The 57,671-nt window shown below is 37.0% G+C and carries 53 protein-coding genes (1 of these 53 running past the window's edge); 29 read left to right on the forward strand and 24 right to left on the reverse strand.

Features of this window, described 5'->3' with window-relative positions:
• Nucleotides 1-1,141, forward strand: a 1,141-nt coding sequence (locus GQR45_RS21375; RefSeq protein ID WP_240920235.1) for a transposase, incomplete at its 5' end; no start/stop codon positions are given.
• Nucleotides 1,142-1,552: 411 nt separating this feature from the next.
• Complete coding sequence (locus GQR45_RS11745; RefSeq protein ID WP_165725995.1) at nt 1,553-1,858, forward strand: hypothetical protein; 306 nt, start codon at nt 1,553-1,555, stop codon at nt 1,856-1,858.
• A 391-nt stretch (nt 1,859-2,249) separates the two neighbouring features.
• Here GQR45_RS11745 and GQR45_RS11750 read toward each other — a convergent pair whose 3' ends face one another.
• Complete coding sequence (locus GQR45_RS11750) at nt 2,250-2,771, reverse strand: transposase (RefSeq protein ID WP_346774200.1); 522 nt, start codon at nt 2,769-2,771, stop codon at nt 2,250-2,252.
• Between the two features lie 631 nt (nt 2,772-3,402).
• On the opposite strand from GQR45_RS11750, the gene GQR45_RS11755 reads away from it, so the two are divergent.
• The 3 genes from GQR45_RS11755 (at nt 3,403) to GQR45_RS11765 (ending at nt 4,954) form a co-directional block, all read left to right on the forward strand.
• Nucleotides 3,403-3,645: a hypothetical protein gene (locus GQR45_RS11755; protein ID WP_096793069.1), complete on the forward strand. Its 243-nt coding sequence runs from the start codon at nt 3,403-3,405 to the stop codon at nt 3,643-3,645.
• Between the two features lie 132 nt (nt 3,646-3,777).
• Nucleotides 3,778-4,374: a DUF6624 domain-containing protein gene (locus GQR45_RS11760; protein ID WP_008136411.1), complete on the forward strand. Its 597-nt coding sequence runs from the start codon at nt 3,778-3,780 to the stop codon at nt 4,372-4,374.
• A gap of 157 nt (nt 4,375-4,531) precedes the next feature.
• The gene (locus GQR45_RS11765; protein WP_165725996.1) at nt 4,532-4,954 is read left to right on the forward strand and encodes a retropepsin-like aspartic protease; all 423 of its coding nucleotides are present in this window, start codon (nt 4,532-4,534) and stop codon (nt 4,952-4,954) included.
• 120 nt (nt 4,955-5,074) lie between these two features.
• Here GQR45_RS11765 and GQR45_RS11770 read toward each other — a convergent pair whose 3' ends face one another.
• Nucleotides 5,075-6,109 carry a methionine synthase gene (locus GQR45_RS11770; RefSeq protein ID WP_165725997.1) on the reverse strand — a complete coding sequence of 345 codons (1,035 nt, stop codon included), beginning with the start codon at nt 6,107-6,109 and terminating at the stop codon, nt 5,075-5,077.
• 78 nt (nt 6,110-6,187) lie between these two features.
• Nucleotides 6,188-7,165 carry a DUF1852 domain-containing protein gene (locus GQR45_RS11775; RefSeq protein WP_165725998.1) on the reverse strand — a complete coding sequence of 326 codons (978 nt, stop codon included), beginning with the start codon at nt 7,163-7,165 and terminating at the stop codon, nt 6,188-6,190.
• Between the two features lie 558 nt (nt 7,166-7,723).
• Here GQR45_RS11775 and GQR45_RS11780 point away from each other — a divergent pair.
• The 5 genes from GQR45_RS11780 (at nt 7,724) to GQR45_RS11800 (ending at nt 17,693) form a co-directional block, all read left to right on the forward strand.
• A complete protein-coding gene (locus GQR45_RS11780) occupies nt 7,724-9,511 on the forward strand; it encodes an aminopeptidase P family protein (RefSeq protein ID WP_165725999.1) in 1,788 nt (595 codons plus the stop codon).
• A gap of 438 nt (nt 9,512-9,949) precedes the next feature.
• A complete protein-coding gene (locus GQR45_RS11785; protein WP_165726000.1) occupies nt 9,950-12,127 on the forward strand; it encodes a TonB-dependent receptor in 2,178 nt (725 codons plus the stop codon).
• 163 nt (nt 12,128-12,290) lie between these two features.
• Nucleotides 12,291-14,348 (forward strand): hydantoinase/oxoprolinase family protein, encoded by a 2,058-nt coding sequence (locus tag GQR45_RS11790; RefSeq protein ID WP_165726001.1) that lies wholly within the window; start codon nt 12,291-12,293, stop codon nt 14,346-14,348.
• Nucleotides 14,349-14,387: 39 nt separating this feature from the next.
• Nucleotides 14,388-16,070 carry a hydantoinase B/oxoprolinase family protein gene (locus tag GQR45_RS11795; protein ID WP_165726003.1) on the forward strand — a complete coding sequence of 561 codons (1,683 nt, stop codon included), beginning with the start codon at nt 14,388-14,390 and terminating at the stop codon, nt 16,068-16,070.
• A 456-nt stretch (nt 16,071-16,526) separates the two neighbouring features.
• On the forward strand, nt 16,527-17,693 hold the full coding sequence (locus GQR45_RS11800) for an MFS transporter (protein WP_165726005.1): 1,167 nt from the start codon (nt 16,527-16,529) through the stop codon (nt 17,691-17,693).
• Here GQR45_RS11800 and GQR45_RS11805 read toward each other — a convergent pair.
• Nucleotides 17,690-18,217 carry a peptidylprolyl isomerase gene (locus GQR45_RS11805; RefSeq protein WP_165726006.1) on the reverse strand — a complete coding sequence of 176 codons (528 nt, stop codon included), beginning with the start codon at nt 18,215-18,217 and terminating at the stop codon, nt 17,690-17,692. The genes GQR45_RS11800 and GQR45_RS11805 overlap by 4 nt on opposite strands.
• 140 nt (nt 18,218-18,357) lie before the next feature.
• On the opposite strand from GQR45_RS11805, the gene GQR45_RS11810 reads away from it, so the two are divergent.
• From GQR45_RS11810 to GQR45_RS11830, 5 genes are all read left to right on the forward strand, one after another.
• The gene (locus GQR45_RS11810; protein ID WP_165726008.1) at nt 18,358-18,861 is read left to right on the forward strand and encodes an Lrp/AsnC family transcriptional regulator; all 504 of its coding nucleotides are present in this window, start codon (nt 18,358-18,360) and stop codon (nt 18,859-18,861) included.
• Between the two features lie 204 nt (nt 18,862-19,065).
• Nucleotides 19,066-19,815 (forward strand): ATP-binding protein, encoded by a 750-nt coding sequence (locus GQR45_RS11815; RefSeq protein ID WP_165726010.1) that lies wholly within the window; start codon nt 19,066-19,068, stop codon nt 19,813-19,815.
• Nucleotides 19,816-19,950: 135 nt separating this feature from the next.
• Nucleotides 19,951-20,964, forward strand: a complete 1,014-nt coding sequence (locus GQR45_RS11820) for a DUF5924 family protein (protein ID WP_165726012.1) — start codon at nt 19,951-19,953, stop codon at nt 20,962-20,964.
• 72 nt (nt 20,965-21,036) lie between these two features.
• Entirely contained in the window at nt 21,037-21,273 is a 237-nt protein-coding gene (locus GQR45_RS11825; protein WP_165726013.1) for a hypothetical protein, read from the forward strand.
• A gap of 395 nt (nt 21,274-21,668) precedes the next feature.
• Nucleotides 21,669-22,472 carry a hypothetical protein gene (locus GQR45_RS11830; protein WP_165726016.1) on the forward strand — a complete coding sequence of 268 codons (804 nt, stop codon included), beginning with the start codon at nt 21,669-21,671 and terminating at the stop codon, nt 22,470-22,472.
• Nucleotides 22,473-22,752: 280 nt separating this feature from the next.
• On the opposite strand, the gene GQR45_RS11835 is transcribed toward GQR45_RS11830, so the two are convergent.
• Both GQR45_RS11835 and GQR45_RS11840 read right to left on the reverse strand, forming a co-directional pair.
• Nucleotides 22,753-23,058, reverse strand: a complete 306-nt coding sequence (locus GQR45_RS11835; protein WP_165726018.1) for a hypothetical protein — start codon at nt 23,056-23,058, stop codon at nt 22,753-22,755.
• 7 nt (nt 23,059-23,065) lie between these two features.
• Nucleotides 23,066-24,094 (reverse strand): YHYH protein, encoded by a 1,029-nt coding sequence (locus tag GQR45_RS11840; RefSeq protein ID WP_165726019.1) that lies wholly within the window; start codon nt 24,092-24,094, stop codon nt 23,066-23,068.
• Between the two features lie 254 nt (nt 24,095-24,348).
• Between GQR45_RS11840 and GQR45_RS11845 the strand changes: the two genes are divergently transcribed.
• The 3 genes from GQR45_RS11845 to GQR45_RS11855 all read left to right on the forward strand — a co-directional run bounded on the left by GQR45_RS11845 (nt 24,349) and on the right by GQR45_RS11855 (nt 27,741).
• Nucleotides 24,349-25,008, forward strand: a complete 660-nt coding sequence (locus GQR45_RS11845) for an NAD(P)H-dependent oxidoreductase (protein ID WP_165726021.1) — start codon at nt 24,349-24,351, stop codon at nt 25,006-25,008.
• A gap of 267 nt (nt 25,009-25,275) precedes the next feature.
• The gene (locus GQR45_RS11850; protein WP_007582766.1) at nt 25,276-25,725 is read left to right on the forward strand and encodes a hypothetical protein; all 450 of its coding nucleotides are present in this window, start codon (nt 25,276-25,278) and stop codon (nt 25,723-25,725) included.
• 198 nt (nt 25,726-25,923) lie between these two features.
• Nucleotides 25,924-27,741 carry a serine/threonine protein kinase gene (locus GQR45_RS11855; RefSeq protein ID WP_165726022.1) on the forward strand — a complete coding sequence of 606 codons (1,818 nt, stop codon included), beginning with the start codon at nt 25,924-25,926 and terminating at the stop codon, nt 27,739-27,741.
• A gap of 106 nt (nt 27,742-27,847) precedes the next feature.
• On the opposite strand, the gene GQR45_RS11860 is transcribed toward GQR45_RS11855, so the two are convergent.
• Complete coding sequence (locus GQR45_RS11860; protein WP_024593628.1) at nt 27,848-28,378, reverse strand: hypothetical protein; 531 nt, start codon at nt 28,376-28,378, stop codon at nt 27,848-27,850.
• Nucleotides 28,379-28,391: 13 nt separating this feature from the next.
• Complete coding sequence (locus GQR45_RS11865; RefSeq protein ID WP_024593629.1) at nt 28,392-29,399, reverse strand: YHYH protein; 1,008 nt, start codon at nt 29,397-29,399, stop codon at nt 28,392-28,394.
• 206 nt (nt 29,400-29,605) lie between these two features.
• Here GQR45_RS11865 and GQR45_RS11870 point away from each other — a divergent pair, with 206 nt between their 5' ends.
• On the forward strand, nt 29,606-30,037 hold the full coding sequence (locus GQR45_RS11870) for a DUF3859 domain-containing protein (protein ID WP_165726023.1): 432 nt from the start codon (nt 29,606-29,608) through the stop codon (nt 30,035-30,037).
• Between the two features lie 100 nt (nt 30,038-30,137).
• On the opposite strand, the gene GQR45_RS11875 is transcribed toward GQR45_RS11870, so the two are convergent.
• The 3 genes from GQR45_RS11875 to GQR45_RS11885 all read right to left on the reverse strand — a co-directional run bounded on the left by GQR45_RS11875 (nt 30,138) and on the right by GQR45_RS11885 (nt 32,304).
• Nucleotides 30,138-30,554, reverse strand: coding sequence for a VF530 family protein (locus tag GQR45_RS11875; protein ID WP_008169409.1), 417 nt, complete (start codon nt 30,552-30,554; stop codon nt 30,138-30,140).
• Between the two features lie 72 nt (nt 30,555-30,626).
• The gene (locus GQR45_RS11880) at nt 30,627-31,619 is read right to left on the reverse strand and encodes an MDR family oxidoreductase (protein ID WP_165726025.1); all 993 of its coding nucleotides are present in this window, start codon (nt 31,617-31,619) and stop codon (nt 30,627-30,629) included.
• Between the two features lie 49 nt (nt 31,620-31,668).
• On the reverse strand, nt 31,669-32,304 hold the full coding sequence (locus GQR45_RS11885) for a TetR/AcrR family transcriptional regulator (RefSeq protein WP_024589313.1): 636 nt from the start codon (nt 32,302-32,304) through the stop codon (nt 31,669-31,671).
• Nucleotides 32,305-32,713: 409 nt separating this feature from the next.
• Here GQR45_RS11885 and rmf point away from each other — a divergent pair, with 409 nt between their 5' ends.
• Nucleotides 32,714-32,884, forward strand: a complete 171-nt coding sequence (gene rmf, locus GQR45_RS11890; RefSeq protein WP_002960897.1) for a ribosome modulation factor — start codon at nt 32,714-32,716, stop codon at nt 32,882-32,884.
• Nucleotides 32,885-32,951: 67 nt separating this feature from the next.
• Here rmf and fabA read toward each other — a convergent pair whose 3' ends face one another.
• The gene (gene fabA, locus GQR45_RS11895) at nt 32,952-33,467 is read right to left on the reverse strand and encodes a bifunctional 3-hydroxydecanoyl-ACP dehydratase/trans-2-decenoyl-ACP isomerase (protein WP_007582756.1); all 516 of its coding nucleotides are present in this window, start codon (nt 33,465-33,467) and stop codon (nt 32,952-32,954) included.
• A 203-nt stretch (nt 33,468-33,670) separates the two neighbouring features.
• Here fabA and GQR45_RS11900 point away from each other — a divergent pair, with 203 nt between their 5' ends.
• Genes GQR45_RS11900 through GQR45_RS11910 form a run of 3 tightly spaced genes read left to right on the forward strand, consistent with a single transcriptional unit; the run spans nt 33,671 to nt 35,776 of the window.
• Entirely contained in the window at nt 33,671-34,528 is an 858-nt protein-coding gene (locus GQR45_RS11900) for a 6-carboxytetrahydropterin synthase (protein ID WP_007582754.1), read from the forward strand.
• On the forward strand, nt 34,521-35,339 hold the full coding sequence (locus GQR45_RS11905) for a M23 family metallopeptidase (protein WP_165726026.1): 819 nt from the start codon (nt 34,521-34,523) through the stop codon (nt 35,337-35,339). The genes GQR45_RS11900 and GQR45_RS11905 overlap by 8 nt, the downstream gene beginning before the upstream one ends.
• Nucleotides 35,340-35,344: 5 nt before the next feature.
• Nucleotides 35,345-35,776: an acyl-CoA thioesterase gene (locus GQR45_RS11910; RefSeq protein WP_008169421.1), complete on the forward strand. Its 432-nt coding sequence runs from the start codon at nt 35,345-35,347 to the stop codon at nt 35,774-35,776.
• A gap of 272 nt (nt 35,777-36,048) precedes the next feature.
• Here GQR45_RS11910 and GQR45_RS11915 read toward each other — a convergent pair whose 3' ends face one another.
• From GQR45_RS11915 to GQR45_RS11935, 5 genes are read right to left on the reverse strand one after another with little or no spacing between them, the layout of a single operon-like run.
• Nucleotides 36,049-37,371, reverse strand: a complete 1,323-nt coding sequence (locus GQR45_RS11915; RefSeq protein WP_165726028.1) for a Na+/H+ antiporter family protein — start codon at nt 37,369-37,371, stop codon at nt 36,049-36,051.
• Nucleotides 37,372-37,379: 8 nt separating this feature from the next.
• Entirely contained in the window at nt 37,380-39,350 is a 1,971-nt protein-coding gene (locus GQR45_RS11920; RefSeq protein WP_165726029.1) for a DUF3488 and transglutaminase-like domain-containing protein, read from the reverse strand.
• Nucleotides 39,350-40,336, reverse strand: coding sequence for a DUF58 domain-containing protein (locus GQR45_RS11925; RefSeq protein WP_024593636.1), 987 nt, complete (start codon nt 40,334-40,336; stop codon nt 39,350-39,352). The genes GQR45_RS11920 and GQR45_RS11925 overlap by 1 nt, the downstream gene beginning before the upstream one ends.
• Nucleotides 40,337-40,342: 6 nt before the next feature.
• Nucleotides 40,343-41,248 (reverse strand): MoxR family ATPase, encoded by a 906-nt coding sequence (locus tag GQR45_RS11930; RefSeq protein WP_007582741.1) that lies wholly within the window; start codon nt 41,246-41,248, stop codon nt 40,343-40,345.
• Nucleotides 41,249-41,261: 13 nt separating this feature from the next.
• A complete protein-coding gene (locus tag GQR45_RS11935) occupies nt 41,262-41,645 on the reverse strand; it encodes a response regulator (RefSeq protein ID WP_007582739.1) in 384 nt (127 codons plus the stop codon).
• Between the two features lie 529 nt (nt 41,646-42,174).
• On the opposite strand from GQR45_RS11935, the gene GQR45_RS11940 reads away from it, so the two are divergent.
• From GQR45_RS11940 to GQR45_RS11965, 6 genes are all read left to right on the forward strand, one after another.
• Entirely contained in the window at nt 42,175-43,503 is a 1,329-nt protein-coding gene (locus GQR45_RS11940) for a hypothetical protein (RefSeq protein ID WP_007582736.1), read from the forward strand.
• A gap of 152 nt (nt 43,504-43,655) precedes the next feature.
• A complete protein-coding gene (locus GQR45_RS11945) occupies nt 43,656-44,960 on the forward strand; it encodes a sugar ABC transporter substrate-binding protein (RefSeq protein WP_007377152.1) in 1,305 nt (434 codons plus the stop codon).
• Between the two features lie 146 nt (nt 44,961-45,106).
• Nucleotides 45,107-45,979, forward strand: coding sequence for a sugar ABC transporter permease (locus GQR45_RS11950; RefSeq protein WP_002960879.1), 873 nt, complete (start codon nt 45,107-45,109; stop codon nt 45,977-45,979).
• 2 nt (nt 45,980-45,981) lie between these two features.
• The gene (locus tag GQR45_RS11955) at nt 45,982-46,812 is read left to right on the forward strand and encodes a carbohydrate ABC transporter permease (RefSeq protein WP_165726031.1); all 831 of its coding nucleotides are present in this window, start codon (nt 45,982-45,984) and stop codon (nt 46,810-46,812) included.
• 10 nt (nt 46,813-46,822) lie between these two features.
• On the forward strand, nt 46,823-47,824 hold the full coding sequence (locus GQR45_RS11960) for an ABC transporter ATP-binding protein (RefSeq protein WP_165726033.1): 1,002 nt from the start codon (nt 46,823-46,825) through the stop codon (nt 47,822-47,824).
• A gap of 248 nt (nt 47,825-48,072) precedes the next feature.
• Complete coding sequence (locus GQR45_RS11965; protein ID WP_002960874.1) at nt 48,073-49,032, forward strand: sugar-binding transcriptional regulator; 960 nt, start codon at nt 48,073-48,075, stop codon at nt 49,030-49,032.
• A gap of 420 nt (nt 49,033-49,452) precedes the next feature.
• On the opposite strand, the gene GQR45_RS11970 is transcribed toward GQR45_RS11965, so the two are convergent.
• From GQR45_RS11970 to GQR45_RS12000, 7 genes are all read right to left on the reverse strand, one after another.
• Nucleotides 49,453-50,277 (reverse strand): alpha/beta hydrolase, encoded by an 825-nt coding sequence (locus tag GQR45_RS11970; RefSeq protein WP_165726035.1) that lies wholly within the window; start codon nt 50,275-50,277, stop codon nt 49,453-49,455.
• Between the two features lie 461 nt (nt 50,278-50,738).
• Nucleotides 50,739-51,164 carry a response regulator gene (locus tag GQR45_RS11975; protein WP_165726036.1) on the reverse strand — a complete coding sequence of 142 codons (426 nt, stop codon included), beginning with the start codon at nt 51,162-51,164 and terminating at the stop codon, nt 50,739-50,741.
• A gap of 37 nt (nt 51,165-51,201) precedes the next feature.
• The gene (locus GQR45_RS11980) at nt 51,202-54,087 is read right to left on the reverse strand and encodes a hybrid sensor histidine kinase/response regulator (protein ID WP_165726038.1); all 2,886 of its coding nucleotides are present in this window, start codon (nt 54,085-54,087) and stop codon (nt 51,202-51,204) included.
• Nucleotides 54,084-55,250 (reverse strand): hypothetical protein, encoded by a 1,167-nt coding sequence (locus GQR45_RS11985; protein WP_165726040.1) that lies wholly within the window; start codon nt 55,248-55,250, stop codon nt 54,084-54,086. Before GQR45_RS11985 ends, GQR45_RS11980 begins: the two co-directional genes overlap by 4 nt.
• Before the next feature lie 9 nt (nt 55,251-55,259).
• Nucleotides 55,260-56,075, reverse strand: coding sequence for a secretion system protein (locus GQR45_RS11990; protein ID WP_165726042.1), 816 nt, complete (start codon nt 56,073-56,075; stop codon nt 55,260-55,262).
• Nucleotides 56,072-56,947, reverse strand: a complete 876-nt coding sequence (locus GQR45_RS11995; RefSeq protein WP_121955001.1) for a type II secretion system F family protein — start codon at nt 56,945-56,947, stop codon at nt 56,072-56,074. The genes GQR45_RS11990 and GQR45_RS11995 overlap by 4 nt, the downstream gene beginning before the upstream one ends.
• Nucleotides 56,940-57,671, reverse strand: the 3' portion of a protein-coding gene (locus tag GQR45_RS12000) for an ATPase, T2SS/T4P/T4SS family (protein ID WP_165726043.1). The gene runs 567 nt beyond the window's last position; only the last 732 of its 1,299 coding nucleotides appear in the window; its start codon lies off the right edge, out of view — the gene reads right to left on this strand; its stop codon occupies nt 56,940-56,942. The genes GQR45_RS11995 and GQR45_RS12000 overlap by 8 nt, the downstream gene beginning before the upstream one ends.

Consider the following 57,671-nt stretch of genomic DNA (forward strand, 5'->3'; position numbering starts at 1 on the left):
CCGTCGAATTGCTAAAGCGTGTGAGACGAACATTTTATTTATGAGTGTGTCGGGAGATATCCAGCCGCATTACACATCAATAGCAGGCTTCGTTGCTAAAATGCATGAACAGATTGAGCCGATTTTTACGCAAGTGCTGATGATATGTGATGAGGAAGACTTGATAGGCCGCAACATGTTTGCCATTGATGGGTGTAAATTAAAGTCCAATGCGAGTAAAGAGTGGAGTGGCACATTCGATGAGTTAGGTCGCAAAAAAGCAAAACTAGAACGCGCAAGCAAACGTATTATTGAACGCCACCAATCACAAGATGGACTGGGCGAAGAATTGATAACTCAGGATTTAAAACAAAAAGAAAAGCTAGATAAAAGTGCAGATAAAATCACCGAGTTTTTAGCCACTCACGAAGAGAAAACAGGCAGTAAAGGCAAGCCTGTTAAAAGTAATATCACTGATCCAGATAGTGCAAAAATGACGACCTCAAAAGGCACAATCCAAGGTTACAACGGCATAGCGATAAACGATGATAAACACCAAATTATCCTGCAAGCACAAGCGTGGGGCTCAGTAGGCGAGCAACAAACTTTACAGCCAGCCGTAGCACAATTAAAACAGCAACTCGCTAAACTCAATACAGAAAAAATGGCAGATGAGCATACCATCAAATTCACCGCAGACAGTGGGTTTAACAGCGAAGTAAATCTTGAATTTATGGCGCAAAGTGGTTTCGATACCTACATTGCGGACAACCAATTTAGAAAACGAAATCCATTGTTTAAAGCCAGCGAAACATACGAAACTGAGCAAGAAAAGCGCCGACTAAAACGCAGCAAAGGCAAGCCTCGGTTATTTACCTCAGACGATTTTCATTATAATGATGCAACCCAAACATGCCGCTGCCCTGCAGGCAATGCCATGTGGCGAAGCGGGGTCAATGTAAACAGCCATAGCCAACAATACACGCGATTCTGTGGTTATTTAAGAGACTGTAAAACCTGCCCACTACAACAACAATGCATGCGAAAGCCACCCATTAAAACGGGGCGACAAGTACAGTTTATAAATAATGAATCACGCAAAAAGCTAAGCTATATCGACAAAATGAAAGTAAAAATAGACAGCCCCATAGGTCGACGATAGCTGATTATTAAAGAATGGCAAACGACTCGGCTATATCGAACCGGCTTTCCTTTAAATAAAAAGCGGAACATTACAGTGAACAAAGGCATGAATAAATTGACCTTACGGGGTCAAACAAAAGTGAATGCCTTTACTTTACACTGCGGCAACTGTATTGCCTTGTTCATAATATAGAAAAGCTGCAAAACACGATGCATTAAGAAGGGTAAGCCCTTTTACCCTAAATAAAAGCCACTCAACCACCCTTAATCCCTTCCAAAACGCCAATTAAAACAATATCAAACACTTCTATATTCTGCGTAAAAATACAGTAATCAATTGAACCAAAATAGGAACTCAGCTATGGTTTGTTTATCAATAAAACAAATTTAAAAACGAGTTAATCTACAGGCTCGTTATGAGGCACTGCAAATGAAAAGTATCGAAACATTGCCTCTGCATGACGCAATTTTAAACACTATTAATATTGACTGGGAAAATCGAAGTGTAATATTTAACCTAAATGTTTTTACTGTTAAAGGTGGTGATGCATTAAGTCATCAACTTACATTTGAAAACGCTTCGAATATTGAAGTTCCACACAATTCACCGTGGGGAGATTCAATTTTAATAAATGGTGTTTCAATAATTGAAGATAATTATGAAATTGAAATACAAAGTGGTGACGTAATAAAAATTACAGCTGAAAAGTATATTTTTTCGCCTGTTGCCTCATAACAAAGCTAATTAAAACCGACGCAAAACACTCCGCTTTCATTGTGTTTCGCTTCGCTAATTATACACAATGAAAGCTTAGCGTTTTTGCGCGGCTTATTAGAGCGTTAAATGCTCAAGGACGATATGAAGCAAATTATAGAGTTCAGCTCCCTAGAAGAAGTTGAAAGGAACATGTACCTCGAAGATACTTGGTGCAATGAATGCTCAGAAGCGGATCTCGGTATTGTTAATCCAGAAATGTATATTGAGGATGACCGCAAATTTATAAGTGGTAATTGCAAGTCATGTGGAACCCAATGTATCTCAGAAATTATCGTAAAAATAATAGAATAATTTAGTACGGTGTAATGGGCACTTAACAACACGCCCTGAGGTGGACGACTAGTAAAATTTAGCTATTAACTGCAAATTTTAAAAGTGGTGAGCCTCTGCGTTTTAAGGCCGCTAAATACGTCGATTCATTGTAGGGTGTATTCGTTTTCCAACACCTTAATACAATCCTTATCCATTTAAATGCCAGTGAGCTAATAATGCTGTTATGCGGCTTACCCTTGGCTTTTTGTTGCTCATAATACGCTTTAGCCCAAAACGAATAACGAATAGAAAAGCCTGCCCATTCCACAAATGTTTGCCTTAAAAAAGTGGGGCAACTATAACGCCAATGAGTCCACATTTTTTGACCACTGCGCTCAATAACAGGCGCTATACCCGCGTACTTTTGAAGCTCTGCAGCATCATTATAACGCGCACGATTACTCCCAAAAGCAACAAGTAAACGTGGGGCGAGTTGTGGACCTGCGCCGGGTAAGCTATCAAATATCTTTTTATCCTGCTGGGCTTTATAAGCTGATTTTATTGCTTTATCGAGCTTTTCAATGCCCTTTAATAACACTTTAAATTGCGTGATAAGCACTTCAACGAGCATTTGATTAGGTACAATTACTCCTTCGTCCAGAGTTAATAATGATTAGGATGACACCCATCCTAATCATTAGGAAAAAAGCCAATAAAAACAGTATGAAGAGTGCATTGTTATAAATAATGAATCACGCAAAAAGCTAAGCTATGTAGACAAAATGAAAGTAAAAATAGACAGCCCACTACGATAGCTGTTTATTAAAGAATGGCAAACGACTCGGCTGTATTAAACCGGCTTTCCTTTAAATAAAAAGCGGAATATTACAGTGAATAAAGGCATGAATAAATTGACCTTACGGGGTCAAACGAAAGTGAATGCCTTTACTTTATTGTGTGGCAACTGTATTGCCTTGTTCATAATATAGAAAAGCTGCAAAACACGATGCATTAAGAAGGGTAAGCCCTTTTACCCTAAATAAAAGCCACTCAAACACCCGTAATCCCGTCCAAAACGCCAATTAAAACAATATCAAACACTTCTATATTTTGCGTAAAAATACAGTAATCAATTGAACCAAAATAGGAACTCAGCTATGGTTTGTTTATCAATAAAAACAAATAGAAACGAGTTAATCTACAGGCTCGTTAGGTACACATGAAATCTATTGATGTAGGCAAAAATATTTGTGATTGAATTAACTACTTTTGATCTTTGGCTTTATGTAATCCTTGGTATTACATTGTCGTTTGGTGGGTTCTTTGTATTTCACTACTATAACGCTTGGGCCAAACGGCAATTAGAAAGTACTGACTCATCATTTATTCGCGGTTCAGCGTTAGTTTGGTTTGTTAGTTTTGGTATTTCATTAACGGGTGTTGGTATAACTTATATTTTTGGTTTACCACTATTTAGTTTATATTTTGGCTAGGTGCAAAGTGTACCTAGCAAGCCAATAATGGTAAGGACGCAAAAAGCATGGCTGCGCTCGTACCTAGCTAATTATAGCCATGCATTTTGCGCCCCATATCGGGGCGTTATATGTACAAGGAGAGTTCAGTTGATGCGTTACCTATTTTTACTGTTGATTATACCTTTTTATTCTTTTGCCGAAATTAACCTTCCTCTGCAAAAAGAACTAATTGAAATGGAAATTGAAGATCAACATATTCGAAACAAAATAGGAGAAGCTGGGTGGCAAAACCCGCCTAAAGCACTCCTAGAACAAATGATGAAAATAGATGAAAGTAATACAGGAAAACTTAAAGCTATCATTAAAAAGCATCATTGGGTAACAAGGGATTTAGTCGGAGTTAAAGGAGTTGGAGCAGCATTTTTAGTCATCCAGCATTCACCTGATGTTGCATTTAAAGTAAAAATGCTTCCTTATTTAAAGCAATCATATTTGAATGGCGAAGGTGTTAGCGGACAACAAGTTGCTCTTTTAACTGATAGAGCTCTTATTGCACAAGGAAAGAAACAAATCTATGGTACTCAAGCTGACGTGAGTGAAGGTAAAGTTGTGTTTAGCCCTATAGAAGATGAAACTAATGTAGATAAACGGCGTGAAGAAATGAATATGCCCTCTTTAGATTTTTACTTAAAAATAATGGAAAAAATGTACGGGATTAAAGAACACCCTGAAATAGACTTGAATTAATGTACATATAACAAAACGTCCTGAGGTGGGCAACTAGTAAAATTTGTCTATTAATTGCAACTTTTAATAGTGGCGCTTTAAAGCCGCTAAATAAGTCGATTCATCGTAGGGTGTATTCGTTTTCCAACACCTAAATAAAATCTAACAAGGAACGTATATGAATTTATCTGAGAACAAAACTGTAATTGAGTTTGAAATATCAGAAACAGGCCACCAAATTGTTGAAGCTAAAATTAACGGTAAATTGTTACGTTTTATTTTAGATACTGGCGCTGGGACATCTGTTTTAGACAGGGGATGCCTAAGTGAATTAGGCATTGAAGAGACACTCAATGTTGAGAATGCAGCAGGCTTGGGCACTTCGGATCACGCTATGGGAGATATAGAAGTTGATTCAATTGAGTTTGGTAGTGCCTTGTTTGAAAGTCCTGCCTTTGTGTCACTTAATCTTGACCATGTACAGGTGGCGGGTGGTGAAAAGGGAGTACATGGCTTGTTAGGCTCTCCCTTTTTTATTCAATACCAAGCAGTTATCGATTTTTCAAAAAATAGGTTAGAGCTTTTTAATAAAAAAAATTAAATAACTAACGTAAACTTTGTTCTTTAGTCGGTTTTAGCTAACGCACCATGTTTATGGATTTTACTATGGCATGGTGCGACAGTAGTTATTGTTTACAATTTGTATTTTAAAGCTACTTTTCTAGTTCTTTTCTAATAATTCTTTTCTTATAATTTCAGCCCCAGCGCTCAAGGCATTTAGTTTACCTCTGGCTATATGGTGAGGTAGTGGAGCCATGCCGCAGTTGGTACACGGGTAGAGTTTGTCGGCATCTACAAATTGCAGTGCTTTACGTAGCGTATTAGCTACTTCTTCTGGCGTTTCGATAGTGTGATTTGCTACATCAATTGCGCCTACCATTACTTTTTTACCGCGAATAAGTTCTAGTAAATCCATTGGTACATGCGAGTTATGGCACTCTAGTGAGATAATATCGATATTAGATTGCTGAAGCTTAGGGAATGCTTCTTCGTACTGTCGCCATTCGCTTCCTAGTGTTTTTTTCCAATCTGTATTTGCTTTAATGCCGTAGCCATAGCAAATATGCACTACGGTTTCGCATTTAAGACCTTCAATTGCTCGCTCTAAACAGGCAATTCCCCAGTCGTTCACTTCATCAAAAAATACGTTAAACGCGGGCTCATCAAATTGGATGATATCAACGCCTGCGGCTTCTAATTCTTTTGCTTCTTGATTGAGTATTATGGCAAATTCCCACGCTAGTTTTTCGCGGCTTTTATAATGGTCATCGTAAAGCGTGTCTATCATGGTCATTGGACCTGGCAATGCCCATTTAATAGGTTGTTTGGTTTGCTTGCGTAAAAATTTAGCGTCTTCAACAAACACAGACTTTTGACGGCTAACAGGGCCCACAACGGTGGGTACGCTTGCGTCGTATCGGTCACGAATTTTTACTGTTTTACGTTTTTCAAAGTCAACGCCATTTAGGTGCTCTATAAATGTAGTTACAAAATGCTGCCTTGTTTGCTCACCATCGCTAACAATATCAATGCCTGCTTGTTGTTGGTCGAATAATGACAAGCGTAGGGCGTCGTGTTTTCCTTGGGTTAATTCGTCACCTTGTAATTTCCAAGGTGACCAAAGTGTTTCTGGCTCTGCAAGCCATAAAGGCTTAGGTAAACTGCCAGCGGTAGATGTAGGTAGTAATTTTTTCATAATAAATAATGCCGTATATTTTAGTTAATTATTAAACGTATCGTTAAGCGCGTTATTACTGGATGTTACTATTAGTTGTTATGACAGATAGCTAGTAGAGAATTGCTCAAGAACCGTTTGATACGGCTCGATAAAATGCTCTTGTGCAAACTTGCCTTGCTCATTGGCTAACTTGCCGCGCTCTTCTCGGTCATATACAATTTGCGTTAGTGAATGATCCAAGTTTTTTAAGTTTGGTTTATATGATTTACCCGCTGTTGCGTTGGCATTATAAATCTCTGGTCTGTAGATTTTTTGAAACGTTTCCATCGTACTAATGGTGCTTATAAGCTCAAGATTGCTGTAATCATTAAGTAAATCACCAAAGAAGAACAATGCTAAAGGCGCGGCGCTATTTTGTGGCATAAAGTAACGTACCTGTAAGCCCATTTTTTTGAAGTATTGCTCTGTTAAAGATGATTCATTTGGCTCGTATTCAACGCCAAGTACCGGGTGTTGGTTTTCGGTGCGGTTATAGGTTTTGTTATCTGACACACTTAGGCATATAACCGGTGGTTTTTTAAAGTTTTGTTTGTATGTATCCGAATTTACGAATGACTGAAATAGCTTGCCATGTAAAACCCCAAAGTCATCTGGAATGCTAAATTGAGGCTTGCCTTTATTGTGCTCTTGTAGGAGTACGCTAAAGTCGTAGTCGCGCACATACGATGAAAAGTTGTTTCCTACAATGCCTTCAATGCGCTTATTAGTTTTATGGTCAACAATATTTGTTTTTAATATTTCGATTGAGGGGAAGCTTTCGCCGCCATCTTCAATACCTATCTCAACAGAGATAATTTCAAGCTCAACAGCATAACGCTCACCTTTGGTGTTATCCCAATGGGCTAGGGCATTAAAACGGTTGTTAATCATGTTCAAGGCGTTACGCAAGTTTGCTTTGCGGTATTCACCTCTGGCTAAATTAGCAAAGTTGGTTGTGATACGCGTATTAGTTGATGGATGATAATTTTCGTCGAGTGAAACGCTCTTAATATTAAATGTAAAATCTTTTTTCATCGTGTTTATATCCAATTTTATAATTTAAACCTGATTGATGCTCTGCGCTTTATTAGCCTTGCAACTTACTTAGCTAATTTTGTTATTCAGCGGCTTTAAGTTGTTAGTAATAGTGTTTTGCGCTAAGGGATGAGTAATTTATACGTGGGTTGGTGTATGAAGAAAAACGGTTTAATTTCACATAAAACATGAGTCATATTCATTAATCACTATTGTTAGATTCGATTACGTAGCAATTGGCGAGAAAAAGGCATAAATCGGTAAAAATAAAGGATGGATGTTTAGCCGTTTAGACTTCTCTTGTTTTGGTGTGCACTTTATTCATGTTGAACATGAGGAATATTCAAAGTGGTTTTTTATTGCTATAACAGTACATTAGCGGTGATATTGAGCTTAATTACTAAAGTTTATAGCTTATTATCAGCTTTATTCTATAAGTTGAATGAACTATTTTAAAAATTGAACAACAAAACTTTCTACGGAAAGTGCATGGTAATAAAAACTTATCAATTCTCAAGTTGTTATAAAGTTTAGGATTTACTTTAATACGAGATTGAAATGAAGAGTCAATATAACTATCGAATACAAGCCGTTAGAAATGAAATGGCGAAATTGGATTTGGATGCATTTGTGGTTCCTCATGAAGATGAATATCTTTTAGAAGAAGTTTCTGATTGTAATAATCGTTTAAAATGGATCAGTGGTTTCACAGGTACCGCAGGAGTTGCTGTCGTTTTAAAAGATGATGTCATTTTTTTTGTTGATGGTAGATACAGCGTTCAAGTGACTAAGCAAGTTGACGGGGAGCTATTTTCATTTGAAAGTATGGCTGTATTTGAGAGCAACAGTTGGATTGATTCGTTACTACCTCCCTCAGCAAAAATTGGAATCGACCCTTCTTTGCATTCATTTGATTGGTTTTCGAAATTTATAAGTAAAGTTGCTATAGAAGGTAGAAAATCGCTTCCACTTAAAAATAATTTAATAGATTTATGCTGGACAAATAGACCGACTAAAATAAGCACCAACGTAAAATTAATAGATGAAAAGTACTGTGGTAAATCAAGCATTACTAAGTGCAAAGAAGTTGCAGACATTTTAAGTAAGGTGGGTGTAGATAGGTTAATCATTACCAATCTTGAGTCAACGTGTTGGTTACTCAATTTACGAGGAAGTGATATCCCTTGTTTACCCGTTTTTTATTCAACATCAATTATTGATCAAAATGCAGAGGTTATTTGTTTTTTAGATTTAACTACACTGGATGAAAAACTTAAATCTTCTTTTAAGCATAATGTAAGTTTTAAATGTATTACGCAGTTAGATGAATACTTATTATCTATTTCAAATTGCGTAACTCAAATTGACCCAAAAGTCATTAATGCGCACATGGCGAGATTACTACAAAAGCCAGATGTAAACGTTATTCAAAGCAGCGATCCTATAGGATTACTAAAAGCACAAAAAAATCCGATTGAGATCACAGGAATGAAAGCATGTCACATTCGTGATGGTGCAGCACTTATTAACTTTTTGTCGTGGTTAGATTTGCAAGTACGCGAACAGACTTTTTACGACGAAGCCCAACTTGCCGATAAGCTTGAAACATTTAGAACTGTAGATGAGTTATACCAAGAACCTAGCTTTGATACTGTGTCAGCTGTTGGGAGTAATGGGGCTATGTGTCATTATAATCATAAAGATACGACCGCTAAACTAATGACAAATAATACTATCTATCTTGTTGATTCGGGCGCGCATTATCTTGATGGAACTACAGATGTTACACGTACAGTGGCTATAGGTAAGGCGGCTAAAGAGCAAATAAAAATGGCTACTTTAGTCTTAAAAGGTCATATTTCGTTGGCGACTATCCGATTTCCTTTTGGAACAACAGGACAGCAATTAGACGCTTTTGCGCGGCAACACTTATGGCAAAAAGGGTATGATTACGAACATGGCACAGGACATGGTGTAGGGCATTATCTTAATGTACATGAAGGGCCGCAACGCATTGCAAAGGCAAATTCTAACGTTGCACTTTTACCTGGGATGGTTGTATCTATTGAGCCAGGTTACTATCGTCAGGATGAGTTTGGTATACGCCACGAAAACTTATATGTTGTAAAAGAAAGCCTTAATATCAGCGGGTCAGATATAAATATGCTGTGTTTTGAAGTGTTAACTCATGTTCCTTTTGACAGAAGGTTAATAGATAAAGCAGAACTTACAAAATGTGAAATAGAGTGGTTAGATACATACCACGAAATGGTATATCGACTTATATCTCCTCTTATAGACACACGTAGTAACGCCTGGTTATTAAAAGAGACGACAGCCTTGTGATTACATAAGCTCATAATATATAAATGCCTATTATTATAAATTTGATAATAGGCATTAAGCTACTCTTAACCTCCCTAAACATTCATAGAAACGGCTTTATCTACATTTCGTAACATAGCCTCTGCCAGGCAACACAACCATCTATTCAACCTTAAAAGATAAATCGCCTGAGATCCCATTACTTTTAGCATGACAATTTAATGTATGGCGAAAAGCAGCTCATAAAATATGCCATTATTTAACTAAATAAAGTGAGTTCGAATGCTTTTTTGCTAGAAGTTCTGTTTTAGATTGTGAATACAAAATAAATTGCGTTTTATTGCATTTTTAGAATCAAAGATTTTCCGACCAATGCGTACTATTAAAAGTGTTAAAAATATTAAGCACTTATAAAAAACATAATAACTTTGTAAACCAAAAGGTCTAAAGGGGAGTGATATGACAATAAGTAATCGTTTTTGTCCTAAAAAAGTAGCGCTAGCAGTAATTATAGCAACTTCAGGAAGCACACCGTTATACGCAAATGAGTTGGATACCCAAGGCAGTAATAAAGTAGACAAAATTGAAAAAATTGTTGTTACATCCAGAGGGCGTACCGAGACATTACAACAAATACCAGACTCGGTCACAGTATTCACTGGTGACGACATTAAAGCCGCTCGTATCTCTACCATAAAAGATTTTTCATCATTAACGCCAAATTTAAATGTATCAACAAATTTTAGATCAGGACTAAATTTTGTAACTGTTAGAGGGTTAATTACCCCACAGGTAGGGGAAGCGCCTATTGCTTATGTTGTAGATGGTATAACTGTGCCTAATCTAGAGTTTATTAATCAGGGCTTACACGATATCGAACGTATTGAGGTTCTTAGAGGGCCACAAGGTGCCTTGTACGGAAAAAATGCGATTGGTGGGGCGATTAATATTGTTACAAAGCAAGCAACAGATGAATTTGAAGGAAGCGTTCAAGCATCAGTTGCGCAAGGAAACGATAAAAAGCTAAACGTTGCGCTCAGTGGCCCAATTGTTCAAGACAAAGCTTACTTTAGGTTGTCTGCTAACTATCAAGATACCGATGGCCTAATTGAAAACTCTTTTTTAAATGAAAAAGTAGATTATGTTGATGATGCATTTGGCTTTCAAGGAATGCTTGAATTTTATTTAAGTGATTATACCAAGTTAACTTTTCATGGTAACTACGCTGAAAAAACGCAGGGTAGTAACTATATGGGATTTATTACCAGTGACCAGTTAGAGGACTTTTCATTACAACCAGAGGCAAATGCTGTAGGGCGTGATGAGTCAACATTATGGTCAGTTTCAGTAAAACTTGATCATGAAACAGATTATGGCGATTTAACGTTTATTGCGTCTGCTAATGATTCAGACATTATGTTTTTTTCTGATGGGGATTTTACTCCTCAGGCTCCAAGCGAAGATAACTTTTTCTTCCCTAATACACAAATTAATCCAATAGAAGAAGACTCTAATAGCTTTGAGACCCGATTTACTTCGCCAAGTGATAACGCACTTCGTTGGTCGATTGGTGCCTATTATGAATCAAAAGACAGAAATGTATCTTACGACCAAGTATTAGACCTTACTCCAACGCAAAGGGTTACCTATCAAGATGTAAAAGCCGATATTGCGAATGATCCTAGTTTAGTTATCACCGGTGAAAAAACAGTTCAAGAAAGTACTGCCTATGCTTTGTTTGGGCAAGCAAATTACGATGTGGTAGAAGACATTGAGCTAACAGTTGCCCTGCGCTATGACTCAGAAGAGCGAGATGCATTTGATAAACGTGATCCATCAGCCTCTAAAGTAAATGAGACATTTAGTGAGTTACAACCTAAAGCCTCTATTGCTTGGCAAATTAGTGATGACCATCTGCTATACAGCACTTATTCAAAAGGTTTTAGATCGGGTGGCTTTAATGAATACGCCCCAAGTGTAATACGTAAATACGATCAAGAAATATCAGACACCGTTGAGCTAGGTTTAAAAACAACTTGGCTTGATGGAAAAGTTTGGGTGAATATGTCTTTATTTCATATTGATCAACAAGATGCACAATTTACACGCTTAAACCCGACAACTTTCACTTTAGAAAACTTAAATATTGATGAAGTAGCGATAGATGGTTTTGAATTAGAGATGTCAGCCACTTTAACTGATTATTTAACGGTTAATTTTGGACTTGGTTTAATTGATAATGAAATTACTAAAAATCAAGGTGTTGATATTTTATCGGGCAGAGATTTAGCCGCAACAGAAGGCGGTACTATGCCTTATGTTTCTGACTTTAATTTAAATGGCTCTGTTGACTATTCGCAACAAGCGTTTGCTGATTATGAGTTTAAAGCACGTCTTTCGTTTAATACATTAGGACCTCGTTCGTTTGATATCTTTAATGAAGATACGGGTGAAACGGATACACATACATTTTTAAATGCCAACTTCACTTTAGAAAATGAGCAATGGTCTACCTCAATATTTGTTTCTAATTTGACCGATGAAGCATCCCCAGAAACAGTTTTTCTATTCAATCCATTGATAAGAATGCGTAATCAACCAAGACAAGTTGGTGTACAAGTTAGGTACAACTTCTAAAAATAATATGGCTATTAATGCAAGTTAATAGCCATCGTTGATGGTGAATTTAGTCATCAATAATAATTTTTATTTATAAGTTTAGTTGAGCACAAAATGCGGCTAAGCAAATCAAGTTAATTGTTACCGCATATAAGGTAACGACGTTAGTAAGGTGCAAATTATGACAGTTAGAGTCGCTACAGATGTTGGTGGTACGTTCACTGACCTTGTTTATATTGATAAAGGTAATGTTAAAGCTGTCAAAAGCGATACTACGCCACCAAATTTTGAACAAGGCGTTGTTAATTCAGCAATTAAAGCTGACATAAACTTATCCGATGTTGATTTTTTTGCTCATGGTTCTACTGTAGTAATTAATGCGATTACTGAGCGTAAAGGTGTAAAAACAGGCTTGATAACGACAAAAGGTTTTCGTGATGTGCTAGAAATTGCACGCGGGAATACACCTGATATTTTTAATAATACCTATAAAAAACCAAACCCGTTTGTTGAGCGCCATTTAAGATTAGAAATAAAAGAACGCCTTGATTATAAAGGCAATGTAATTACACCAGTTGACTTAAGTAACTTACAGTCTTTGGTCGATTATTTTAAATCTCAAGATGTACAAGCAATCGGTATTTGTTTTTTACATGCTTACTTAAATCCAGAGCATGAGATTAAAACGATAGCGGCTTTGAAATCGCTATGGCCTGAAGTTAATGTTATTGCATCTCATGAGATTTCAGCTGAGTGGCGTGAATATGAAAGAACAAGTACCACTGTTTTATCAGCTTATGTATTACCGCCAGCTCAACAGTATTTAGATAAATTAAAAAGTAAGTTACGTACTTACGGATTAAAAAACGATCCTTTTATTATGCAATCTAATGGTGGTATTGCTACTTTACAATCGGCACGAGATAACCCTATTACGTTGGTTGAGTCGGGGCCTGTGGGCGGTATTTTAGGTGCTGCAGCTTATGGTGCTGTAATAGGCGACGGTAATATAATGGCGTTAGATATTGGTGGAACAACAGCTAAATGTTCGCTAATCCATAATGGTAAAACACGTATAACAACTGAATACGTTTTAGAAAAAACCGCTAAAAAAGCAGGTTATCCAATAAAAACACCTGTAATAGATATTGTTGAAATAGGGAATGGTGGCGGAAGCATTGCATGGATTGATGCCGCTAATAGCTTACATGTCGGCCCTCAAAGTGCGGGTTCTACACCAGGCCCTGTTGCCTATGGACGCGGTGGTACTGCGCCAACAACAACAGACGCTAACTTAATTACAGGCCGTATTAACAGCGAGAATTTTGCTGGTGGTGAAATACACCCCGATTTGAGTGCTGTAGAAGCATCTTTTCTTACCTTAGCTAATAAGCTTAATGTTGAAGCGATGGATGTTGCACATGGCGTTTTAGATATTGCCAATTCTAATATGGTAAATGCCCTTAAATTAATCTCAGTTAATCGTGGTTATGACCCACGTGACTTTTCTTTAATGGCCTTTGGTGGCGGTGGCGCTTTGCATGCTACTGCTTTAGGTCGCGAACTGAATGCTCGTAAAGTTATTATTCCTCCATTTGCGGGTGTGTTTTCTGCATGGGGAATGCTGATGATCGATTTACGCAGAGACTACATTCAAACTCACCGATTTAGCTTAAGTGAGCAAAGTAAAGCTGAGGTTATTAGTGCGTTTGATGGCGTTATTTCAAAAGCTAATTTAGATTATAAAAATGATGGAATGTCGCAAGATAAAGTTAAACATGAGTTATATGTTGATGCGCGTTATAGCGGACAAGAACACACCGTTAAAATTCATGTGCCTGATACTGAGCTTGATGAACACGATTTTATTGAAGCGCTATCAGAGAGATTTCATCAAACACATGAGCAAGAATACACATTTAGATTAAATGATTCAAAAATTGAAGTTGTAAATATTCACTTAGTTGCTTTTGGTATTTTAGATAAAGCAGAACTTGAGAAGTTACCGAAAAGTAAAACAGCGAGTGCTGATGATGCCTTAATTGGTACTCGATGGGTTGATTTTGATAATAAAACGAGGTTAACCACTTCTATTTTTGACCGTGAAAAATTAATGCCTGGAATGAAATTCAAAGGCCCTGCAATCATAGAAGAGAGCACCACAACAACGGTTGTGTTACCAGATAACCGAGTTGAGGTAGATGACTTTGGTGGATTGCATATTTATTTACGAGATTAATTAGTCGTTTTTATAAATTAACTAAATTGGTACAAAATTATGAATAAAAAAGTTGATATATTTACAATAGAAATTATAAAAAATGCCTTGGTTGCCATTGGCGAAGAAATGTTTTTATCGTTAAAGCGCAGTAGTAAAAGTCCAATTATATATGAGTCACTTGATTACGGTATTGGTGTAACAGATGCTAAAGGGCGTCTTATTTCTCAAGGTAATGGTATTCCTGGATTTATAGGCACTTTAGATGCGGGTGTAAAAAATATTATTGCAAAGTTTGATAACGATAATATTTACCCTGATGATGTATTTATATTAAATGATCCGTATGCAGGCGGCGGCACTCATTTATCTGATGTATGTATGATCCGTCCAATATTTTTCGAAAATGAGCTAGTTGCATGGACTGCTAATAAAGCACATTGGACAGAAATTGGTGGTAAAGATCCGGGAAGTTACAGTGCTGATGCGACAGAAATATACCAAGAAGGGCTCCAGTTTCCGGGTATTAAAGTATTTGAAAAAGGGATACCTAACCAAGCTTTACTTGATTTAATAGAAGTTAATGTACGCTTGCCTGAAATGACTTTAGGTGATTTACAAGCATGTGCAGCGTCATTAAAAGTTGGGGAGCAACGCTTTTTATCTGTTATGGGTAAGTATAGTAAATACGTTACTTTAACCGCCATTGATAAGTTACTAGAACATGGTGATTTAATGGTGCTAGAGAAGTTTAAAACGTTACCAAAAGGTACTTTTGAAGCACAAGATGTTATTGATGAAGACGGAATGGGCAATGGTCCATTTTTGGTAAAGGTAAAAGTAACCATTACCGATAAGTCATTTATCCTCGACTTTACGGGTTCATCTGATCAAGCACCAGGGCCAATAAATTGTACTATGGGAGTGTTAATCTCAGCTGCAAGGGAGGTATTCATGGGCATTGTTCAGCCTGATGCTCCTGCTACTGACGGCTGTTTTAGACGATTAGAAGTTATTTGTCCTGAAGGTACTTTATTAACAGCTAAGCGTCCTGCACCCGTGTCTTCATACTTTGAAGCTATGGTGTGTGCTTCAGATGTTATTCGCAAAGCGTTGGCTGATGTACTTCCGGGTGTTGTTACTGCGGGGCAATTTGGCTCTGTATGCACTATGAATTTATCAGGAAAAATGCCAGACACTGGCGAACCTTATTTATTGGTTGAACCGTTAGTTGGTGGCTGGGGTGCGGCTGTAGGTAAAGACGGTGAGTCAGGTCAATTTTGTGTTGGTAATGGCGAAACAAGCAATATACCCATCGAAATAACAGAAGCTCGTTATGGTGTATTGGTAGAGCAATATACATTTAATAGTGAGACTGCGGGAGCAGGTGAGTTTAGAGGGGGGAATGGTGTTGTACTCGATTATCGAATTTTATCTGATGGGACTGACATTTCTAGCTTTTTTGGTCGAGGTATAACGGCTCCTTGGGGAATTGACGAAGGTAAAGAGGGCTCATGTAACTATGTCCAAGTTTTTGATAGTGAAGGAAATGAAAAAGCACGCTTTAGCAGAACAAGCCGGTATCCTTTAAATAAAGGCGATTTAATTAGGTTAGTGACAGGCAATGGTGGTGGCTGGGGAAATCCTGTAAAACGCCCTAAAGAGAAAGTCCTTGCTGATATTAAAAACGGTTACATTACACACGAACAAGCCCAAGTTCTTTATCAACACGGCGTAAGCTAGCTCGTATTTTAAATTTAATTAGCCATGCAGGAAGGGTTATAGGTAAACGCATTCTTTATAAGTGTTGTTTCTATCTATGGCGCATCTCCTGCAGGTGCTATTACCTATATTTTATGAACGTGTTTACTGTTAATTGTTGTAAGCTGCTAAATAATTGGCAACTAAATAGGGTATTATCAATTTGGATTAATGTATTTAATTTCAATGTTTTATTTACTGAGAGTCAATAAATAGCTCAATGTATCTCCATCTCTTAATAAAGATATTACACATAAAAAATAACATAAATCATTACATAATTTAGCAAATAAATGGCTTATATCTAAGTCAAAAATAGTATCTCAACAACTAGGTATAAACAATAGATCCTAGTTGTAGAGATATTTATTGTTAAATAGACCCATACTTAAACGGATTGGCATAATTGAAATGACTGATGCCACCGGAGAGATAAAAATGAATAATAAAAACTCATCAGAGAAACATTCAGATTTACGCTTGGGATTAAGTGGATTAGCAACTGCGCCCATAGGCTACCTTGTTTTGCTCTTTTTACCTGTCTACCTAGAAGTTGTAGGTATTAATTTATCTTTGACAGAGCAGCAAATTGGCTGGCTAGCCTCTACTGATTCTGTGGGATTGGCACTTGCGACGTTTATTTTTTCTATATTTATTAAAAAAGTAAACTTTAGACAGGTTTTAGTCATAGGCGTAATTATTACAGTATTAGGGAACTTGCTGTCGGCTTTAGTTAATGATTTCATATTATTGTGTATAGTCCGCAGCTTAACGGGTCTAGGTGAGGGGATGATAGTTGCGGTTGGTATAAGTGCTATAGGTATGACTAAAAATCCTAATCGTTGGTTTGGGTTTTATACTGCTGCCATTGTTATGGTGCAGGCAATTGGTTTGGTACTTGTTCCTATAGTATATGAGCAGTTTTCATTACTTGGTGTTTTTATCGCCATGGCATTCTTTTACGCACTGCCATTGGGAGTTGTTAAGCTGTTACCAAGTAAAAGTGATGACTATAAGTTGTCTATAGACGCTGAGGATCTTGTACTAAAACAGCCAAGTAAATTACTTAATTTAGGATTATTAAGTTTATTGTTTTTTTACATCAGTATTGGTGGTGTGTGGACTTATATGTCGCTAATGGGTACCAGTGGTGGTTTAACTTTATCATTTGTTTCTCAGGCTTTAGCAACCGCAATGATAGCGGGTTTATTCGGTGCGCTGTTTTTTGCCTACATAGGGCACCATGGTAAAAATATAGGGCTGTTATTCATTTCGTTATTACTTATGGCTTTACCTTTATGGGGTTTAGGGGATGGTTTAACAGGAACTCGATACCTGATTGCGTTATGTGTATTTAGTTTTTTTTGGAGTATTGCTGGCGCACGTTTATTTGCTGTTATTTCTGATGTTGATCGCTCAGGAAAGTATATAAGTTCAGCTCAAACCGTCGTGGGTTTTGGTTATATTATTGGGCCTATTTGTGCCTCTACCCTTGTAAAGGGTAACGGCTATACTGAAGTGATAACGATGGGAACAGTTTTACTAGGTTTATGTTTTGTTTCAATATTGCCGTTAGCTCGATTTAAAGTAAATACAGTAATTTAATATCGTTTTATAGAATCGATAGAAATTTGGTTATTTAGGTACTCTTGCTTTTCTGCTTTTTGATAAATTTTCTCAAGTATCTCTCTACCTTGCGTTATTTGCCCAAAAGCAGCAAAACCTAAACCATCGTTATAGCGTTTACCGCCATAATTAAGTTCTGGCTGATCGTTAATACAAATAAAGAAACTACCATCGGCGGTTCCTGGTTCAAACCTTGCCATTGATATAGTGCCATCTAGGTGCTTTATACCTGTTTCTCTTGTTGATTCATGCACAATACCGGCAAGTAATTTAGGATGTTCAGGAGGGAGACCTGCTTGAATTACATTTATTTTTGCATTTGCATCTTCAGCTTGGCCTGCATTTTCATCTGTTACGATTCTAAAAATACTACTGCCGTCGAATAAGTTATTATCAACATACTTAAGGAAGTTTTTAACAGTAATTGGGGCTTTATCTAAAAATAACTCAAGTGTGATATTACCCAGCGAAGTCTCTATTAAAACATGGGGAGTTTTATTCATAATTCCTACTAACATTAATTTTTTAGAAAGATTAATGTTTTATTATGATGTATGTCTGCCGAATATAATTTAGTATTTAAAGCTAAAACCCCATAATCTTTTTATTTTAGGGTAGATAAACTACTTACACGGGAACTAACATGGTTAGAAAAAGCATTAAATTAGACAGACTAAATCGTCGTATTTTAACCGAACTACAAAATAACGCGCGTATTAGTAATAATGAATTATCTACAATTATAGGGTTATCGCCAAGTGCTTGTTTACAAAGAGTGAAAGCATTAGAGGATAGTGGATATATTATTGGCTATGCAATGGTCGCTAATGTCGATAAGTTATGTGTAAACGTAAAAGCATATGCCCACTTTACATTAAAAAGTAATACTTACGAGCATTGTGGTGTTTTTGAAAAAGGCATTAAAAAATATAGTGAAGTGGTTGATTGTATGAAGGTTAATGGCAGTATAGATTATATAGCCTTTATGATGGCATCAAGTATTGAAGACTTTAATAGTGTGTGTAATGAAATTATGAAAGACACTTTAGGGGTAGAAAAAATAACAAGTCACTTTGTGTTAGAAACGGCAAAATGGTTTGGAGGCTATCCACTTGAATCATTAGAGTGGAAAGTGCAAGACGAATAACAAACTAACTTAGATAGGCTCTAAGTGGATTATTAAATCTGCTTGTGCAAATCTAGCGCAGAAAAGATAAACCGACTTTCTATTATATTTATAAATGCATAGCTGCTTGTCTATTAATAAAAGCGTTATAAACCATATTAATGGCAATGCCAGTGCGTTAACTAAGTTATACTCGTTTTTCATCACCTCACCTATTGAGTATTCGTGGATATCAAAGGCACTTGTATTGCATCAACTATTGATGAGCATGGCCCTGTTTATGTATATCAAACAAAAAAAAATCTTATTCTCAGCTTTGACGGAAAAATTTATCAAAGCTGTATTAAATTAAATAATATTAACGGGTTAAGCTTAGCTTATACGCAAGCTATGATGGCTGCGCTTTTTTTTATTCCGCACTTAAAAACCGCGATGATAATGGGACTTGGGGCGGGCTCTATAGCAAAAAGTCTTTATCATGCGTTTCCCGCACTGACTATACATACCGTTGAATACCGAAAAGCCGTTGCTGATATGGCTATAAAATATTTTGAAGTTCCTGTGTCAGAACGTTTGTTTATTCACATTGATGATGCGGCAAACTACATGAAAAACACGCAGATAAAAACGGACGTTATTTTTTCTGATTTATATAGCTCAGAAGGGATGGAATCAGATCAGGTGCAATCATCTTACTTACGCGATTGTAAAAATGCGCTCACTTTTGATGGTGTTTTAGTACTTAATATTTGCCATACCAAAGTTGGGCAGAGGGAAGCGTTTGATCAACTTCTTGAGAAAGAATTTGCAGGAAAGATTCTTAGTTTTATTATTGAAGGCGGTAATAAAATTGTTTTTGCTTTTAACAATACAATGCCTGCACTTAGTGAAGATGAATTACTTGCTAAGGCTCACGCGTTACAAAAATTAATAAACGTACCAATGACGCGCTATGCCGGGCTTTTATTTAATTAAAATGGTTAGTTTGATTTACTGGTAAATGACGAGTTTGAATCCATCCATCTATCTGTTGTTCATTTAAACGTGGTTAAACTAATCATACTCTGAATAAAAATAATAAAGTACGTACCCGTACGGAAACACTCATACATGGATTACTGTAAAAATATAATCGCTAAATTTATAAGCGCGATGCAAAAGCGACCTGGATTGTTGGCTGTGTTGGCATTTTTGTCGGGCGTTGCTAGCTTTGCACTTGTAGATAGAAAAGAGTCTTTTTCGCAAGTTATTGCGATATTTTTGCTTATTAGTTGGTTGTGGCTAATTATTGATAATTGGTTACGTGACAAAGTAGAAGAAAAGTTTGGTGTGGCTGTATCTCCTAATGTAATGCGTTTTGCTCTGCAAATGGTGCAACAAGAAAGTCTATTTTTTGCTTTGCCGTTTTTTTTAGCGGTTACACAGTGGGATCATCCTCAAGCAATTTTTACTTCCCTCATTGTTTTGTGTGCGGTTATATCGGTTATAGACCCCTTTTATTACAAAAAACTTGCTAGAAACCGTACGTTATTTAGTGTGTTTCATAACTTTGCTTTATTCGTTGTTTTGCTTGTTACTTTACCTATTTTGTTAAACCTTACAACAAGCCAAAGTTTAGCCGCAGCTCTTGTAACGGCTGTAGTGGTTACTCTACCGAGTTTAAACAATTTAATGCCTAATGCACGCTGGTGGCGTTTTCCTATTCTTGTATTGATTTTATGTGCTTTGAGCACTGCTGTGTGGCAATTAAGGAGCTATGTGCCTCCTGCTGCGCTGCGATTAACCGATATTACGTTAGCTCATGAAGTTGATTTACAGCATAAAAAGCCAGTAGGGAGTATTAAACAGTTAGACTCTTATACACTGCACCATCAAGGTTTATATAGTTGGACCGCTGTTAAAGCACCAAGAGGCTTAAACGAAAAAATATTTTATGTGTGGCTTCATAATAAAAAAGAAGTTGATCGGATCACGTTAAATATAAACGGTGGGAGAGAGCTAGGTTATAGAGCATGGACACACAAAGTAAACTTTCCTAAAGACTCTGTTGGTAAGTGGCAAGTAAAAGTAGTCACCGAATCAGGTCAGTTAATAGGTTTAACGAAATTTACTGTTACACCTTAATTAACTTAGCTGGCTGTATTTTAAACACATAGCTGATATAGTTTTTGTATTCCAAACTAATGGACATAGTTAATGAGTATTGCTTTTGAGATTTTTATTTGGCTAATTGTTGAAACTGGTTTGAGTTTTTTATTTTACTCGACCGGTTGGCTGCTATTAAAAGTGGTAACGTTGGGGCAGTATAAAAGCGAGTTTAAGGATTTTTCATCTTATAAAGCGAGTAAAGCTAGAAGAGTCGACTTAATCTTCTTACTCGGTTTTTGTTTTTATGTTGCACTCATTGCCGTTATGGCTTATTTAAATCACTAAACTGGCCAACAAATTAGGTTAATAATTTTAAGAATAATAAGCAGCTTAATGAGTTATTGCTGCTTATAGTTTTCCCCTTTACCGCACTTTTTTACACTTCCTACTTATACTTTTCCTTTTTTTTGCAATAGGGAACACCTCACCATTAGTACTATAACTATCATTTTAACTATTAAATTAAGTACCTGCTAGAGGATTGCTCGGTGCGTATATAGCTTTGGTTTGTTGGTTGAAATCCGAGCTAATTGCAACTTGTAGTTTATGGGTAATACTTAGTAAATACTTCAAATCTAATAAATAAAACAATAAATGTGCATCCATTTATTGCGCTAATACGTTTTATAACAATACTATGCGCCACTTTTCACCATTTATGATGGTTTTGGACTTAATAAATGACTCACTATTTAAAATATGTATTTGTTATTACGACTCTAGCGGGAGTAAATACAGCTTACGCACAAGCAAAAACACAAGAGCACTATCAAGAGCTTGAAGTGGGCGTAGGCGGAAATATTAAGCATACCAATACTGACGTAAATTACAAAAATAAAGAGTTTGATTTACATATTCACCCATTATGGGAAAGCCGATATGTAACCGAAGGTCGAGATAACCTTGCCGGTAATGGTATTGCATCAATTGCAACTGAGTTTAATTATAAAAACTTTGCGGTGATCCCTTGGGCGGCAAAAGGTATTAGTAGTGATTATTCAGAGCTTAATTTAAATGCTATTTATACCGCTCACTTATCTGAGCGGATAGAGATGTATGTAGGTTATAACTATATTAAAGCTCGTGAAGAAGGCATTGATGCTCACGATAATGAGCTAAGCCTCGACTTTGCGTATCTCTATGCAGACGATATTCAGTTATTAAGTAGTGTTTATCATTCATTTGATGCCAGCGGTACATTTTTGGAACTGGCAGTAAAAAAATATTTTTATATTAACGATTTACTATCAGTAGATATTCAATCAGGCGCGGGGTTTAATGCGGGGTATGTTAGTGATGGGCACAACGGAATTAACAACGTAAAGTTTACTGCAAACTTGTCGTATCAGCTTTTTAATCAGTTAACCTTATACACATATACAAGCTATAGCATTGCCATTAATAAAGATGAAAAACGCTTTGCAGGTGACGAGACACTTCGAAATATATTTTGGGGTGGTGTAGGGCTAAGTTATCAATACTAATCGTAACGGTTTAAATTAATTAGGTGCAGTAAATTTACTGCACCTAATACCAATCCGCAATAATACTTAATCATTTTGCGGGGCTAAACGTGTCGCTACCTGTGTTAAAAAACTTTTATTTACGACTGCATGGATGCAGAAGGTAGAGCAATGCAGGAGCAATTGCCGAGAACAACCAAATAGCAAATTTTTTGCCTAGCTATCAACACGTTTTTCTACACTCAAAATAGATCACTTAATTAAGCGAATTGGTATAATACAAAACCCACAACTCTTAAAACTACTTATGCTGCTTATTTTGATGTTCGTGGCTGTCATTGCTGTTATTCGTTTTACTTTCTTTGTTATCAACTTTTTGAATGGGTTGATTACGAACACACATTAAGTCATCAGCCATATATTGGCAGCTTCCTATATATAAGTCGTTATGCCCACCCTGATACTGACACGATTGTGACTTTTGCTTTTCAAAGCATACTTTCACTGCTATTTGATTAAGTGGCTGAGAATGTGCTGCCGCATAACCACTTAAAAGTAATAATGAAGGAGCAAGTAAAACAAACAGTGACTTATATTTAATAGTCATAATTTTCTCAATGCTTTGGTGGTGGTTTATTACCCGGTGGCGGGCCACCTGCTGCTCTTACAGACTCACCATGAAGGCAGCCAATAAACAAATTTTCGCTCGGGCTGGCAGCATGATAATGATAGCCTCTGGTTTCATCTGTTATACCACGGCATTCGTCGAGTGACTCTTCATTGCCTTGTGCATCTTTCATTGCGTAAATACCGTAACCGTCAACGGCATAACCTATTAAAGGGGCGTGTCCGTCAGTACTTGGAGCTGAATTGGTACATCCTGTTGTTGAATGATAGTGATAACCTTGGTGCAGGTTAATATGCCCACCGCAGTCGTCAAATGCTGCAATTGTATAACTGCCTAAAATAGCATTTATAGGTGCAGGGCCTGAAAGTTCAGTACCATCAAGCGCTAAGCCCACGGTATGTAATCGGCTGGATTTTTTACTCACTATTGGTGTAGTCGGAATTAAATACGTAAGCGAAAAGTTATCTTCTAAATAGGATAGCTCGCATTCAATACAATTTTGTTTGTATTGTTCTTCTACATCTGGGCGTGCAGCACCTGAGCAAGATTCTTTTGTTGCTGTATAACGAACTTTATTTGTTTTTGCGTCATACAACACCCATTTTTCATCGCCGTAGTATTCATCTAGCTTAAGAATAAAGTCGCCAGTTAAGTCGACTAGCTCTCCTTTACCTTGTTTATCAAACCAAGTACCTGATACATCAGCTCCGTCTGTTGTGCTGCGAGGGCAAAATGGGCCAGGCTCTCTGCCTGCGGGTGCACCTGATGTAGTAAACTCATAACAGGTTGTTTTAGTACCTTGCTGGGTTTCACAATCAACAATTTTAGGCTCTGTAATCAAAGCCCCTTGTTTGAACATAGATAGCTTTATTGATTGATTCGCTTTTTGCGGCTCACTAAGTGGGCTACTGACTTGCTCGGTTTTTTTGTTAGTAGATGAGTCGTTGCAGCCACTTAGAGTTAAAGCTGTTGCGGTAACAATGATTGCACATGCGCTATAATTTTTTAAGCCCATTACTTGTATCCTTTTCGGTATAGGTTTTGGCGTACTATACTGTGGCATATTACTGGCCAAACGTGTAAAAAGTATGGAAAACGAGTGAATTTAACACACGATAAAGTATGTTTAACGGCGCGGTTGTTGCTAAATTTCAGTTTTAAATTTAATTATTATTATGCTTTGAATCAATAAACAATGCGTATGTGTGATACACAATAACTAAAAATGTTAGTGTTTAGCTATCGTTCAAATACAGTTGAGAATTACATATGAAGTTTTTAGTATTTTTAGGCACAGTACGCGATAGCACTCCACCAAAACCAGCTCGCTTAGGCTTAAGGGTTTCTAGGGCTTGTATAGAATGCTTAACAGAGCATTTTGGCGATCATGAGTTTGAGCTAATTGATGCGTTGGATTTTCCTAGAGAAAACGTATTTAAACCACACTTTGCATACGCTAAAAGTAATGCACCTACAGAGCTCACTCTATTAGCTGATAAAATTAAAGCCGCAGATGGTTATATAATGATTAGCCCTGAGTACAATCACAGCATGAGTCCAGCCCTCGCTGACTTACTTAATCATTTTGGTAGCTCATTATTTTCGTATAAACCAAGTGCAATAGTAACTTACTCAGCAGGACAGTGGGGTGGCGTAAGAGCGGCCATTAGTATGCGCACATTTTTATCTGAACTTGGCTGTTTGCCGGTATCGGCGATGATCCACGTGCCAAAAGCGCAAGATGTGTTTAGTGAGGATGGCAAACCTGTTGCAGGAGAGAGTCAATCATCGTGGTTTAATTATTTCTCACGTACGTTTGGCCAACTAATATGGTGGGCGCAGGCTGCTAAAGAGCATACCGAGGTGGTTGACCCGCAAAGTTTGCTAAAAAGCTTTAAAACAGATCCTTTTCAGCGAAATGCGCCTTAATACCCGCTAACTAATTGTTTGGATTGATTATAGAAACATGGCTGCATATAGTGGTATCATTAACGCTACATATTTTTAATAATGCATAATACCAATTCGCAATAATAGTTAATCAATTTAAGAGATTAAATCGCTAACGGCATTAAAAATTTTTGATATAGAACAACTAAATAACGAAATTTTTGCTTTGTTATCAACACGGTTTTCTTGCCTCAAAATAGATCACTTAATTATGCGAATTGGTGTAAGAAACAAGGAAATTGTGTCTTGAAATATCTAGCCTTACTAAGTGTGCTAACGCTTAGTGCATGTAGTTCTGTTCCCCATAAAATTGAAATGAGCCAAAGTACGGCTGCAAATATGAACCTTATCGCTTTAACTGAGCAAAGTGCACCAAAGGGTGTTGCTGGCACTTACCAGTTTCATATTAAAGCGGCGGGAGCTCAGGGGAGTTGGTTGTATTTAAATACAGAAACTGATTATCGCGACAGGCGTTCAATTACGGTATCAATACAGCCTAATGTGGTAGCAGAGCTTCAAAGTAAATACGGACAACCAGCAGACACCTTTTTTATTGATAAAACAATAGAAGTAACAGGCGAAGCTAAACGAGTAACTATCGATTTTATGAGCCGTGGTAGAGTCACAAATAAATATTATTATCAAACGCACATAGCTGTGTCATCAATTAAGCAGCTTCGTGTTATTGAAAGTTAGCAAAAAGCAATGCACTGTATTTATATACAGTGCATTGTAAAAGCTTACTTTGAGCTTTAACGTTTACACTTAAATTTACTGTTCTGGCGCTACTTTAGCGCTGTTTTATTCAACGATTTCAAAACTCTTATTTAACCTATTGTAATCTCATTACATAAAACTAATAATTGGTTAGTTTTATAAGTTTGAGTACCTGTATTGAAAGCCAAAGAAATCCGCAACTTTTATATCAACGAAGAGCAATCTGTTTATTTGCTTTCGCACCGCGATGCTAAAAAACACCGCCAGTGGCTTAATATTTGTATTAAGCAGTTAACACTGCTGGGCTACAAAAACGTTGAAATGATTGGTTCAGGAGCTTTTGGTTTTGTGTTTGCAGGTGATGACGATAACGGCTTACCTTGGGTATTTAAGTTTTCGCGTATTACGCTTGCCCAAAGTGTACGTGACCGCCTAGAAGACGAAGCGTATATGCTTTCGCAAATTAATAACCCCTTAGTGCCTACCTTTTATGCGTTTGAGCGAATTAAAAAACAAGGGATTTTAATGATGGCGCGCGCCATTGGAGAGGATCTGGAAAAAGTATCGCTTAAAACAGGGCGCTTTAGTGCCGCGCAAATAATGACGCTAGCTGTTAGGTTACGTAATGTGTTGGTTGATTTACGTAGCCATAAAAATGGCGTTAGCCCACAACCTATAGTGCATGGCGATATAAAGCCTTCAAACCTTGTATGGGATGCAAACACTGATGCGCTGTCGTTAGTGGATTGGGGAAGCTCTGTGTATGCACAGCTCGATAGCGATGGTAACCCTGTTGCGAGTAACTTTATGGATTTAATGTCGGGCGATTTAAGTACAACTAATGCGCGTATGGGCGATGTGTACTTTATTGGTGAAGCACAAATGTCGGGGGAGCAGTCATCCCCACGATTTGACGAACAAGGTGTAGCCGCTACGTTGTATGCGCTAGCGTCGGCGCAGTCGTGTCGCTTTGGTGCGCAAGCCATCCCTGCAAGCAGCTTAGGGCTCCCAAAAGAACTGGCTAAAGTGATTGATGGTATGCTCTCTAAAAGTAAGGCACAACGTGATGGTGCCGGTGATTACTTTATGCGTAATATTACAACTATGGCTAAAGCGTATTTACCTGAGCTTGATAAAAAACAAAAAAAAGCAGACATTCCTTTTTGGTATGGCAAGGCCGAGCAGCCCGACACGGTGGTATATAGTTCACGAAAACAGTTTTTACGCCAGGCCGATCATAATCAGCAATTACTTGATATAAACGATGCTCAACTTGACCGTTATTATAAAGAGTTTTTGTTTGATACCGGCGATACCGAAAAAGCATTTTTAGCATCAATAAGCCGATTAGCTAAGTACCCTGTTGTTGGTGGGCTTAGTTTTCATTGGAAGGATGAGTCGATGTTTGTTGAATCGTCTTTAATTATGCATGACGAATCATTGGGTGATGCCTTTAGTGATGCGATTAATAACACGGTGATGCTTGCGCAAGCGATTAATCAAAAAGGGTTATTTAAATGTTGTTTGTTTGATGCCCGTAAAACCATTCAATTAGAGCGAGATGGCACGGGTGCATTTAAGTTTGATAGCCTACCAGAGCTTGAATACGAAGTTGTAAGCATGAAAGCAAACGACATAACCCGCCCGCATTCATACTTTGAAGACGGTAAAGACCCTGATGAGCAACTACAGCTACCTAAAAAAGTTATTAAGTGCGTATTTGAGCTTAACCAAATTCATCATACGGGGTGTATTATTTTTGAAGCACTGCCCGACAGAATGAAGATTCACCATTACTACCGCTTACTCGATTCGAGTAAAGAGGTTGAGTTTAAACGTTTGCTAAATAAACTAATGCAATACGCGGTAAATATTACGGACGTTGGTGTTGCGGGCTTTATGAAACTCCCATATAAAAACACCCGTGAGTTTAGTTTATGTGAGCAGCAAGAAGAGCATTACTTTCCTAAAAACCCCAAGCTTGTACCTTTATAGAAAGAGCCCTTCACTAAAGAGTATTAAATAAGAAGTAAAATATAAAAAAGAGCACAAATTGGTTTAACTTGTACTCTTTGCAACTTAATTATTTAGGTAAGTATTACTAATTATTAAACACCTTACTAAAGGGCGATGTTGGTGATAGCTCAAATTGATGAGTTAGCTTTTGCGTTTTATTAGTCGCTGTTATTTGATAATGCTGCTTGTGCTCATTGTTACTAAATAGCTTAACGTTAAAGTTAACTTTGGTTAATTTACTGGGCAAAGAGTAGCGCCCAGTAATGGTTACTTGGTCTATATTGTCGCTTTTATGTGTATGCGACGCTTCTGGGTTTAGTAAAAGTCCGTCAATAGTAAATTTATACTGATGATCTGCTAAATAAACGTTCTTTTTAACTCGCTTACTTATTTGTTTTTTATGAGCATTAAACTCAACTATTGATACTTTGCCATCCTTATCTTCATCAACCCCTTTAAAAGCCGACATAGGGATTGAAAGCACAATAAACACGTTATTATCAACAAAATTCAGCGTACCGTGATCTGCAACCATTAAATGCGCGTTTGCTAAATTTGGCATAATCAACAAACCCAAAGTAGTCATACTCAGTAGACCTCTTTTTATATAAGGCATAGCTTACTCCTAACTAAACTTCGCCTTTAACACAGCGTTGAAAAAACGGGTAAGTGTCTGTTGCGTAGTAGTGGTATATCCCATCAGGAAACTCAGGCGTTACACCAACGCGGCCATTACATTCATCTAAATCACCCGAGCCTGCTACGTATTCCCAATCTTGTGCAAATGTACCTAATGGGTATATATCGGTAGAAGGGCGGTTTGCGCTTACGGTTGTTATGTGTTGGTAGCTACCGGTCATTGCGGTTAGGGCTGAAGTTGCATCACTTGAGTCTGAATAGCCGTAACGTGCATATATAGGAAAGCCATCTGCTGCCCAGCCTATTAGAGTCATAGTGGTGCTATTGCCACCTCGCATTGCTACAAAGCCTTCTGGCATACCATGATAGTGATATGTGCCATCGGGTTGTACATGTGCATTGTTGTCGTCTGTTCCAAAACTAAACGTGTCTTGGCTTAGGGCTTCTATATTCCAGTTGCCGCTGTTGTCGCCTAAATCGCAATCGGTGCCAGAATCATCACAACTTCCGCCTGTGCCTGCGTCTATTTTAATGCCATTAAGTACAACGCCTATCATTCCACGAGGACCACCAAGCATAGTTGCTTGTGTTGTTTCTATAGGCTCAAGTGTGTAGCTTTCATTTACTGATTGTTCAGAAATAGTATTTGGGTTATCAGCATTAGGGAATGTACCTACTTCGTGATCGGGTATGCCATTAGCTGCTAAGTCGCGTGTAGTTCCTGTGCATGACCAATCTGCAGCGCTGGTGGCTTGTACTGACTCTGACTCGTTATATTCACTGTAGCTATATTCACAAAGTACACTTTGGGTTGAACTGCTGGTACCTGTTCCATTATCTGTGGTGGTTTGTGATGAGCTTTCTGTAGTTTCTGAGCTATCAGCTATGCCTTCTCCACCTCCACATGCAACTAACGATGAAACAATTAAAGCAAGAGAAGTGAGCTTTAAAGCATTTATCCTATTTCGATTTTTATTATTAAGTGCGTATTGTTTCATTGCTGCCTACCTGATCAATTAAGTTACTCAAACAATAATCAGCAATTGTGCAAATAGTGTGTAAACAATGATGACAAATTAGCAATTATGTAAATAGGCGGAGTATTAAAGCTAAGTTGAGATTTAACTTTATGAGATTGTGTTTTATTTTAAAATTTCAAAAAGTTAAACTAATGCCAAAATAGCTAACATAAAAGGCTACCTTAATGGCTAAAACAAAACCTGTAGTGACGTTACAAAGTCACGGTATTTACTCTAAGTGGGATAGTGAAAGTAAAGCGTTGCCACAAATAGAGCAATTTACAACAAATGTAATAGCTGAGGTCGATATTGAGTTTGGCTTAATCGTAAATATTAAAAAAGGTAAAGGCGAAAAGCTTCATTATTGTATTTACCATCCTGATATTCCAGGTAGTGACGGTGATGTAATGGACCCTTTTGAAGGCGATGTATACGTTAAAAACAGTGATTGGAACTTTTATTTAGGCGATACGCTTTGGTTGCCAATAGAAAATAAATTGGGTGATTGGCGTATGACGATTGAACTAAATGGAAAAATCATTGCTGATAAAACTTTTAATGTGGCATTAGAGGCAGAGCGCACCGAAACAGATTTTTGGAAAAACCGAGGGTACTAATTGTTATCTATTAGCTATGTAACGCGGATATAATTGAAGTTAATGAGGAAATAGTTGAAGAGCTATTTATAAACAGCCCTTCAACCTTAAATTAGCGTGTTTAGTTACCCCAAGGGTTACTAGAATTAGAACGCTGTTTACGATCGCGAGCACGTTGCTTAGATTCTTTTTTCTCTATAATACGTTTAGCATCAACAAAACTAAGTTCACACGGTTCACCTGGTTTATGATCAGCTGGGATAACACGATCTCGTGGCGGCAATTCGTATTGCACATCATCAGGCTTAGGTAAGTTTTTAAGACGATAAAGGTAAAAGTTATCTACTTTTTCTTGTGCCCATTGTGTTTTACGTAAAAATTTAACCGCAGACTTAACATCAGGATTGTTTTTAAAGCAGTTAAGTTGTAAATAAGCGTGTAGGAGTTCCCACCCGTATTGTTCAACCAGCTCTTCAACCACTTGTTCTAATTTTACGCCTTGCAGTGGGTTATTACTGAAAAGTTCTTGGTTGCTCATAGGTGTTGCCTCATTATTAAAATACAAATTGCATTATAAATTTAATAACGAGGCTTTAACAGAGTAAATAGCTTAACTTTGGCAATTAACTACAACACGACCACGAATTTTACCTTCCATAAGTTGCTCTGCGTTATCGATTACGTGTTCGAGTGATATTTCTGTCGAAATTTTATCTAAATAATCAGCACTTACTAATTTAGCTAAACGAGCCCATGCTTCAATTCTGTCGGCTTTAGGACGCATTACGCTATCAATCCCTATAAGAGATACACCACGTAATATAAAGGGTGCCACCGATGCTGGTAAATCCATACCTTGCGCAAGTCCGCAGGCGGTTACTACACCCCCATACTTTAATGATGCACAAATATTGGCAAGTGTATGGCTACCTACTGAATCTATTGCCGCTGCAAATCGCTCTTTTTGCAAAGGCTTACCCGGGTTTGAAAGCTCATTTCGGTCAATTATTTGTGAAGCGCCTAACTCTTTTAAATACTCACTTTGATCTAATCGACCCGTAGCTGCTGTTACGTTGTAGCCAAGCTGGTTTAATAAATAAATAGCAAAGCTGCCTACGCCACCATTGGCACCTGTTACCAGTATTTCACCAGACTCGGGGGTTATTCCTTGTTTTTCAAGAGCTATAACACTTAGCATAGCGGTATAACCGGCTGTACCTATTTGCATCGCTTGTTTTGGAGAGATACTAGTAGGTAAGGGGATTAGCCAATCGCTATTAAGTGCCGCTTTTTGAGCAAGCCCGCCCCAATGTTTTTCACCTACACCAAAGCCATTTAATATTACGTTATCGCCGTTTTTAAATTCATCGCTGGTGGAATTTGTAACCGTACCCACTAAATCAATACCTGGCACCATAGGAAAACTGCGTACAACGGGGCCTTTGCCAGTAATTGCTAAACCATCTTTATAGTTAAGTGTGCTGTATAGCACGTCGATAGATACGTTTTCGTTTGGTAAATCACTATTTTCGATAGTTGATAATGAAGCGCTATAGTTATTATCTTCTTTATTAATAACAATGGCTTTAATTGGGTTACTCATAGGATATCCTTTTAGACCGATCGTCTTTTAATTGGTAAATAAAAACGCATTAGGTTAATAATGCGCGTAAAAACATTTCTGTATACAAAGTAAGTGGAGTATTTGATTTTGTGAGCTTGGCGCGCATAACAGCACCTTCCCAACCAATCCAAAAGTACTCACTCATCAATTTTGTATTTACATGGCTTGCAATAGTGCCTTGTTGCTTAGCTTGATTTAAGCAAACCTCTACATGGTTTTGCCAAGCGGTGTAGCTTTGCATTAATCTGGTTTTAAACTCTTCACTTAAATGGTTAAGCTCTTGATTTAAGTTACCGACTAAGCAGCCTCGTTTGTAATCGTATTTTTTCATCCCTTTAATTGCGCTTTGAGTAAAATTAACGATTCGCTCAAGTGGGGGAACATCTTCTTGCTGTAGGTAATGGGTAAGTTTGGCAATAAAATAACTGTCGTATGCATCAACTAACGCAATACCGTAGGCTTCTTTACTTTTAAAGTAATGATAAAAAGAGCCTTTAGGTACAGCTGCTTTTTTTAAAATAGTATCGAGCCCCGTGGCGCTAAAACCAAATTCAGTTAGGGTTTCTAGGCCCGTGCGAATAAGTAACGCTTTTGTATCGGCGTTTTCTCTGGCTATTTTAGGTGGGCGACCACGGCGTATTGGTGTTGATGTATTTTTGTTCATGAACTCATATTAGACCGATCGACTTTAAATAATCAAGTATAAATTTAAATTGTTTAAAAATAGTTCAAATTTAGGGGCGGGCTACTAATTTAAGATTAATGAAATAAAAGTGTCACGATTACATTTTTGTTTGGAACTTAGTCAATATTAGTCGGTCACAATTAAAGCACACAAGTGCTTTTTAGCGATTATTAAATCGCCAATTTGTTATTACGAACCGGTCAAATTACATGTTGTATGACCACTTACTTTTTTAAATGTTAATTCATTTTTGCATCAGCAGCTTAGTTAAAGTCAAACAATTTAATTGCTTTTACAATTTGAATTTTACATTTTTATTAACTATTCATTAAATGTAGATTTCACTAATGCTACACAATATATAAATAAAAAGGTGAGGATATTACCGATGAAGAGACAGAAAAGAGATCGTTTAGAAAGAGCTCATTCTCAAGGTTTTAAAGCAGGTTTAGCAGGTCGCTCAAAAGAGCTATGCCCTTATCAACAAGTAGATCCAAAATCAGAGTGGTTAGGAGGTTGGCGTGAAGCGATTGAAAACCGCAACATGTACAAAACCTAAAATCAATAATCGAATTTAAGCAAAAAGGCCTCCACATTGGAGGCCTTTTTGTTTGTGCATTTAAAAATTAAAACGCACTAGTGTCTTGGAATAAGCCCACTTTTAAATCTTTTGCTTCGTAGATTACTCGGCCATCTACTTCTACAGTGCCATCAGCAACGCCCATAAACAATTTACGTTTAATTACGCGTTTCATTACAAGACGGTAAGTTACTTTTTTATTAGTTGGTAAAATTTGGCCAGTAAATTTAACTTCACCCACACCTAGCGCACGACCAAGACCAGGGCCACCAGACCAACCTAAGTAAAAGCCAACTAGTTGCCACATAGCATCTAATCCTAAACAACCTGGCATTACTGGGTCGCCTTTAAAATGGCAATCGAAAAACCACAGGCTAGGGTCAATATCAAGCTCAGCAACAATTTCGCCTTTACCATGAATTCCGCCATCAGCAGTAATAGAGGTAATGCGGTCCATCATTAACATGTTGTCACTTGGTAAACGGCAGTTGCCTTCACCAAACATTTCACCTTGACCACACAGGATCAAATCTTCTTTTGTATAGCTATTTTTAGGTTCCATAACACTTATCTTCGCTTAGAAATTGCCAAGTACTTTAGCGTACACTTGTACGCTAAACAACTCGGAGCAGTTAAAAAATCAAAATATTGCATATTAAATCATCAATCAATCAGCGCGATTGGTTTTTGCACTATAAAACCGCGCAATTACAATCAGAAATCATTATAATTAACGCTGTCTTATAACCAGTCTAAAGGAAGTTTATGATCCTTTTTGTTAACTCACTAACTGTGATTGATTTTTCTTACTTATGTAACAAACGCGGCGCCGTTGGCGAGAGCTGGATTGTTGATTTAACTTTGCACGGTAAACTTAACGAAGAGTCTATGGTTTTAGACTTTGGTTTAGTTAAAAAGCAAATTAAAGGCATTATAGATGAGTGTATTGATCACCGTTTAGCAATTCCTACGGGCCTTAATGGCACTGTATCTGAATTTGACGAGCATAAAACACTCGATTGCACATTTGGTGAAAACAACCACTTAGCTATGAGCGCTCCTCATCAAGCTTATTGCATGATTAACGCAGACGAAGTAACGGTTGAATCGGTTACTGAATTTTTAATTGCGACTATTTTACCGAAGCTACCAGATAACATTGAAAAAATTGAGCTGTCTCTTAAGCCTGAGCACAGCCAAAGCTTTTACTATCATTACAGCCATGGCCTTAAAAAGCATGACGGTAATTGCCAACGTATTATTCATGGGCATCGTTCTCAAATTGGTATTAGCCTAGATGGCATCTCTATGCCGCGCTTGCAAAAAGAATGGTCTCAAAAGTGGGAAGATATTTACTTAGCTACCAGTGAAGATCAAATTAACGCACCTGATTTAAAACACATAACAGCCAAAGCGGGTGATGTATGTTTTGCTTATACATCGGCACAAGGCTATTTTGAAATGGCGATTAGCGAATCCCGTTGCGACATTTTACCAGTAGACACCACTGTTGAATGTATTGCTGAACATGTAGCTGGCCAAATTAAAGCTCAATATCCAGAAAAAGCAGTGAAAGTGACTGCTTATGAAGGTGTTGGAAAAGGATCGATTAGTTATGTTTAAAACACTTTTAGCAACAGCGCTTGTTGCCTCTGCTAGCTTTAGTGCTATGGCGCTTGAGTTAAAAGGGTATTTAACACAAGGCGGTTTAGTTACTGGAAAGCTAGAAAACGCTAATTCAGTAAGCTTAGATGGCAAAAGCTTAAAACTTTCGCCAAATGGTGACTTTGTATTTGGTTTTGGGCGTGACGCTGAAACGACTCATACTTTAAAATGGGTAGATAACACGGGTAAATCGCATTCTCAGCCGCTAGCCATAACTAAGCGTGAATATGAAATTGATAAAATTACCGGCGTGGCTAAGAAGTATGTTTCACCGGCAAAAGAAGTCAGTGCACGTATAAGCCGCGAAGCAGTTGCTGTTCGTAAAGCGAGAGAAGTAGACTCTGATTTACTGTACTTTTTAGATCCTGTGTTAAAGCCTGCAGAAGGGCGTATATCGGGTGTTTATGGTAGTCAGCGCTATTTTAATGGCGAACCTCGTCGTCCGCACTTTGGCTTAGATATTGCGAATAAAACAGGCTCACCTGTTTACGCGCCTATTAGTGGCACAGTGGTTTTTGCTGAACCTGATTTATACTACTCAGGCGGTACATTAATTATTGACCATGGACATGGTATTACCTCAACTTACATTCATTTGAGTAAGCTTGATGTAAAAGTAGGTGACACAATAACGCAAGGCAACAAAGTAGCTGAAATTGGTGCAACAGGGCGTGTAACGGGTCCTCACCTAGATTGGCGTTTTAACTGGAAAGGCGAGCGCCTAGATCCAGCATTACTAATGCAAGATACATTAGCAAACAAAAAGTAGAGATTATGACTGACGTAAATCGCGATGAAATAATTGCTCAACGCATTGAAGATTCAACCACATCGGTAACTAAAACAGTGTTTCCAGGGCGTACTAATCACCATAATACATTATTTGGTGGTGATGCACTGGCGTGGATGGATGAAGTGGCATTTATAGCCGCTACTCGTTTTTGTCGTAAACCTTTGGTAACTATATCTTCAGATAGAGTTGATTTTAAAGAAGCGATACCAGCCGGTACTTTTGCAGAGTTAATAGCTAAAGTAGTCCATGTAGGTAACACCAGCTTAAAAGTTGATGTAGATATACTATTAGAAACGATGCATAGAGACGATAAGCACTCTGCTATTAGTGGTAGCTTTACGTTTGTAGCAGTCGATGATAACCACAGACCGACTCCGGTAGTATGCGACAAAATGATTTATGGTTTTGATTAATTTAAAGCTTTAAATATGCGGTAAAGTAAATTTATATAAGCACCTTAATTGGTGCTTATATAAACCCCCTGAAAGAACACATCATACTAAATATTCATTAAATATAACCTCGACAATAGAGTTAATATTAACTAAAAAAAGTAATCAAACTGGGGGGGAATTGATAGGGGTGAGAGTTGTTGGATTTGGATACTAAAAAGGCATGCTTTAAACATACCTTTTTAGTTACATTTAACTTTTAATTAAATTTACGAATACTTACATGCATACAACTAAAGCACCATTGCTGCAATCCAGCCAAATATCAGCAGTGGAATGTTAAAGTGAATAAATGTTGGAATAACAGAGTCTCTAATATGGTCGTGCTGGCCATCGGCATTTAAACCTGATGTTGGGCCAAGTGTTGAGTCTGAAGCAGGGGAGCCTGCATCACCTAAAGCGCCTGCAGTACCAACAAGTGCGGCGGTAGCCATAACCGAAAACCCAAGATCTAAACACAAAGGAACAAACAAAGTTGCAATAATAGGCACTGTTGAAAACGAGCTACCAATTCCCATTGTAATTAATAACCCGACTAACAAAATAACACCGGCGGCCAAAGGTTTATTACCATCAAAAAGTGCGGCTGAGCTGTGTACTAAGCTCGCTACGTCGCCAGTGGCCTGCATAACCGATGCAAAGCCTTGTGCCGATATCATAATAAAACCAATCATGGCCATCATCGCAACGCCTTTACTAAATACGTCGCCGTTTTCTTCCCACTTAACTACACCAAATACACTAAATATCATTACACCTACTAAACCGCCTAAAATCATTGAGCCACTTAGGTTTTGTGCAACAAGTGAGGCAAGTACCGCACATAGCCCTACAATCATTACTTTTTTAGGGTTTTCTACCTCAGCCGATTTACTCACAGTTGTTAATGGGAGCTCTGTGTATTCGCGGCGTTTTTTGTAGGTAATAAATACCGCAATAAGTAATCCAATAAACATACCTAATGCAGGAATTATCATCGCCATAGGGACTTGTGTATTTACAATTTCTAGGCCGTTATCAACTAGATTTTTATGTAAAATAGAATACAAGTAAATACCACCAAAACCATAAGGCAGCACCATATAAGAGGTTGCTAATCCAAATGTTAAAATACACGCTATAGCACGCCTGTCTAATCTTAACTGATTAAAAACAACGAGTAACGGTGGAATTAAAATAGGAATAAACGCTATGTGTACAGGTACTAAGTTTTGCGAAGAAATCGCACAACCTAAAATAATTAATAAAATGAAGTAACTTAAAAATGTTTCATTCCCGCTGCCTTTAGCATTTACTTTAGCAAGTAACTTATCAGCGAGAATGCGTGTTAAACCCGACTTAGAAATAGCAACAGCAAAAGCACCGAGCATGGCATAACTTAGTGCAATTTCAGCTCCGGCAGAAAGGCCAGAATTAAATGCATCAACACTTTCTTTTATACCCAAGCCTGCGGTTAAACCAGCAACTAAAGCACTTATGATCATGGCAACAATGACGTTAACGCGAGCCAGAGATAGCCCGAGCATTAAAATAACGCCTATAACAACAGCATTCATAGTATTCTCTATTTGGAAATTTTAATTAATTTTATCAGATCTTTAGCCTGAGTTTTACGCTCTTTCGTAAAAGGTTTTTTACCATAGCGTACTTGGTTAAATAACTGACTAAATGTGTTTATAGATTGTGCAGAACGAGGGGATTTGTCAGCAAAAAAATGTAACTGCTGACTCGGTGTTAAATTATCGGGTGTATTTATTTTTTGTTTTTTCGCCCATGCTTTTACTTCATAAAATTCTTTAACCATAGGCGCTAATTTAGCCGGGCGTTTTGGTAAGTTTAAAAAAACAAAATAACCTACAAAACAAAAAACAGCTGTTAATAAAACCATTAATGGTACAAGCCAAATGTTTTTACTACCAAAAATTGATTTTAAAAAATCATTTTGTTTTTCTTCGTCAAAACCAAGTACCCAGCTAGACCATTGATAATCGAGATTTTCAAGTTCCAACCTTAACCAATTAATAGCGGGGAAATTACTTAAACTCACTAAACCAAAATCAAGATTACTTTTAAATTCGTCATTCAGCTCTTCGTTTTGCGAAAGTGAGCCATTTAAACGCTCCGGTGCTACAACAGCGGTTGCATCAAAAATAACCCAACCTTCGTTTTGTAAATATACTTCTACCCATGCATGTGCGTCGTACTGGCGAACTGTTAGCGTATTATTATCTTGGTTTAATTCACCACCTAAATAACCACTTACTAATCGAGCGGGTATCCCTGCGGTTCTAAAAATGTACGCAGCGGCGCTTGCATAATGACCACAAAATCCACGTTGGTTTTCAAATAAAAATTGATCAATTGTATTATCACCGCTCATAGGAGTGGGTGTTAACGTATAAGTAAATCCCGTACCTGCAAAGTATTGTAATAAGCTATTGTAAAAATCGCGGTCAGAGTATGTATTTTGCTTTAAGTTTTTAGCAAGTGATGATGTTTTTACATTCTTTTTATAAGCGAGGTATTTGTAGCGTTTTTCTTCAAATTCGCCAAGCGGTAAAGCTGTGAAGTTAAAGCTATTTACATCGTATTGTAAGTTTTTAGCTTGACGACTTTTTTTACGCAATAAACCTAGCGAATTACCTTCAACATTTTGTGAGTTACTACTGGAATACGCTAAACCATAGAGCCATTTTTGTGTAGCAGGCTCTGTAATAACTGAGTAGCTTGCGATAAGTTGCTCATCATTTTCGCTCTGGGTATTTGTTTTTACATTATTATATTTTAAAAAGTCAGACGTAAGCCACGCATTGCCATTAAACTCATCATGAACTATTGCTCGCCAATAATAAGGCGCTACAGGTTTTTCTTCATTAAATTTAGCTCTAAACACAAGCTCGTCAGAATTTGAAAGCTTTGCAATATCGAAAGGGTCGACTTGTTCAGAAAGCCCAGTTTTTGCAAGCTTAGGCCCAGGAAGCTGCCAAAAGGCGGGCATTTTTGGTAAAAAAAGCAGTAAAAATACAGCTAAAGGAAGCGCTAAAAGTAGTAATTTACCACTTTGCTTAGAGGCTATTTTTAAATTATGTTTGGATTCGAGTAAGCCAAGTACTGCAAAGTTTAATATGTATAAACCACTTACAGTTAAAGTCGTTAAAATGCTTTGGTTAAATAAATACACCGATGAGAGTGAAAAAAACGTAAGCGTTGTAATTACATGATAGTGTTTTTTGGTTTTAGCCTGCAGCAGCTTAAATAAACTAGCAAGTAGCAGCATGGCCACAAATAAAATAACCGTATCCGACATGCCTACTGTGTAGAGCATTAAACCTAGTGACACACCTGCGAGTATATTTGCCAGCCAAGCATTTGGCTTTGGTTTATTACTCAGCGTTATGTAAAAGTTCCATGCACAAATAAGTGAAAGTACACCTACAAAAGCAAGCGGTAAATGTGATACAAAAAATACAATTAAACATGCATATATAAAAGACAGCGAATAATTTATTACTTTTTCGTTTTTAAGTATGTCCATTACACATCACCATTAAATGAGCATAATAATTCTAAGCATTGCTGCTTATGTTGCTGTCCGGTATTTGTATTTATTGTTTTATTCGGTAGTTTTAACATAAAAGGGGTATTTTTTTCGGTTGCTTCACACACTAAAAAGCATAACTGGCTTAAACGTTGTTCTGTATCTCCATTCATTAACGTAAAATCGAAGAGCGCATTCGCTGTTTTAAAGTCTACAAACTCTTTAACTAACAACTGCTGTGTTTTTGCGTAATGCTTCCAAGAGACTCTTTGCAAGCCCATTTCAGGTAAGTGTGGGATTAACGACTCAAACTCTTCGCTACCAGATTGTGTAGAAATACCTTTATCGGCTTGCTCATCAAGCACAGAAACATGCGCATCACTGTGTACTTGTTCAAGCGACGGGTATACAAATACATCTTCTTGTAATTGAATGTAGCTCCAAACAGTTATTAAACCAAAGGGATAGTTACTCGCTATTTTAATACGTTGCACTGAGTACTTACCGCGTGAGCTGTAGGGTAAGTTGAGTGTAAGTAACTGAGTCTTACTATCAACTTCGTCGGTATGTTTGTGAGTTTGCTCACTACCTTGATATGTTAAATTAATAGATTGGGTTAGTGAAGGGCTTTGTAATTCAAATACAATACTCGGTTTTTGGGGGGCGTAGCTGTTAAATGCATCTTTAAATTTAACCGTTAAGCCTTTAGCGTTACTGTAGCCCATTAATACAGCAATAATCATCACCACAAACATAAGATAAGACATTATTAAAATTAAGTTATTTTGATAATTAATGCCCATTACAAAGTTTAAAATAGCCACAATTACAAAGTACCAACCTAGGGACGATGGCAATACATAAATTGTTCTGTGTTCAAGTGTAATTGAGTTTTTTAAATGCTTATTTTTTAATAATTTATTAAATACACTTCGCTTAAATGACTTAAATAAAGAAGGGCGCTTAGCTGTTTTTTTTGGCATAAAAGCTTATACCGGAACTAAAACGTTTTTTAAAATATCGTTTACTTGCGCTTCACCTGACTCATTATGCAAACCTAATCGATGCTGACACACACTTGCAAATACGGCTTGAACATCTTCTGGCATTACAAAATCACGACCATCAATAAAGGCCCACGACCTAGCCGCTTTAGCCAGAGCCATACTGGCACGCGGTGATAACGATGCTGCAAAAGCGTTGCTTGTGCGTGTGTAATTAACAAGCTCTATAATGTAGTCAATAATCGGGCTGCTCAAAGTAATTTGGCTTATCTGGGTTTGAATTGCCGCTAACTCTTGTTGGTTAATACGCTTAGGTAATTGGCTGTAATCTCGTTTTTGCATATTCAAAATTAAGCGTTTTTCGGCTTCTTTAGGTGGAAAACCTAAGCTAATACGCATTAAAAAACGGTCTAATTGCGACTCAGGTAACGGGTAGGTACCTGATTGGTAAAGCGGGTTTTGTGTTGCAATCACAAAAAATGGATTTGGCAGCGTATATTTTTTTCCATCAACTGTTACTTGTTGCTCTTCCATTGCTTCAAGCAACGCACTTTGTGTTTTGGGTCCTGCGCGGTTTATTTCATCAGCTAAAACAACTTGGCTAAAAATAGGGCCTTTATGAAACGTAAAACTGTGCTCGGTAGAGTTAAACACATTAGTACCCAAAATATCAGCAGGAAGAAGATCACTGGTAAATTGTATACGCTGATACGATAAACCTAACACAGCTGACAATGCATGAGAAAGAGTGGTTTTTCCCATACCAGGCAAATCTTCAATGAGTAAATGCCCTTCGCTAAATAAGCATGTAAGTGCCAGTTTTATTTGCTGTTGTTTACCAAATATAACAGTCGAAAGATCTTCTATAATCGCAGTAACAGTACTATGCATGCTAACCTTATTATTATTCTATTATTTCAAGACGCTTCATTACAGTGTCTACTTTTTTTGTGTTGAAAGGTTTTGCAATAAAGCCTTTAGCGCCCATTTCCCACGTGTTTTGTACATTTTCGAGACTATTGTGGCCAGAGCACATAACAACATGAGTGTGCGGGTAAGCACTATTAATGTATTCCAATATATCTGCACCGTTAGAGTCAGGTAAATCTACATCTACAAATATTACGCCTGGCGGTTTATTGTTCATAATAGGTTTAGCAGAGCTAAAATCGGCGCTTTCTAAGATATCTTCGAACCCTAAGTCAGTTAAAATTTGGTTTAGATAATCACGAATTTCCTTAACGTCATCAATAATGAGGATGGGCTCTAGCGGGCGAACAAATTCCATATGTAGGTTACTTCTATTTTGAATACATCTAAGTGCTTTAATACTAAGCTAACCCCATCATAAGCTCAAGAACGTTACTTAAAAAACACTAATAAATAAACTGTTTATAGGTTTGCACAACAATCTATTTTTAAAGGATTACCTGCTTTCATATCTTCTACTAACTTATATTTTCATTAATTGTATTGAACAATAATGACGTATCTACAATAAATCCCTTAATCCTACACTTTATTTCCTCAAAATTAGATGTAACAAATTCGCTACTTAACTTATTGATTCAAAAATATTTACATATAAATTCGATTTTTTGTAAACATTTTGTAATAAAAAATCGTTGACCTTCTAAATTCATTCTGTGATTATGCTCAACAGATGGGCTTATGCTCAAAAGTGCGGTTTCATTAACTATTTAATGTTTTGCTCAGCCAGCCTCATCTATACACACTGAATTAATACCAATTTCATTAAATGAATATGCAATTTAATAAAGTTGGCATCACACACCACACTAAATAAAGAGCTTATTATGTTGAATAATAAAAAGACTAAATTTGCAATTTCTCTCATAGCGGCAGCTATGGCTACATCGGCTCCAGCACAGGCTGATATTTCTGAATATTTAGATCGCGTTGACGTAGACTTTTTACTAATGCAAAACTTTCAGTCAATTCAAGCTAAAGACGGCGCATTTCGTCCAGAAGATGAAGAACAAGAATCAGGATTTGGCCGTATTAGAGCTAATCTAATGCTTAAATTTCATATTAACGAGTTCATCACTGCCGATATAGATATTGCAGAAGAGCCTAATGACTTTGGTGGCGAAGATCGTGACTTTTCATTTCACAACGATTTTGCAGGTGTTGAATTTGACTTACTAGGTCTTTATGGCACACCAAAAGAAAACGCAAATTTAACACTGCGTTTGGGTAATATTGGTGGCTCACCATTTCAATTTAAAGGTTTTCAAGACGGCGCAGATAACCAAAATAATGCACTTATTGGTAATGGTATTACCGATTACGCAACCGCCGAAAACGGCGCACAGCTAAGTTACAGCGAAACTTTCGAAAGTGGTGTAGTACGTGCTTATAATGTTACAGGTCACATTACTACTTCAAGTTTCGGTGAAGCGTTTCAAGAAGACAGAGGTTATAACTACCGACTTCAAGGTACTCTAGAATTTGAAGGTGGCTTTAAAGCAGGCTTAAACTTATTAAAAGCGAATCAAGGCGACCAGTTACGTTTTGAAAACGGCGTAGCCAGTCTTGATGGTGTAACCACAACAAACTATCGTTTTGGCGATGGTGAAAACTATAATTTCTCAGCGTCACCTTCAAACGAGCGTGACACTCACGTTGGCGCAATGCCAGGGCTTGAGCAATCAATCATCCAGCTTAATTTAGCTTATCAACCATCTGACGAAACAAGCCTAATCTTTATGGTTGGTAAATCGTCTGATGATTACACATTTGCAGATGCCGCTGGTAATGCAGTTGCCGGTATTACCTACTTTGGTACAAACGGCATAGCTGATGAAAATGGCACTACTTTTGATTCAAACAGTGTAATAGAAGGCGACTCATCGGTTGAGTACTTCGTGTTTGAAGCACAACAATATCTAATCCCTAAAAAGTTATATGTAGCGGCTCGTTATGCAGAAGCCGAAAACACTTCCGACTTAATTGAACAAACAGACAACACAGTAGAGCGTATTCAAGTAGCCGCAGGTTACTGGTTTAACGATAAAACGCTTTTAAAAGTTGAGTATGTTAACCAAGAAGAAGGTGTTAATTCGGGCGGCCAAATCGGTAAAGGATTTGACGGCTTCACTTCTGAAATATCTGTTAAATTTTAAGTCATTATCCAATTAGTCTAACTATTTATACAAAGGACCTAAAAAGGCACTTTGCGGGCAGTTTTATGCGTTAAAACTGCCATAAATAGAATTGGCAATAGATTGAAATTTAATAGCACTTATTAAAACATAACGTGTATGGGGAATACCCGATGAAAAATAAATTAATTATGCTCGCGTGTGGCTTTATAAGCATGGGCGCTGCGGCAAAAGAAACAATTACAATAGCGACTGTTAACAACGGTGACATGATCACCATGAAAGAATTAAGTAGTGACTTTACCAGCCAAAACCCTGATATAGATCTAAAATGGGTCACTCTAGAGGAAAACATTCTTCGCCAACGTGTCACTACCGATGTAGCAACAAAAGGCGGACAATACGATGTTATGACGATAGGTACTTATGAAGTACCAATTTGGGGCAAACAAAATTGGTTAAAAGAGTTAGATAATTTAGGTGAAAACTACGATTTAGACGATTTAATCCCAGCAATTCGAAGTGGTTTAACGATTAACGACAAGCTTTATGCTGCACCATTTTATGGTGAAAGTTCAATGGTTATGTACCGCACTGATTTAATGGAAAAAGCGGGGCTGACAATGCCTAAAGCCCCAACATGGGACTTTATACGCAAAGCTGCTAAAGCGATGACAGATAAAAAAGAAGGTGTTTATGGCCTTTGTCTACGTGGTAAAGCAGGTTGGGGCGAAAACGTTGCGCTTATTACATCAATGGCTAATTCGTTTGGTGCGCGTTGGTTTGATGAAAATTGGAAGCCACAGTTTAATACCCCAGAGTGGGAAAATACCCTTCAGTATTATGTAGATGTGATGAAAGAATCTGGTCCTGCTGGTTCATCTGCAAACGGTTTTAATGAAAATCTTGCACTATTTCAAACCGGAAAGTGTGGTATTTGGATTGATGCAACCGTTGCAGGCGCATTTGTTACTAACAAAAAAGACTCAGAAGTTGCCGATAAAGTAGGGTTTGCACTTGCGCCAGATAACGGTCTAGGTAAACGCGGTAACTGGTTATGGTCTTGGACTTTAGCCGTGCCGGCAAGCAGCAAAAAACCAGATGCCGCAATGAAATTTATTAGCTGGGCAACATCTAAAGAATACACTCAACTTGTAGCCGACAAAAAAGGTTGGGCAAAAGTACCGCCAGGTACACGTAAATCACTTTACAGTAATCAAAAGTACATGGACGCAGCACCGTTTGCACAAATTACCTTAGATTCTATTCAATCTGCAGATCCTAAAAATCCAACCGTTAAACCGGTGCCTTATGTAGGTATTCAGTTTGTTGCTATTCCTGAGTTTCAAGGAATTGGTACAGCTGTTGGGCAACAATTTTCAGCAGCATTAACTGGCCAAATGACCGTTAAGCAAGCGCTTAGTACGTCTCAGCACCTTGTTGAGCGAACAATGCGTAAAGCTCGCTATCCAAAATAGCATGTAATGGGCGGGTAAGTACTCAAACTTACCCAATATTTTATGTCAATTCTATTTACTTGTTAGTTATAAACGCTATCAAGGGTTTCTGATTTTCACTTGATAGTTAACAAGTAAATAGAATTGGCTTTTTTAAGGTCACCTTTATGGCAACAACTAACTCGCGCACGCTTGCTCGGTTTATGCTTCTTCCTAGTGTAATTTTATTACTTGCTTGGATGATAGTTCCGCTGTGTATGACACTGTATTTTTCATTTATTGATTACAACTTACTCGTTCCAGGGGATAAAGAGTTTGTAGGATTTTTAAACTATGAGTTTTTTCTAACTGATCCGGCTTTTTTTGAATCATTTTTTAACACGCTTTACCTAGTAACTGGGGTTTTACTTATCACTATTTGTGGTGGTATTGGCTTAGCTATTTTACTAGACCAAGCAATATGGGGACGAAACTACGTTCGCATTATGGTATTAGCTCCATTTTTTGTAATGCCAACTGTGTCGGCATTGGTATGGAAAAACATGCTAATGAACCCAGTTAATGGCTTATTTGCACACTTTGCGATTTGGCTTGGCTTTGAACCTATCGACTTTTTTGCTCAAATGCCGTTATTTTCAATCATCATAATTGTGTCTTGGCAGTGGTTACCGTTTGCAGCTTTAATACTGCTAACAGCAATACAATCATTAGACCGTGAACAATTAGAAGCGGCTGATTTGGACGGAGCTGGCCCATTTAGTAAGTTTTTTTACATCGTTTTACCGCACTTATCGCGCGCTGTAACTGCGGTTATATTAATCGAAACTATATTTTTACTGTCAATTTTTGCTGAAATATTAGTCACAACTAGTGGCGGTCCTGGTTATTCGTCAACCAATATAACGTACTTAATTTATACGCAATCGCTACTTCAGTTTGATGTAGGCGGCGGTTCGGCAGGGGGCATAGTTGCAGTTATTATTGCAAATATAGTCGCTATATTTTTAATGCGCTTAATTGGCAAAAACTTGGAGGGTTAATTATGACTATAAAAGATAGCCGTCGTTCCACACTAATTTATACCATTGCTGCATGGACAATAAGCGGCATGATTTTCTTTCCAATTTTATGGACGTTAATCACCAGTTTTAAAACGGAAGCCGAAGCAATTTCAGCAAACCCAAGCTTATATGCATTTGACTGGACGCTTGAAAATTATCGCGATGTACTTTCACGTTCGCCTTACTTTACCCATTTTTGGAACTCTGTGGTTATATCGCTAGGTTCAAGTTTACTGGGGTTATTAATTGCGGTACCTGCTGCATGGTCTATGGCTTTTGTACAAACTAAAAAAACAAAGCATTTATTAATGTGGATGCTTTCAACTAAAATGTTACCGCCAGTAGGCGTACTTATTCCGATTTATTTATTGTTTCGTGACTTTGCGTTACTCGATACAAAATTAGGTTTAGTGATTGTAATGACACTCATTAACTTACCAATAATGGTATGGATGCTTTACACCTACTTTAGAGAAATACCAAACGAAATACTTGAAGCTTCACGTATGGATGGCGCAACAATTGGTGAAGAAATATTTCATGTTTTATTGCCAATAGCCTTACCAGGTATAGCCTCAACGTTATTGCTAAATGTTATTTTGTCGTGGAACGAAGCGTTTTGGACACTTATTTTAACCGCTGCAAATGCTGCACCTTTAACGGCATTTATTGCCAGTTACTCAAGCCCTGAGGGGTTATTTTACGCTAAGTTGTCGGCAGCATCTGCCATGGCCATTGTGCCAATTTTAATACTTGGTTGGTTTAGTCAAAAACAATTAGTGCGTGGATTAAGTTTCGGCGCAGTAAAATAGGAGAATACACATGGGCAGCATCACACTAAAACAAGTCACTAAAAACTTTGATGAAGTTAACGTAATTAAACCGCTCGACTTAGAAATTAAAGACGGTGAGTTTATCGTTTTTGTCGGTCCATCGGGCTGTGGTAAATCTACATTACTTCGTATGATCGCAGGTCTTGAAGATACCACCAGTGGTAATATAGAAATTGATGGCATTGACGCTACAAAAACACCGCCTGCAAAAAGAGGCTTAGCAATGGTGTTTCAATCCTATGCGTTATATCCGCATATGACAGTGCGTAACAATATTGCTTTTCCTTTAAAAAGAGCCAAGGTTAGCCCTGCAGAAATTGAAAGTAAAATTGCTAACGCCGCTAAAATACTTAATTTGACCGATTATTTAGACCGAAAGCCTGGGCAATTGTCGGGCGGTCAGCGCCAGCGTGTAGCGATAGGGCGCGCAATTGTACGTCAGCCTTCGGCATTTTTATTTGACGAACCACTTTCAAATCTTGATGCGTCACTACGTGTAAATATGCGTTTAGAAATATCTGAATTACATAAAAGTTTAGCTACAACAATGATTTATGTTACACACGATCAGGTTGAAGCCATGACAATGGCAGATAGAATCGCGGTATTTAATGCCGGTATTATTGAACAAGTAGGCACACCTTTAGAGCTTTATAAAAACCCTGTAAACAAATTTGTAGCTGGTTTTATAGGTTCGCCAAAAATGAATTTTATAGATGCTCCACAAAATGAAGATGCGAATGTTAGCTGTATTGGTATACGACCAGAGCATTTAACACTCTCTACTGAGCAAGGTACTTGGGCTGGAACTGTAGGTGTAATTGAGCATTTAGGATCGGAGAGCTTTTTACATATAAATATTGAAGGCAAAGGTACCGTAACAGTAAAAGCGGATGGTGATTGCCCATTAAAATATGGCGACAGTATTTACCTAAGCGCACCGGCAGATAAAGTACTAAAGTTTGATAATAACGGTTTAACTATTCGCTAAAGCAAATTTTTAATTACCTTAAATAGCACCTTTATAAGGGTGCTATTAACTAAATTCTAATTACATAATCCTATGAAACCTAGGTATTTTTTATTAAGGGATGGTATATTTACAATTATAAATAACAAAAACGTTATTGATAAATAGATATTCCAAAATTAATAAAATAATTTATATAGCAGCACATATAATTAAAATTATGTAATGAAAATAAGGATTTAGTTTTCCTTCTATTTTAAGAGGTTTACGTGGTAAAGCTATCAAATACAGAAATTAGAAAGCTAGATGATGCAGCCAGAGCAGGGTGGTTATATTATGTTGGCGGTAACACACAAGATGAAATTGCTAAAAAGCTAAATATATCTCGTCAATCTGCACAAAGAATGGTCGCATTATCTGTGAGCCAAGGTCTAATTAAAGTTAGACTTGACCACCCGATTGCTAAATGTATGGACTTGGCCGAAAAATTAAAAAGCCGTTTTGGGTTAGATTCGTGTGAAGTTGTACCGAGCGATCCGTCTGAACCATCGTCTACGCTTGGTTTGGCTCAAGCTGGCGCGGCTGAAATAGAACGTCATTTAAAATCAGAACAACCCAAAGTACTTGCTATGGGAACCGGTCGAGTTTTACGTTCATGTGTAGATGAGCTAAGAACTGTTGATTGTCCGCAACATAAAATTGTAGCAATGCTAGGTAATATGGCTTTGGATGGATCGGCTTCACCTTATGATGTTGTAGTAAGAATGGCCGAACACACCAATGCAAAACATTACCCAATGCCATTGCCAGTTTTACCAAGAAGTATTGAAGAAAAAGAACAGTTACATGCACAACAAAATATTACCGGTAATTTAAAACTCGCTAAAGATGCCGATGTAACATTTGTGGGTATTGGTAGCTTAGGTGAAAAGTCGCCATTACATATAGATGGTTTTATTGATGCGCAAGAACTTAAAGAGTTACAAGATCTTGGTGCCGTTGGTGAAATGATTAGTTGGGTGTTTGATAAAAACGGTAAGCTTTTAGATTGCACAGTTAATCAGCGTGTAGCAAGTACGCCATTAAAAACAAATGCTAACAAACAGATTTATGCGATAGCTGCTGGTGAAGAAAAAGTGTTGGCCATTTTGGGCGCAGTAAGGTCAAACATGATCAGCGGATTAATTACTAACGAATATACAGCTGAGCGTTTATTAAGTATTGATTAAACAAATTGATAAATAAAGTATCTGTATTAGTAATACCTGTTATTGTAATAAAACCACTTAATGTCCGATACCGTCTAGTATTGGACATAGTAAGGGCGCATTTAAGCGCTCTTTCTATATATGCATTAACTTCCTATAATTTATATTATGTTAAATAGCATAAATAAATACATAACCAAGTTACTCACCTTCATTAATTAACGTATAAACGCGATATTTTGACTATTTAATAAGCATTAACCTACTTATCTTAATAGTTAGTGCCTTACCCATTTACGGTATTAGCTTCTTGAACATATAAAAATACCGCTTGGTTATTAATATAATCAAGCGGTATTACAATGATTGCCTATTCGCCACTTTACCCAATCAAACTTAACGTATTGAAACAAATAGCTTTTTAATAAACCTAGTAATTCACTAGAATGTTTTATTATTCATAAATTCACTAATAAGCTCAGACACTTTATCTGGATGTTCATCAATAACCCAATGAGCGGCTTTATCTATCCAAATCAATGATGAATTTGGAATTGCTTCTTCTAACATTGGCGCATACTTTGGCTTTTGAAACTTGTCTTCTTTACCCCATATTATGAGTGTTTCATGAGGTAAGCTTTTAAGATTGCCTGTAATAGCTTCGGTATATTCTTTATTGAGCCTGCGCATGTTACTAAATAAAGCGGCTTTTCCTTTTTCATTACTCCATGGTGCTAAGTATATTTTCATCAACTCTTCAGTCATTACGCTCGAGTCGTAAACACCTTTGGGCATGAAATCTCTTAATGTATCCACAAATTCAGCTACAGTTGTTTTTTCTTCTACACCTGGTTCTAGCAAAGGTTCAAATTCTGGTATTGGCCAAGAGTCAAAACATACACTATCAATTAAAACCAACCCGTTCACTTTATCCGGATGATTTACAGCCATTAATTGAGCAACACCACCACCAATATCATGTGCAGCAATATTAACTTTAGAAATACCGAGTTCTTCCAAAAACTTACACATTATTCTACATTGCGCATTTATAGATACATCGGTGTTAATTGGCATATCAGATTCACCAAAGTTTAGTAAATCAGGCGCTATTACTCGATATTTTGATGCAAGTTTTGGCATCACATTTCGCCATAAAAATTTATTGGTTGGTATTCCGTGTATCAATAATAAAGGTGTTCCTTGTCCCATTTCTTGATAAGCAATTTGATGACCTTCTACTGTAACGTACTGTGTCTTGTTCATAATTTTGCCTCTTTAACTTTAAAAATTATAATATTTAGTAAACTATAAAATTAGAATATAGCCTTATAAAGAAAATTCCATCCCAAGATGAGTATTTATTAGTTATTAAAAAATCTTAATGTTTTAAAAGTTAAACCCCTGTGATACGTGGGCTCTAGGCTAAATAAATTTACTGACTTTATAATATTGCAGTGTTTAATAATTGTGTTTATCAAACCGCTTTAAGAAGTGTGAAACGATGACTCGTATACATGCAACAATTACAAAAGCGTAGTTTGTAATACTTTGAAGAAATAATTTGAAGTAATTATTCTTATTAAAGGACTTTTACAAATTTAAATAAATTAAAGGTTCATATACACAAAAGCACTAATAAATATTAGTGCTTTCAAAAATTATAATTTAATTTTTTAGTAAGCTATAAATAAAAAAATAGTTAACCGCCCTACTGTTTCAATTTATCATTCCAAGAAAGATCTAATATTTTCTATTAATACACTTTGCTTAACTGGCTTCAATAACAGGCCGTTAAACCCAAGCTTCACATACTTGTTATCACTATTTTCGTTTTCACTAAATGTATGAGCGATAATTTTTGTTGCTGATGCGTCAGCATGCTTTCTTATTTTTAGCATTGCGTCGGTGCCTGTAAATTGCGGCATTACTATATCCATTAAAATAATATCGTAAATATTTTGAGAAACCATAAGTAGCGCCTCTATAGCACTTGATGCGAAATCTATTAAAATATTTTCTTCGTTAAGCATTTTTCTAATTACTATTTCTATTAGCAAGTCATCATCTACTAAAAGCAGTCGTTTAGTTTTATTTATTGGCGTTACTTTAAACTCGATAACTTCAGCCATATTTTCAATAGTGTTTTTCATGTTTTACCTCATTACTGTTCCAGTAATATACGCTAATTTATAACGATTTATCTTTTAAAATGCGTGTTATTTGATTTATTAATACACCTTGTTTTACTGGTTTTAATAGCATGTCATCAAAGCCCTGGTTAACGTATTTTAAATCTGTATCGGGTGTCGATGTATGCGCAATTATTTTAGTTTTCAAATTGTCACTGTGTTTTTTAATTTTTAACATAGCGTCAGTTCCCGACAATTCTGGCATTACTATGTCCATTAAAATAATGTCGTAACTGTTTTGCGATACCATCAACATCGCTTCTATTGCACTGCGCGCGTAATCTATTTTAATATTCTCATTTTTTAGCATCGCTCTAATTACAATCTCAACAAGAGGATCGTCATCAACCAGTAATAGCGTGTTTTGATGTTTGTTAGTTACTAAACTAGCTTTTACTAAATCAGTATTTGTTAACGAGCTACTTGGTACTTCTTGATCGTTGTCTTTACCTTTACCTTGTTTGGTTGCTATGTTTACCAACATAGAAAGTGATATCGTTGATTTATTCGCGTTACTACTTACAGTTATCGCTTTACCACCTAACATTTTAAATATTGAAATAAAAAACTTTAACTCTAATGACACGTCTTTATCATCTATAAAGCGCGTTATATCATCACCCGATATACTTTTAAGCTCAGTTATAAAGTTACTATTGTCGATCAAATTACTTAATGAAAAATCGAGGTATAAGTAATTACGTTTACTTTCATTTTTAATCTGAGCGTTAATTGAAAGCGTTGTATTATTTGATGAATCCAAAACCTCAGTCACTAATTGAATAACCAATTGAGAAATTAACTTTTCATCGCTTGCGACCGTTAATTCAGGCGTAATATTATTTTTAAGAACGATTCTTTTATTTTCAGCCTCTTTAGCTAAAATCGACATATTATTATTGATCATTTGATTTAGGTTTACGTTTTTGGCCTGAAGCTTTAACTTACCTATTTCCGATTTATTTATATTTACGAGTTGTTGAATTACACTTTCGAGCTGGTCGCATGCATCAGAAATGTTCCCCACATTGTTTTTAAATTCGTTAAAGCTTATTGGATCTTTAGATATTTCAACTAATGACTTTAAAGATGATAAAGGCGTTTTTAACTGACGGCTAAGCCTTGTAACAAATTTTTCTTTTAATTGATTTGTCTGTTTTGATTTTTCGAGAACATCAGCGAGTAAACATTCTTTTTGATGTGCCTCTGTATCATCTCTAAAGTAGCAAACGAAACCATTAAAATCTGTATGTCTTTGTAATACAGTTATCCACTTCCCGTCTGTAAAACCTATATCTATTAATTGGTTACGGTCATCATCAAGCTTATGATGTTCGTGGTAGTGATTTATAATATTATGCTGCTGCGCAATACTTATCAGCTGGCTATACGATAGCTGACTATTTTGTTTATTCACCTGTGCAAATAAAAGATTAAAAGCATTGTTGGTAATCACAGGAAATTCGTGGCTATTAAAAATAGCAAACCCATGCGGCAGTGCATCCAGCGAACTTGAAAAAAGCTCCTCTCTATTGAGTATTAACTGATTTTTTTGTTTTATTTCACTGTGTAAACGCCTTGGCAAACGTAAAAAATAATACACAAACGCGAATACACAAAAAGAGATTAACCCTAATCTAATTAAACTGTATTTAGTTATTTGTGGTCGTACTATTTTATTCATTGGTTGCACATGCAAGCGCCAAGTAGGAGGGAAACGACTGCTTAAAGCGCTAATACTATTTTTAATTATACTCGGGTTTACTTCTCCTTGTTTTCCTAAAGTAAACTGTGGTGTTGCTATAAAAACGTTATAATTTTCAGTGTTTAATTTGCCAATAACGGCTTTTAAAAACTTACTTAAATCAAATGCTGTAAGCGTATAAATAGAACCTTGTTTTATTTTCATTTCAGAAATTAAGAAGGCCGTATCAGCAACCGTAAATACTTCTACTGCTTGTTTATTTGCTCTTTTATTAAATTTTTCTAACCAGTTTGTAAACCCATACGCGGCTAAATCAAAATTATTTTTTGACCAAAGTGCAAGCTGGTTATACTCAGAATCAAACACAACATACCCTTTGTAAGTTAAATTTTGTGAAACCTGACTCTGCACTAAATTGTTAAGCTGCTCTTTTGTATAGTTATTTTGGCTTTGTAAAAAGCCTGCAATAACTAAATCTTTTTGAGATATATACAATCCTTGATTATCAAATCGCTCTAATGCATTAAATAACGTTTTACGTAATTGCTGGGTTTGTTGATTGTAGTTACTTTGCAGCTCCTTTTTTTCAATAGTATAAAGAAGTAATGCAGTGAATGAGCATAATACTAATGAAATTAAAAATGCGACGGGCGCTAAACTAAATACATGAATATACTTTTCACCATAATTTTTTTTCGCAGGCTTAGTACTTTGATTACTTACTGAATCTGAATTTTTATTTAACTGTGTCTGTAATAATTGAGCAAATGAAATAAACTGATCTTTTTGTGAACCTATTAATGTTTTAGGTGCTAAATCGGCCATCAGCACTACGCCAATTAATTTATTAGTGACACTATAAATTGGATATTGTGCATAAAAACGAATTAATTTGTGCGTGTTGTTTGATACATCATCAAAAAAAGTATCTTCAAATAGATATAGTTTTTCTTGTGTACAGCGTTTTTGATAGCTTAATAACTCATTTTCGACGCTTTCTTTATCGCTGCAGGTTATTAACTGCTTTGAATAAACTTCTCTAAAATCGATAAATTTAACAATTGAAACATCATAAAACTGTTTTAGTAGTGTTAGCGTTTCTTTAATTTCTGTTGATATTTCATCAGTTTGTGTATCTGCTACATTAGCATGTGAGGTAAATATATTTGAGGCGTTCATTGACGTTCTCCTTCCCCTTTTGGGGGAGTATGTATCCACGTTGTACTGTTTTGGCCGCTATGTACTGGCAGTAAAACTTTAAATGGTGGTGTTAAGCTACTAAGTGCAGGTTCGCCTGTAGTGATATTAATTACTTGTTCTGCATTAACTAAATTAAGTGATGTTTTGCAATATGTAATGCCTGGCTCAATCCCTATTAAGCTCAGTGTTTCACTAATAATAAGGTTATTTACTAAATCAATACCGGCGAGGTCAAATGTAGTTTGTAAAATAGTGAAGACGAGTGTCTCTACAATGTTTTCATCTTCTTCTAAGCGTGTCCCTTCTGGGCAGCATATAGTGCCTAGCTCTATATCAACACTTGTTCCAATACCAACTAATGACAGCGCATTAAGGGCTGTATTTAAAAGCGGTTCTACCTGAGGTAAATATAAATCAAGTATGTCACCTTGCGATTCGTACCCCGTTTGGCATGTATCACACGATTGCGATAAACCTTGATCGCTTGTACCTAAAAGTGGATTACCTAAAGCTGTTACCCCAACTAAACAACTGCTGTCGGCCGGCTGCTTATCTATTTCAAAGCTTTCACAAGGTGAGCCTGTTACTACTTTTTGCGATACATAACGAGATAGAATTTGTTCACTATTAGCTGGGCATTGTTGTGGCGTGCTTCTTAATAACTGACCAATAACGGTATTACCTAACTGCCCTATTGCATAATTTGGACCTTGCTGCAGCGCATTTATATAACTTACATTACCGGTATTATTTAACTTGCTAACACCTTGGCTGTCTGTTGCTTCGTCACTTAAGCCCTTTAAACACGGGTTACCTTGGCAATTTGGAGCATCGTAATAAACAGCTTCTCGCGAGGTAAACCTATCGTCTCGTATGCCTATTAATGCCCTGTACGTGTTGTTTGCTCCACGGTCTGTATAAAAAATGAGTGGTGCTTGGTGCTCATCAAAACTTACAGCAATACCGAGTGGTCTATTATTAGCGTCGACTACAGTAATTTGATTATCTACCTTAGTTTGATGGCGCTTAATAAGGGCATCCCTGACTAAAATCACCCCGCCAATTGAGCCAATAATTAAAATAGTTATAATTAATATAAGCTCAATAGTAAGTATGTACCCTTGTTGATAATGCTTTTTCATATCAGGCTCCTATAACACTTCTACAAGCATTTTAAGTACGTTCATTACTTGTAATGCTGCGGGAAAAAACACCAATACCAAAAACATCGGAAAACAAATTAAGATAATGGGAAAGGTTGTGTGCATCGCTTTTTTGTTTACTTTTTTAGCGAGTAAAATGTTCTTTTTTAGAGCTAGGCCTTCAAGTTGAGCCTCTACTGCTTGGATAAGTGGCGTACCAAGTTTTGACCCTATTAACATTAAGTTGGCGAGCTTTTTAATTCCTAATACGCCGGTTCTTTCAAAAAGTGAATTAAATGCAAATTCACGATCTTTACCTGCGCTTAGTTCGAATAAAAATAACTTTAGCTCTTTGTATAATGGGTGTTTTTGACTTAATCCATGATCAACCGCCAGTGCAAATGAGCGCTCTAGTGAAAATCCAGCGCGCATGTAAACCAGTAAAACCCGTAAAAAAAACTCTAAACTATTATTAATAGTGGTTTGACGTTGATTTTTACGTAATAAAAACCAGCATTCGGGTGCAAAAAAACACATAAAACACAGTAATGATTTAATCGATTGGCTCAGCTCATAACCTGTTAGTTCTATAACCGTAAATACACTAAAAGTAGCAGCCACTTTGAAGCAGTACAGGCTTATTAATATTTTATTAATTTGAATTCCTGCTTGTCTTAATTGACGTTTAGAGATGATGATTAGCGGATACCAATTAATGTTTTTAGTATCGGGTTTATCTAATTCAACTTTAAGAGATTGCCTATGAATATGGATAAATGACCCCATACTTACTAAAAGTCCGATAAGTAAAAGTATATCAATCATAATGTTACCCTTAAGCTAAGGCGTAGCCATAAAAAACCAAATAGCTGACAAAGAAGCGCAACCGTTATAAATGCAATCCCATTAGGGTCGTTTAATAATGGTTCAAACCAGGTTGGATCGGTATAGCTGAATAAAGGAATTAGTGCGTAAGGTAAAAAACCACTAAATACAGCAGCGTATTTAGTGCCCGAAAGCTTAGCTTTTAGCTGTTGGCGGTCGAGGGTCCGAAGCGACATCATGTTGCATACGCTTTTTAGCATATCGGTTAAATCACACTGGCTTTGTGTATGTGTAATGATGCTATGAGCAAACAATCTTACGGTTTCGCAGTTGTATCTTTCAATTAAAGGGGCAAACGACGTTTCGGCATCACTACCCATGCTCATGCGTTGTATTAGTAAGGTGCTTTGTTTTTTTATATATGGGTCTGCATGTTCATCAGCAAACTGCATTGATTGCTGTAGCGATAGCCCAGTGCTTAAACACGATTGTACGGTTTCAATAAATTCTAAAAAATGATGCTCAAATTTTGCTAATTTATAATGAGCCAAGTCAATCACAGTTATAAAACAGGTTACAAAAACCACGATTGAAATAATAAACGCGCTGGTTGATGCCTCTGGATAATATAATTTAGCTAAAAACCATGAGCTACTAGAGAGCGAACACGCCATGCTTATAAACCAAGCGTTACTTATGTTTAAGCCTAGCACTCGTAGTGACAAAGTAAGTACGTCTTTTTCTTCTAAAATATCTACTTTTTTAGCGCTCTGGTTGCTTTTATTTTTAGCATACAAAGAAACCAACACACTAGCTGCAAGTACAAAGGTTATAACCGCCGCTATAGCTAATAAATAATCAAGTTTAGTCATTGTTAGCCTCCGGGTTATTGTGCAGTAATGCTTTTAATTCTTGTGCATTTGCGCCTTGGCCTTTCATAAACTCAATAACACTTGAGTTATCTATTAACTCACTTTGTACTGGATCTGCTTCGTTAATACTATAAAGCGGGCTAAAATGTGCGCCGCCATTAACACGCTTAATTTCACCAATACTTTTTAGAGTTCGGGTGCCATTAGTTGAGCGAGAAACATGCACAATAAGTTGAATACTCGACGCGATTAGCGAACTTGTATGGGTATCGCTCAGTTGTGCATTGTGTAACTGCACTAAGGTAGATAAACGAATAACGGCATCATTTGCGCTGTTAGCATGTATGGTCGTCATCGAACCTTGGTGACCACAGTTCATTGCTTGGAGCATATCGATTACCTCGCCTGAGCGTACCTCTCCAACAATTATTCTATCTGCGCGCATTCTAAGGGCTGCTTTTACTAAATCTCTTAGGCTAACTGCACCTTTACCATCGCTGTTTGTGTCGTGGGCTTCTAATTGCACAACGTGGTTGTGATGCAAATTAAGTTCAGCGCTTTCTTCAATGGTTACAACACGTTCATTTGGATTAATTGAGTTGGCAAGTACGTTCAATAATGACGTTTTACCAGCCCCGGCATTGCCACACACTAAAATATTAACGCCTGTTTTAACTGCACTTTTTAAAAATGATAAGATGTTTTTATCTAAAAAATGGTTATT

The sequence above is a fragment of the Pseudoalteromonas sp. SA25 genome (genome assembly GCF_011378705.1).
GTDB lineage: Bacteria > Pseudomonadota > Gammaproteobacteria > Enterobacterales > Alteromonadaceae > Pseudoalteromonas > Pseudoalteromonas arctica.

Excerpts from the sequence above, each read along its gene's own strand:
- GQR45_RS11745 (WP_165725995.1), top strand. The coding sequence starts at position 1,553 with ATGAAAAGTATCGAAACATTGCCTCTGCATGACGCAATTTTAAACACT.
- GQR45_RS11760 (WP_008136411.1), top strand. The coding sequence starts at position 3,778 with ATGCGTTACCTATTTTTACTGTTGATTATACCTTTTTATTCTTTTGCC.
- GQR45_RS11765 (WP_165725996.1), top strand. The coding sequence starts at position 4,532 with ATGAATTTATCTGAGAACAAAACTGTAATTGAGTTTGAAATATCAGAA.
- GQR45_RS11770 (WP_165725997.1), bottom strand. The coding sequence starts at position 6,109 with ATGAAAAAATTACTACCTACATCTACCGCTGGCAGTTTACCTAAGCCT.
- GQR45_RS11775 (WP_165725998.1), bottom strand. The coding sequence starts at position 7,165 with ATGAAAAAAGATTTTACATTTAATATTAAGAGCGTTTCACTCGACGAA.
- GQR45_RS11780 (WP_165725999.1), top strand. The coding sequence starts at position 7,724 with ATGAAGAGTCAATATAACTATCGAATACAAGCCGTTAGAAATGAAATG.
- GQR45_RS11785 (WP_165726000.1), top strand. The coding sequence starts at position 9,950 with ATGACAATAAGTAATCGTTTTTGTCCTAAAAAAGTAGCGCTAGCAGTA.
- GQR45_RS11790 (WP_165726001.1), top strand. The coding sequence starts at position 12,291 with ATGACAGTTAGAGTCGCTACAGATGTTGGTGGTACGTTCACTGACCTT.
- GQR45_RS11795 (WP_165726003.1), top strand. The coding sequence starts at position 14,388 with ATGAATAAAAAAGTTGATATATTTACAATAGAAATTATAAAAAATGCC.
- GQR45_RS11800 (WP_165726005.1), top strand. The coding sequence starts at position 16,527 with ATGAATAATAAAAACTCATCAGAGAAACATTCAGATTTACGCTTGGGA.
- GQR45_RS11805 (WP_165726006.1), bottom strand. The coding sequence starts at position 18,217 with ATGAATAAAACTCCCCATGTTTTAATAGAGACTTCGCTGGGTAATATC.
- GQR45_RS11810 (WP_165726008.1), top strand. The coding sequence starts at position 18,358 with ATGGTTAGAAAAAGCATTAAATTAGACAGACTAAATCGTCGTATTTTA.
- GQR45_RS11820 (WP_165726012.1), top strand. The coding sequence starts at position 19,951 with ATGGATTACTGTAAAAATATAATCGCTAAATTTATAAGCGCGATGCAA.
- GQR45_RS11825 (WP_165726013.1), top strand. The coding sequence starts at position 21,037 with ATGAGTATTGCTTTTGAGATTTTTATTTGGCTAATTGTTGAAACTGGT.
- GQR45_RS11830 (WP_165726016.1), top strand. The coding sequence starts at position 21,669 with ATGACTCACTATTTAAAATATGTATTTGTTATTACGACTCTAGCGGGA.
- GQR45_RS11835 (WP_165726018.1), bottom strand. The coding sequence starts at position 23,058 with ATGACTATTAAATATAAGTCACTGTTTGTTTTACTTGCTCCTTCATTA.
- GQR45_RS11840 (WP_165726019.1), bottom strand. The coding sequence starts at position 24,094 with ATGGGCTTAAAAAATTATAGCGCATGTGCAATCATTGTTACCGCAACA.
- GQR45_RS11845 (WP_165726021.1), top strand. The coding sequence starts at position 24,349 with ATGAAGTTTTTAGTATTTTTAGGCACAGTACGCGATAGCACTCCACCA.
- GQR45_RS11860 (WP_024593628.1), bottom strand. The coding sequence starts at position 28,378 with ATGCCTTATATAAAAAGAGGTCTACTGAGTATGACTACTTTGGGTTTG.
- GQR45_RS11865 (WP_024593629.1), bottom strand. The coding sequence starts at position 29,399 with ATGAAACAATACGCACTTAATAATAAAAATCGAAATAGGATAAATGCT.
- GQR45_RS11870 (WP_165726023.1), top strand. The coding sequence starts at position 29,606 with ATGGCTAAAACAAAACCTGTAGTGACGTTACAAAGTCACGGTATTTAC.
- GQR45_RS11875 (WP_008169409.1), bottom strand. The coding sequence starts at position 30,554 with ATGAGCAACCAAGAACTTTTCAGTAATAACCCACTGCAAGGCGTAAAA.
- GQR45_RS11880 (WP_165726025.1), bottom strand. The coding sequence starts at position 31,619 with ATGAGTAACCCAATTAAAGCCATTGTTATTAATAAAGAAGATAATAAC.
- GQR45_RS11885 (WP_024589313.1), bottom strand. The coding sequence starts at position 32,304 with ATGAACAAAAATACATCAACACCAATACGCCGTGGTCGCCCACCTAAA.
- rmf (WP_002960897.1), top strand. The coding sequence starts at position 32,714 with ATGAAGAGACAGAAAAGAGATCGTTTAGAAAGAGCTCATTCTCAAGGT.
- fabA (WP_007582756.1), bottom strand. The coding sequence starts at position 33,467 with ATGGAACCTAAAAATAGCTATACAAAAGAAGATTTGATCCTGTGTGGT.
- GQR45_RS11900 (WP_007582754.1), top strand. The coding sequence starts at position 33,671 with ATGATCCTTTTTGTTAACTCACTAACTGTGATTGATTTTTCTTACTTA.
- GQR45_RS11905 (WP_165726026.1), top strand. The coding sequence starts at position 34,521 with ATGTTTAAAACACTTTTAGCAACAGCGCTTGTTGCCTCTGCTAGCTTT.
- GQR45_RS11910 (WP_008169421.1), top strand. The coding sequence starts at position 35,345 with ATGACTGACGTAAATCGCGATGAAATAATTGCTCAACGCATTGAAGAT.
- GQR45_RS11915 (WP_165726028.1), bottom strand. The coding sequence starts at position 37,371 with ATGAATGCTGTTGTTATAGGCGTTATTTTAATGCTCGGGCTATCTCTG.
- GQR45_RS11920 (WP_165726029.1), bottom strand. The coding sequence starts at position 39,350 with ATGGACATACTTAAAAACGAAAAAGTAATAAATTATTCGCTGTCTTTT.
- GQR45_RS11925 (WP_024593636.1), bottom strand. The coding sequence starts at position 40,336 with ATGCCAAAAAAAACAGCTAAGCGCCCTTCTTTATTTAAGTCATTTAAG.
- GQR45_RS11930 (WP_007582741.1), bottom strand. The coding sequence starts at position 41,248 with ATGCATAGTACTGTTACTGCGATTATAGAAGATCTTTCGACTGTTATA.
- GQR45_RS11935 (WP_007582739.1), bottom strand. The coding sequence starts at position 41,645 with ATGGAATTTGTTCGCCCGCTAGAGCCCATCCTCATTATTGATGACGTT.
- GQR45_RS11940 (WP_007582736.1), top strand. The coding sequence starts at position 42,175 with ATGTTGAATAATAAAAAGACTAAATTTGCAATTTCTCTCATAGCGGCA.
- GQR45_RS11945 (WP_007377152.1), top strand. The coding sequence starts at position 43,656 with ATGAAAAATAAATTAATTATGCTCGCGTGTGGCTTTATAAGCATGGGC.
- GQR45_RS11950 (WP_002960879.1), top strand. The coding sequence starts at position 45,107 with ATGGCAACAACTAACTCGCGCACGCTTGCTCGGTTTATGCTTCTTCCT.
- GQR45_RS11955 (WP_165726031.1), top strand. The coding sequence starts at position 45,982 with ATGACTATAAAAGATAGCCGTCGTTCCACACTAATTTATACCATTGCT.
- GQR45_RS11960 (WP_165726033.1), top strand. The coding sequence starts at position 46,823 with ATGGGCAGCATCACACTAAAACAAGTCACTAAAAACTTTGATGAAGTT.
- GQR45_RS11970 (WP_165726035.1), bottom strand. The coding sequence starts at position 50,277 with ATGAACAAGACACAGTACGTTACAGTAGAAGGTCATCAAATTGCTTAT.
- GQR45_RS11975 (WP_165726036.1), bottom strand. The coding sequence starts at position 51,164 with ATGAAAAACACTATTGAAAATATGGCTGAAGTTATCGAGTTTAAAGTA.
- GQR45_RS11980 (WP_165726038.1), bottom strand. The coding sequence starts at position 54,087 with ATGAACGCCTCAAATATATTTACCTCACATGCTAATGTAGCAGATACA.
- GQR45_RS11985 (WP_165726040.1), bottom strand. The coding sequence starts at position 55,250 with ATGAAAAAGCATTATCAACAAGGGTACATACTTACTATTGAGCTTATA.
- GQR45_RS11990 (WP_165726042.1), bottom strand. The coding sequence starts at position 56,075 with ATGATTGATATACTTTTACTTATCGGACTTTTAGTAAGTATGGGGTCA.
- GQR45_RS11995 (WP_121955001.1), bottom strand. The coding sequence starts at position 56,947 with ATGACTAAACTTGATTATTTATTAGCTATAGCGGCGGTTATAACCTTT.